Annotated in this window: 57 protein-coding genes and 2 tRNA genes (2 of these 59 only partly in view); 28 read left to right on the top strand and 31 right to left on the bottom strand. The window is 66.0% G+C overall.

The window, feature by feature from the left end; translation table 11 throughout:
• The 4 genes from KZ498_RS12510 to KZ498_RS12495 all read left to right on the top strand — a co-directional run.
• A protein-coding gene (locus KZ498_RS12510) for a cation-translocating P-type ATPase (protein ID WP_312619227.1) crosses the window boundary here: on the top strand, positions 1-215 show its 3' portion. Its footprint begins 2,167 nt before the window's first position; 215 of the gene's 2,382 nt are visible here — the last part of the coding sequence; its start codon lies beyond the left edge, outside the window; it ends in the stop codon at positions 213-215.
• 113 nt (positions 216-328) lie between these two features.
• Entirely contained in the window at positions 329-499 is a 171-nt protein-coding gene (locus KZ498_RS12505; protein WP_312619226.1) for a hypothetical protein, read from the top strand.
• 359 nt (positions 500-858) lie between these two features.
• Positions 859-1,170: a hypothetical protein gene (locus KZ498_RS12500; protein WP_312619224.1), complete on the top strand. Its 312-nt coding sequence runs from the start codon at positions 859-861 to the stop codon at positions 1,168-1,170.
• Positions 1,171-1,443: 273 nt separating this feature from the next.
• The gene (locus KZ498_RS12495) at positions 1,444-1,905 is read left to right on the top strand and encodes an SRPBCC family protein (protein WP_312619223.1); all 462 of its coding nucleotides are present in this window, start codon (positions 1,444-1,446) and stop codon (positions 1,903-1,905) included.
• 2 nt (positions 1,906-1,907) lie between these two features.
• On the opposite strand, the gene KZ498_RS12490 is transcribed toward KZ498_RS12495, so the two are convergent.
• Positions 1,908-3,665, bottom strand: a complete 1,758-nt coding sequence (locus KZ498_RS12490) for a MutS-related protein (protein ID WP_312619222.1) — start codon at positions 3,663-3,665, stop codon at positions 1,908-1,910.
• 35 nt (positions 3,666-3,700) lie between these two features.
• Positions 3,701-4,309: a zinc ribbon domain-containing protein gene (locus KZ498_RS12485; protein ID WP_312619221.1), complete on the bottom strand. Its 609-nt coding sequence runs from the start codon at positions 4,307-4,309 to the stop codon at positions 3,701-3,703.
• 108 nt (positions 4,310-4,417) lie between these two features.
• Between KZ498_RS12485 and KZ498_RS12480 the strand changes: the two genes are divergently transcribed.
• Positions 4,418-5,155 carry a sporulation protein gene (locus tag KZ498_RS12480; protein WP_312619220.1) on the top strand — a complete coding sequence of 246 codons (738 nt, stop codon included), beginning with the start codon at positions 4,418-4,420 and terminating at the stop codon, positions 5,153-5,155.
• Between the two features lie 21 nt (positions 5,156-5,176).
• On the opposite strand, the gene KZ498_RS12475 is transcribed toward KZ498_RS12480, so the two are convergent.
• Entirely contained in the window at positions 5,177-8,011 is a 2,835-nt protein-coding gene (locus tag KZ498_RS12475; protein WP_312619219.1) for a DEAD/DEAH box helicase, read from the bottom strand.
• 166 nt (positions 8,012-8,177) lie between these two features.
• Between KZ498_RS12475 and KZ498_RS12470 the strand changes: the two genes are divergently transcribed.
• Positions 8,178-9,026, top strand: coding sequence for a class 1 fructose-bisphosphatase (locus KZ498_RS12470; protein ID WP_312619218.1), 849 nt, complete (start codon positions 8,178-8,180; stop codon positions 9,024-9,026).
• 12 nt (positions 9,027-9,038) lie between these two features.
• Here the strand turns inward: KZ498_RS12470 and KZ498_RS12465 are convergent, their stop codons facing one another.
• Genes KZ498_RS12465 through KZ498_RS12455 form a run of 3 tightly spaced genes read right to left on the bottom strand, consistent with a single transcriptional unit; the run spans position 9,039 to position 12,867 of the window.
• A complete protein-coding gene (locus KZ498_RS12465) occupies positions 9,039-9,788 on the bottom strand; it encodes a metallophosphoesterase (protein ID WP_312619217.1) in 750 nt (249 codons plus the stop codon).
• 47 nt (positions 9,789-9,835) lie between these two features.
• Positions 9,836-11,590 carry a hypothetical protein gene (locus KZ498_RS12460; protein WP_312619216.1) on the bottom strand — a complete coding sequence of 585 codons (1,755 nt, stop codon included), beginning with the start codon at positions 11,588-11,590 and terminating at the stop codon, positions 9,836-9,838.
• On the bottom strand, positions 11,587-12,867 hold the full coding sequence (locus KZ498_RS12455) for a Single-stranded DNA binding protein (protein WP_312619215.1): 1,281 nt from the start codon (positions 12,865-12,867) through the stop codon (positions 11,587-11,589). Before KZ498_RS12455 ends, KZ498_RS12460 begins: the two co-directional genes overlap by 4 nt.
• Before the next feature lie 232 nt (positions 12,868-13,099).
• Here KZ498_RS12455 and KZ498_RS12450 point away from each other — a divergent pair, with 232 nt between their 5' ends.
• Together KZ498_RS12450 and KZ498_RS12445 are read left to right on the top strand one after the other, a co-directional pair.
• A complete protein-coding gene (locus tag KZ498_RS12450; protein WP_312619214.1) occupies positions 13,100-13,558 on the top strand; it encodes a hypothetical protein in 459 nt (152 codons plus the stop codon).
• Positions 13,559-13,602: 44 nt separating this feature from the next.
• Complete coding sequence (locus KZ498_RS12445) at positions 13,603-14,262, top strand: 2,5-diamino-6-(ribosylamino)-4(3H)-pyrimidinone 5'-phosphate reductase (protein ID WP_312619213.1); 660 nt, start codon at positions 13,603-13,605, stop codon at positions 14,260-14,262.
• Positions 14,263-14,283: 21 nt separating this feature from the next.
• Here KZ498_RS12445 and KZ498_RS12440 read toward each other — a convergent pair whose 3' ends face one another.
• Together KZ498_RS12440 and KZ498_RS12435 are read right to left on the bottom strand one after the other, a co-directional pair.
• The gene (locus KZ498_RS12440; RefSeq protein ID WP_312619212.1) at positions 14,284-14,571 is read right to left on the bottom strand and encodes a hypothetical protein; all 288 of its coding nucleotides are present in this window, start codon (positions 14,569-14,571) and stop codon (positions 14,284-14,286) included.
• 66 nt (positions 14,572-14,637) lie between these two features.
• On the bottom strand, positions 14,638-15,687 hold the full coding sequence (locus tag KZ498_RS12435) for an FAD-dependent oxidoreductase (RefSeq protein ID WP_312619211.1): 1,050 nt from the start codon (positions 15,685-15,687) through the stop codon (positions 14,638-14,640).
• A 101-nt stretch (positions 15,688-15,788) separates the two neighbouring features.
• On the opposite strand from KZ498_RS12435, the gene KZ498_RS12430 reads away from it, so the two are divergent.
• From KZ498_RS12430 to KZ498_RS12405, 6 genes are all read left to right on the top strand, one after another.
• Positions 15,789-16,073, top strand: a complete 285-nt coding sequence (locus KZ498_RS12430) for a DUF357 domain-containing protein (RefSeq protein WP_312619210.1) — start codon at positions 15,789-15,791, stop codon at positions 16,071-16,073.
• Between the two features lie 74 nt (positions 16,074-16,147).
• Positions 16,148-16,657 carry a fasciclin domain-containing protein gene (locus KZ498_RS12425; RefSeq protein ID WP_312619209.1) on the top strand — a complete coding sequence of 170 codons (510 nt, stop codon included), beginning with the start codon at positions 16,148-16,150 and terminating at the stop codon, positions 16,655-16,657.
• Positions 16,658-16,861: 204 nt separating this feature from the next.
• The gene (locus KZ498_RS12420) at positions 16,862-17,137 is read left to right on the top strand and encodes a winged helix-turn-helix domain-containing protein (protein ID WP_312619324.1); all 276 of its coding nucleotides are present in this window, start codon (positions 16,862-16,864) and stop codon (positions 17,135-17,137) included.
• 55 nt (positions 17,138-17,192) lie between these two features.
• Positions 17,193-17,495: a hypothetical protein gene (locus KZ498_RS12415; protein WP_312619208.1), complete on the top strand. Its 303-nt coding sequence runs from the start codon at positions 17,193-17,195 to the stop codon at positions 17,493-17,495.
• 506 nt (positions 17,496-18,001) lie between these two features.
• Positions 18,002-18,961 (top strand): transcription initiation factor IIB, encoded by a 960-nt coding sequence (locus tag KZ498_RS12410; protein ID WP_312619207.1) that lies wholly within the window; start codon positions 18,002-18,004, stop codon positions 18,959-18,961.
• A gap of 73 nt (positions 18,962-19,034) precedes the next feature.
• The gene (locus KZ498_RS12405; RefSeq protein WP_312619206.1) at positions 19,035-19,214 is read left to right on the top strand and encodes a hypothetical protein; all 180 of its coding nucleotides are present in this window, start codon (positions 19,035-19,037) and stop codon (positions 19,212-19,214) included.
• Here the strand turns inward: KZ498_RS12405 and KZ498_RS12400 are convergent, their stop codons facing one another.
• The 5 genes from KZ498_RS12400 to KZ498_RS12380 form a co-directional block, all read right to left on the bottom strand.
• A complete protein-coding gene (locus tag KZ498_RS12400; RefSeq protein ID WP_312619205.1) occupies positions 19,215-19,619 on the bottom strand; it encodes a translation initiation factor IF-2 subunit beta in 405 nt (134 codons plus the stop codon).
• 52 nt (positions 19,620-19,671) lie between these two features.
• Complete coding sequence (locus KZ498_RS12395) at positions 19,672-19,845, bottom strand: hypothetical protein (RefSeq protein ID WP_312619203.1); 174 nt, start codon at positions 19,843-19,845, stop codon at positions 19,672-19,674.
• 199 nt (positions 19,846-20,044) lie between these two features.
• Complete coding sequence (gene thyX / locus KZ498_RS12390; protein ID WP_312619202.1) at positions 20,045-20,788, bottom strand: FAD-dependent thymidylate synthase; 744 nt, start codon at positions 20,786-20,788, stop codon at positions 20,045-20,047.
• Positions 20,789-20,853: 65 nt separating this feature from the next.
• Positions 20,854-21,513: an ATPase domain-containing protein gene (locus KZ498_RS12385; RefSeq protein WP_312619201.1), complete on the bottom strand. Its 660-nt coding sequence runs from the start codon at positions 21,511-21,513 to the stop codon at positions 20,854-20,856.
• 10 nt (positions 21,514-21,523) lie between these two features.
• Positions 21,524-22,108, bottom strand: a complete 585-nt coding sequence (locus tag KZ498_RS12380) for a response regulator transcription factor (RefSeq protein ID WP_312619200.1) — start codon at positions 22,106-22,108, stop codon at positions 21,524-21,526.
• A 112-nt stretch (positions 22,109-22,220) separates the two neighbouring features.
• On the opposite strand from KZ498_RS12380, the gene KZ498_RS12375 reads away from it, so the two are divergent.
• Entirely contained in the window at positions 22,221-22,796 is a 576-nt protein-coding gene (locus KZ498_RS12375) for an MBL fold metallo-hydrolase (protein WP_312619199.1), read from the top strand.
• A 20-nt stretch (positions 22,797-22,816) separates the two neighbouring features.
• Here the strand turns inward: KZ498_RS12375 and KZ498_RS12370 are convergent, their stop codons facing one another.
• A complete protein-coding gene (locus KZ498_RS12370) occupies positions 22,817-23,641 on the bottom strand; it encodes an ATPase (protein ID WP_312619197.1) in 825 nt (274 codons plus the stop codon).
• A complete protein-coding gene (locus tag KZ498_RS12365) occupies positions 23,638-23,907 on the bottom strand; it encodes a DUF5827 family protein (RefSeq protein WP_312619196.1) in 270 nt (89 codons plus the stop codon). The genes KZ498_RS12370 and KZ498_RS12365 overlap by 4 nt, the downstream gene beginning before the upstream one ends.
• A 94-nt stretch (positions 23,908-24,001) precedes the next feature.
• On the opposite strand from KZ498_RS12365, the gene KZ498_RS12360 reads away from it, so the two are divergent.
• Positions 24,002-26,110 (top strand): glycoside hydrolase family 3 C-terminal domain-containing protein, encoded by a 2,109-nt coding sequence (locus tag KZ498_RS12360; protein WP_312619195.1) that lies wholly within the window; start codon positions 24,002-24,004, stop codon positions 26,108-26,110.
• A 109-nt stretch (positions 26,111-26,219) separates the two neighbouring features.
• Entirely contained in the window at positions 26,220-26,609 is a 390-nt protein-coding gene (locus KZ498_RS12355) for a thioredoxin family protein (RefSeq protein ID WP_312619194.1), read from the top strand.
• Positions 26,610-26,612: 3 nt separating this feature from the next.
• Here the strand turns inward: KZ498_RS12355 and KZ498_RS12350 are convergent, their stop codons facing one another.
• Positions 26,613-28,766, bottom strand: coding sequence for a thioredoxin domain-containing protein (locus tag KZ498_RS12350; RefSeq protein ID WP_312619193.1), 2,154 nt, complete (start codon positions 28,764-28,766; stop codon positions 26,613-26,615).
• 92 nt (positions 28,767-28,858) lie between these two features.
• Between KZ498_RS12350 and KZ498_RS12345 the strand changes: the two genes are divergently transcribed.
• From KZ498_RS12345 to KZ498_RS12330, 4 genes are all read left to right on the top strand, one after another.
• A complete protein-coding gene (locus KZ498_RS12345) occupies positions 28,859-29,185 on the top strand; it encodes a hypothetical protein (RefSeq protein WP_312619192.1) in 327 nt (108 codons plus the stop codon).
• A gap of 79 nt (positions 29,186-29,264) precedes the next feature.
• Positions 29,265-30,617: a phosphoribosylamine--glycine ligase gene (gene purD, locus KZ498_RS12340; RefSeq protein ID WP_312619191.1), complete on the top strand. Its 1,353-nt coding sequence runs from the start codon at positions 29,265-29,267 to the stop codon at positions 30,615-30,617.
• A 58-nt stretch (positions 30,618-30,675) separates the two neighbouring features.
• Entirely contained in the window at positions 30,676-32,172 is a 1,497-nt protein-coding gene (locus tag KZ498_RS12335) for a TrkH family potassium uptake protein (RefSeq protein ID WP_312619190.1), read from the top strand.
• A 20-nt stretch (positions 32,173-32,192) separates the two neighbouring features.
• Positions 32,193-32,741 (top strand): acyltransferase, encoded by a 549-nt coding sequence (locus KZ498_RS12330; protein WP_312619322.1) that lies wholly within the window; start codon positions 32,193-32,195, stop codon positions 32,739-32,741.
• Positions 32,742-32,782: 41 nt separating this feature from the next.
• On the opposite strand, the gene KZ498_RS12325 is transcribed toward KZ498_RS12330, so the two are convergent.
• From KZ498_RS12325 to KZ498_RS12310, 4 genes are all read right to left on the bottom strand, one after another.
• The gene (locus KZ498_RS12325; RefSeq protein ID WP_312619189.1) at positions 32,783-33,577 is read right to left on the bottom strand and encodes a mechanosensitive ion channel domain-containing protein; all 795 of its coding nucleotides are present in this window, start codon (positions 33,575-33,577) and stop codon (positions 32,783-32,785) included.
• Positions 33,578-33,579: 2 nt separating this feature from the next.
• Complete coding sequence (gene dacZ / locus KZ498_RS12320) at positions 33,580-34,389, bottom strand: diadenylate cyclase DacZ (protein WP_312619188.1); 810 nt, start codon at positions 34,387-34,389, stop codon at positions 33,580-33,582.
• A gap of 76 nt (positions 34,390-34,465) precedes the next feature.
• Positions 34,466-35,779, bottom strand: a complete 1,314-nt coding sequence (locus KZ498_RS12315) for a cobyrinic acid a,c-diamide synthase (protein WP_312619187.1) — start codon at positions 35,777-35,779, stop codon at positions 34,466-34,468.
• A gap of 2 nt (positions 35,780-35,781) precedes the next feature.
• Positions 35,782-36,822 carry a nicotinate-nucleotide--dimethylbenzimidazole phosphoribosyltransferase gene (locus KZ498_RS12310; RefSeq protein WP_312619186.1) on the bottom strand — a complete coding sequence of 347 codons (1,041 nt, stop codon included), beginning with the start codon at positions 36,820-36,822 and terminating at the stop codon, positions 35,782-35,784.
• An 86-nt stretch (positions 36,823-36,908) separates the two neighbouring features.
• Between KZ498_RS12310 and KZ498_RS12305 the strand changes: the two genes are divergently transcribed.
• Positions 36,909-37,133 carry a hypothetical protein gene (locus KZ498_RS12305; RefSeq protein ID WP_312619185.1) on the top strand — a complete coding sequence of 75 codons (225 nt, stop codon included), beginning with the start codon at positions 36,909-36,911 and terminating at the stop codon, positions 37,131-37,133.
• A gap of 381 nt (positions 37,134-37,514) precedes the next feature.
• Here KZ498_RS12305 and KZ498_RS12300 read toward each other — a convergent pair.
• Positions 37,515-37,616 (bottom strand) — tRNA-OTHER (locus KZ498_RS12300).
• Positions 37,617-37,827: 211 nt separating this feature from the next.
• Between KZ498_RS12300 and KZ498_RS12295 the strand changes: the two genes are divergently transcribed.
• On the top strand, positions 37,828-38,148 hold the full coding sequence (locus tag KZ498_RS12295) for a cupin domain-containing protein (protein ID WP_312619184.1): 321 nt from the start codon (positions 37,828-37,830) through the stop codon (positions 38,146-38,148).
• 39 nt (positions 38,149-38,187) lie between these two features.
• Here the strand turns inward: KZ498_RS12295 and KZ498_RS12290 are convergent, their stop codons facing one another.
• The gene (locus KZ498_RS12290; RefSeq protein WP_312619183.1) at positions 38,188-40,014 is read right to left on the bottom strand and encodes an FAD-binding protein; all 1,827 of its coding nucleotides are present in this window, start codon (positions 40,012-40,014) and stop codon (positions 38,188-38,190) included.
• A 247-nt stretch (positions 40,015-40,261) separates the two neighbouring features.
• On the opposite strand from KZ498_RS12290, the gene KZ498_RS12285 reads away from it, so the two are divergent.
• A complete protein-coding gene (locus KZ498_RS12285) occupies positions 40,262-41,611 on the top strand; it encodes a PAS domain S-box protein (protein ID WP_312619181.1) in 1,350 nt (449 codons plus the stop codon).
• A 72-nt stretch (positions 41,612-41,683) separates the two neighbouring features.
• Positions 41,684-42,604: a 2-dehydropantoate 2-reductase gene (locus KZ498_RS12280; RefSeq protein ID WP_312619179.1), complete on the top strand. Its 921-nt coding sequence runs from the start codon at positions 41,684-41,686 to the stop codon at positions 42,602-42,604.
• 225 nt (positions 42,605-42,829) lie between these two features.
• Here KZ498_RS12280 and KZ498_RS12275 read toward each other — a convergent pair whose 3' ends face one another.
• The 5 genes from KZ498_RS12275 to KZ498_RS12255 all read right to left on the bottom strand — a co-directional run bounded on the left by KZ498_RS12275 (position 42,830) and on the right by KZ498_RS12255 (position 46,855).
• Positions 42,830-43,594, bottom strand: coding sequence for a spondin domain-containing protein (locus tag KZ498_RS12275; RefSeq protein WP_312619177.1), 765 nt, complete (start codon positions 43,592-43,594; stop codon positions 42,830-42,832).
• A gap of 463 nt (positions 43,595-44,057) precedes the next feature.
• Positions 44,058-44,945, bottom strand: coding sequence for a succinate dehydrogenase/fumarate reductase iron-sulfur subunit (locus KZ498_RS12270; protein ID WP_312619176.1), 888 nt, complete (start codon positions 44,943-44,945; stop codon positions 44,058-44,060).
• Positions 44,946-44,948: 3 nt separating this feature from the next.
• Positions 44,949-45,314, bottom strand: coding sequence for a succinate dehydrogenase hydrophobic membrane anchor subunit (locus tag KZ498_RS12265; RefSeq protein ID WP_312619175.1), 366 nt, complete (start codon positions 45,312-45,314; stop codon positions 44,949-44,951).
• A complete protein-coding gene (gene sdhC, locus KZ498_RS12260; RefSeq protein WP_004516516.1) occupies positions 45,314-45,733 on the bottom strand; it encodes a succinate dehydrogenase, cytochrome b556 subunit in 420 nt (139 codons plus the stop codon). The genes KZ498_RS12265 and sdhC overlap by 1 nt, the downstream gene beginning before the upstream one ends.
• Positions 45,734-45,832: 99 nt before the next feature.
• A complete protein-coding gene (locus KZ498_RS12255; RefSeq protein WP_312619173.1) occupies positions 45,833-46,855 on the bottom strand; it encodes a succinylglutamate desuccinylase/aspartoacylase family protein in 1,023 nt (340 codons plus the stop codon).
• Positions 46,856-46,969: 114 nt separating this feature from the next.
• Between KZ498_RS12255 and KZ498_RS12250 the strand changes: the two genes are divergently transcribed.
• A complete protein-coding gene (locus KZ498_RS12250) occupies positions 46,970-48,322 on the top strand; it encodes a RimK family alpha-L-glutamate ligase (RefSeq protein WP_312619172.1) in 1,353 nt (450 codons plus the stop codon).
• Between the two features lie 18 nt (positions 48,323-48,340).
• On the opposite strand, the gene KZ498_RS12245 is transcribed toward KZ498_RS12250, so the two are convergent.
• Together KZ498_RS12245 and KZ498_RS12240 are read right to left on the bottom strand one after the other, a co-directional pair.
• A complete protein-coding gene (locus KZ498_RS12245; protein WP_312619170.1) occupies positions 48,341-48,952 on the bottom strand; it encodes a DNA-3-methyladenine glycosylase 2 family protein in 612 nt (203 codons plus the stop codon).
• Positions 48,953-49,142: 190 nt separating this feature from the next.
• Positions 49,143-50,300, bottom strand: coding sequence for an acyl-CoA dehydrogenase family protein (locus tag KZ498_RS12240; protein WP_312619169.1), 1,158 nt, complete (start codon positions 50,298-50,300; stop codon positions 49,143-49,145).
• A 113-nt stretch (positions 50,301-50,413) separates the two neighbouring features.
• On the opposite strand from KZ498_RS12240, the gene KZ498_RS12235 reads away from it, so the two are divergent.
• Positions 50,414-52,378, top strand: coding sequence for a 3-hydroxyacyl-CoA dehydrogenase NAD-binding domain-containing protein (locus tag KZ498_RS12235; RefSeq protein ID WP_312619168.1), 1,965 nt, complete (start codon positions 50,414-50,416; stop codon positions 52,376-52,378).
• A gap of 40 nt (positions 52,379-52,418) precedes the next feature.
• On the opposite strand, the gene KZ498_RS12230 is transcribed toward KZ498_RS12235, so the two are convergent.
• Positions 52,419-53,081 carry a DUF502 domain-containing protein gene (locus KZ498_RS12230; RefSeq protein ID WP_312619167.1) on the bottom strand — a complete coding sequence of 221 codons (663 nt, stop codon included), beginning with the start codon at positions 53,079-53,081 and terminating at the stop codon, positions 52,419-52,421.
• Between the two features lie 138 nt (positions 53,082-53,219).
• On the opposite strand from KZ498_RS12230, the gene KZ498_RS12225 reads away from it, so the two are divergent.
• Positions 53,220-53,294: transfer RNA gene (locus tag KZ498_RS12225), tRNA-Glu, on the top strand.
• 52 nt (positions 53,295-53,346) lie between these two features.
• Here KZ498_RS12225 and KZ498_RS12220 read toward each other — a convergent pair.
• Positions 53,347-54,771, bottom strand: partial view of a right-handed parallel beta-helix repeat-containing protein gene (locus KZ498_RS12220; RefSeq protein ID WP_312619166.1) — the 3' portion only. The gene runs 60 nt beyond the window's last position; only the last 1,425 of its 1,485 coding nucleotides appear in the window; the start codon falls outside the window, past its right edge — the gene reads right to left on this strand; its stop codon occupies positions 53,347-53,349.

The following is a 54,771-nucleotide window of genomic DNA, read 5'->3' as shown; positions in this document are numbered from 1 at the left end:
GCCAGAACCTCGCGTGGGCGTTCTGTTACAACGCCGTGGCGCTCCCGCTGGCGCTGCTTGGGGTCCTGAACCCGCTGTTTGCGGCCCTGGCGATGACGGCCAGCAGCCTGCTCGTCGTGGGGAACTCCACGCGGACGCTGGCGGGCACGGCGGCACACGGCGACCCGGGCTCGGAGAACCCGGCCACGCCACAGCAACCAGCCGCGGCCGACTGACAGTACGCAATCGAATGCCGCAGATATCTGTCATTCGGTATCATGTCTGAAACAGATTTAATATATCACCGGTTCTGGTCAATTGTACGTCGCATTCACCGACGTGGTGACCCATGACCTACGCAATTCCCGTTCCCGCGCCAACGTCGTTCGCTCGCTGGCTGTACAGCGGGCGGTCGGCCATCGAACGTAGCCCCGACGCTACGGTCGAGTATGCGCCCCTTATTCGGGGACGGGCCGCCGCGGACACCCGCTCGGTGACGATTCCGTTCGTGGCACCGTAGACCGGTTCGCCGCCGTGGGACCGGCGTCCCACTCACGGACGCCGCACTGCGGCGGCGATTTGTTCGGGGCTCACTGTCAAGCGGCGGAACCGCTCCCCGTGGCTTGGCCTGCCGGTTCCGACCGGTCCACACCGCCCAGTGTGGCCCCTCGGCGCGTCTCCACTCGCCCGGAGCCCGTACTGTCTCACGTAGCGATATCGTCGTCCCGCTTTCGGGTTCCCCATCGCTTCGATGCGGGAATCCTGTACCGGTCCTGCCCGACCGGACGTCCGCTCCCCCACGCCTCGCGCAGTCCCCGTCCGACGCGACTCGACCGGCGAGTGCCCTCCCGGCCCGGTTCGACTCCGGCCGTCGGCGTTATGTCGCTGCAGGCGACCCCCCCGACCGAGGTATCGGCCGACGTATCACTGCGCGTCCCGCGTGGCGGGTCCGAGACCCTCGAAGCCGGTGTCGCCGGCGTGCTCGCCGCCGTCGACGGCGTCGAAGAGGTAGCCGTCGACCGTGTGACAAGCGTCCGGCCGACCTGGACCGACATCCGGGTCGACGCCGACGTGTCGCTGACCCTGCGGGTCGAGGACGAGCGAGACACCGCGGCCGGCCGCACCGAACTCCTGCAACAGGGGTTCGGCGTCATGGCGGTCAACCGCGTCGACGTGGCCGGTGACGCGTAAGCCCGTCTCCCGCGTCTCGTGCCTTCCCGAGGATACCAGCCGGAACCGGGTCCCCACCCGGCGCAGGTTCGACTCCTGCCGGGAAGCCCAACCCATGCGCAACATCTACCTCGCCACTGTCATCGACAGACGGCGACGCGACTCGAAGAGTCGAGAACAGTCACGCCGGACCTGGCGACTGTAGCCGCCGGGACCGGTCGCAGTAGGTCCCCGCCTCGGACCGCTCTGCCGTGTGGCCGAGCCTGTAAGATACTGGAGCGCAAAGCGCCACGTATGACGGTCCAGACGTCCGACGACCGCTGGCTCGATGCGCCGGTCGAGACGGTGTTCGCGTTCATGGACGAGCCGTCGAACCAGGCGGCCGTCACGCCGAGCCTGACCCGCGCCGAGCGCATCGAACGCTTGCCAAACAGCGGGAACCGCGCCGCCTACGAGTACGAGATGTTCGGAATCACTTTCGCCGGTGAGGTCCGCGCATCGACGTACGAGCCGCCCGAGCGCATCGTCTACGAGATGACCGGCGACCTGACGGGGCGTATCACCTGGCGGTTCGAGCCGGAGGGCGGCGGCACGCGGCTCACCTACGCGGCCGACTACGAGGTCCCGGGGCCGCTCCCGGAGTTCCTCCTCGCGCCGCTCATCAGGTGGTACAACCGCCGGGAGGTACGACAGCTCCTGGACAACGTCGCCGAGGCAGTCGAAGGGAAAAAGCAGGCCGTTGCCGGCACGGCGTAACGCTACTCGTCGGTCCAGAGCGCGTCCGAGAGCGTCCGCTGGACCGCTTCCTCGCCGACGGCCGTGGCGAGCGTCTCGAACCCGTTGCGCTCGACGGGGTCGGTCGCGTTCGCGACCAACCGGGAGACGATGAACTCCGGGGTGGACTTCCCGACAGTGCCAAAGCGGGGCTGATAGTCGACCTGCAGTTCGAGGTCCTGGTTCAGTCCCTCGGCGAAGATGCCGTCGGTTCGGGCCTCGGCGGGCAGCGGTTCGAGGTCGTCCGCGAGGTGGGTGACGAACACGCCCAGGGCGTCGCGGTCGACGGTCAGCGTCACGAGCCCGTGGAGGAGGTCGGCGGCGGAGCCGGGTTCGGTGATGGCCTCGAACTCGTCGACGAGCATCAGCGTCCGGTCGCTCTCGGTCAGCGGCGGCACGACCGAGCGCAGGGTCGATTCGAGGACGCCGGCGTTGAACGACGCGTGCCGGCGGTGGAACACGACGGTGTCGACGAGACTCACCTCGGCGGCCGCTGCTGGGACCGGGAGCCCCATCTGGGCGAGCAGCTGGACCTGACACAGCGTCTCCAGCAGGGTCGTCTTCCCGCCGGAGTTCGCGCCGGTCAGGACGGCCACGCGGTCGCCGCTCGGCGGTCTGTTCGGCCGGTCGAGATCAAGCGTGTGGTCCCCGATCGCGTAGGTGATCGGCTGGACGCTCTCTGCGTCCGCGATAGTGAGGTTCCGGGCCCGTTTCACCGCGATGGTCTTGCGGCCCTCGACGAACGCCGGCCGAGTCAGGTCGAACGCGATGGCAAAGCGGGCAAACGACACCGAGAACGCGATGTCGTCCACCGCCTCGACGGCGGCGTCGATGTCCTCTCGGGCGTCCGCGAGGTCGTCTTCCAGCCGGTCGGCGACAGCCTGCTCGCGGTCCCGGACGTCGCTACGGAGCGTACTCCGGAGTTCCCGGAGCGCCACGTCGACGAAGTCACGCGCGTCGGTGGCCCCGCCGGGCATCGCGTCGCGGACTCTGGCGGCGTCGATGCCCGTCTCGCCCGTGACGTGTCGGACGAGCGCGTCCTGGAACTCGTCGGGCCGGCGCGCGCCGTCCTGTACGGCTTCGACGACCTCCATCGAGGCGGCCGCGAGGTCCTCGATTTGCCCCAGCTGGTCGCGCAGGCGGTCGAGCTTCTCGTCGGCCCCCTCGCCGACGGACTCGCCGTCGCCAGCGAGGCCGGCGAGCGCTGCCCGACCGGCCGCCAGTGTCTCGCCGTCGAGGGCCGCAAGCGGCTCGAACACGCCGCGTTCGATACCGGTGTCACGAAGTGCGAGCGCCACGTCGACCGCGGCCAGTTCGCCCCCGTCGGCGTCGTAGGCCTCGAACGCGCCGAGGACGGCCCGCTGGTCCCCTTCGGAGAGCTCGGCCCACGTATCCCGCGCTTCGAGCACGTCGTCCAGCCGCTCGTCCATCGCCTCGCGGGTCGGCAGCGGCGTCAGCACCCGGATGCTGTCGGCGGCGTCAGCCGTGACCGCGTACTCCTCGGCGAGGTCGAGCAGTTCCTTGTACACGTCGCGGGTGTCCCTGGTGGCGAGCAGGTCCATCGACTCGGCCCCGGTGGCTCGCCGGAGAATGCGCGTCGCTCGCCCCCGAGAGAGGCCGGCCGTGGTTAGCGCGCGCGTGTCCGCCGACTCGATGGCTTCGATGGCCCGCTCGACGCCCAGCTCCTCCGTCAGCAACTCGGACGTCTTCGGGCCGATGCCCCAGTACTCCTCCAGTCGCATGCACGGGTGGAGAACGGCGGCCCGCTTAGGCGTTTTCAGTTCCCGGGCTCGTCGTCGTCGATACCGAACCGCTCGTGCAGCGGCCCCGGCTCGCCGCGGGCCTGCCTGTCTGCCCGGCGGGCCGCGCGACGCGCGACGAGCGCCCCCAGCGCGGCCGGAATCGCCAGTGCGACCGACACGAGCGCGGTCCCCTCGGAGACGACTGACGGCCCATCCGACAGGAGCACTTCGTAGCCGACCGCGAGCACGACCACGGCCACGCCGGCGACGACGAGATAGAGCCCGCGAGCCAGCACCTCGCTGGGGTTGCGCAGTCGCGAGAGGTAGGCCGCCGGGCCGAGCCACCCCGAAAGCAGAACGCCGACGGCCATCGTCAGCGACAGGTCGCCGACGAGGATGACGACGGCGTACAGGATGAGGGGCGCGATGGCGACGCCGAGCGAGAGCCCAGTGAGCGTGACGGCCCACGTCGGCGCACCGGCATCCATCGACGCCAGCGTCTCGGTTAGCCGCTCGTCCAGCAACTCGGCCTGTTCGTCGGTGAGTAGCGACGCGTCGCAGTGCGGACAGGCCATCGCCGTCGGCTCTATCACCTCGCCACACTCCGGGCAGGCGGGGTCCGACGCCTCGCGCCACTCGGTCATAGCACCCGTTGACCGCGAAGGGGCTTGAGTCCCTCGGCGGTCGCCGGTTCTTTCGTTACGTTCCGCCCTGAAGTTTATACCAGATGCTGGGCGAATTGCACACTACGTATGAAAGGCGTGCTCTCCAGAATCGGCATCGGGTCGGCCACAGTAGACACGATACTGCCGACAGACACCGTCAGAGCCGGCGACTCAGTCCAGGCCGAAGTCCACGTCGAGGGCGGGTCGACGGACCAGGAGATCGACGCTGTCTATTTCGCCCTGGAAACCGAGTACAAGTCCGACGAGGGGTACAAGGACGCTATCGTCGACCAGTGGCAACTCACCGAGCCCTTCACCATCGAGGCCGGCGAGAAACGGCGCTTCGAGACCACGATCGACATCCCCCGGGAGACGCCGGTGACCACGCGCTCGACGGCCGTCGAGATCGAGACCGGCCTCGACATCTCGATGGCGATCGACCCCGGCGACGAGGACTACATCGAGGTCGAACCGACACACCGGACGCAGGCGGTGTTCGACGCCCTGGACTCGCTGGGCTTCTCGCTTCACTCCTCGTCCTGCGAGGCCTCGGCCGGAAGCCTGTTCACGACCTCGGCGACCTTCGTCCAGGAGTTCGAGTTCCGGCCCGAGCGCGGCGAGTTCACCGGCCAGGTCGACGAGGTCGGACTCGTCCCGGTGTTCGACGACGACCGACTCACCCTGTACCTGGAGGTCGACCGCAGCGCCGGACTGCTCTCGGAGGTGACTGACGCCGACGAGCGACACACTACATTACCGATCGACGATTCCGACCCCGAGGCGATCGAGCCACGACTCGAAGCCCGGATTCGGGAACTGAGCTAGCTCGCCGTCAGCTCCCGGCCGTCAGCCCCAGAACGACTGCGTGCGCGCGTACTCCCGCTCCTGCCGGAGAATGTCCCGGTAGAACTCGTCTTCGTCCTCCCGCAGGCGGTTGATGATGCGGGCGGCGTTGTGCGGCCCGACGCCGCGGGCGGCCAGCGCGACCACCGCCCGCTTCCCGTGGCTCTGGACCAGCGAGGCCGAGCGGTAGGCCCGCTCGGTCATCTTCTCCTGCTCGTCGTCCTTGTCGTCGGTCCGAACCGCAGACACGACCTCCTCGGCCCATGGATTCAGCGCGGCGATGCGGGTGGAGCCACACTGCGGACACGACGGCTGGTCGCGAACGCGCTTGACCTGCTGTTTGCGGTCCCACTCCTTGCAGTGCAGACACGTGAGAATGACCCGGTCGCTCTGGATGCGCTCCCTGACGGTCTGGATGACGCTGGCGTCGGCGTTCTCCGGCGAGAGCAGTTCCCGCCCGGAGGAACTGCCGCCGGTCCCGATAGGCGTGTGCTCGCCGACGGTTTCGAGGGCCACGGTACCGCTCTGGATGTCTCGGAGGAGGTCGGCCGTCGCCTCTATAGCGAGGTCCTCGTGGCGCACCTCGCGCAGGGCCTCGTCGTACATCGGCGTGTCCTCCAGGGCTGCAAGCAGGCGGTCGCGGCCGAAGTCCGTCGACCCCCGGCCGCGCCAGCGCTTGAGCGAGCCGAACTTCGTCGCCACCTGCGCGAGTTTGAACTTCAACGCGTCGGCGTTTTTCAGGCTGAGTTCTATCAGCGCGGGGAGGTGGTCGGGGTCGGTGTCCTCGATGACCTCGATGACGTCACCGGCGGTGATCCGGCGCGGGACCTCCAGCGTGATTCGGTAAGGGTCGACCTCCATCGCGACCGACGACCCGGCCCGCTGACCGAGCAGCGCCGAGAGGACTCGTCCCAGCGTCTCGTTGATTTTGTGCCCGTAGCAGGCGTTGACGATGACCTCCCGGCCGTGGAACTCCACGACGACGGTCGTGTCGTCGGGAATCGGTCCCTCGTGTTTCTCGACCTGCGAGAGGCCGTCGGCGACGGTCTCCGGCCCCGCGGCATAGCGAGTCGCCACGTCCCTGGCGACGGCATCAGTCTCGGCCCCGTTCTGTAGCTGTCGGCCCGCGACCCGGCGGAGTTCGCCGACCTCCGCGGCGACGGCTCTCGGGACCGGAATCTCCTGACCGACCCACGAGGGGACCTCGCCGGCGGGGTCCTCGATGGGCGAGACGGTCACGACCTCCTCCTCCTCGTCGATGTTCGTGATGCGCCACATCTCCCCGCGCTGGACGAACACCTCGCCGGGTGTCGCGAAGTTGACGACGAACTTCTCGTCTAAGGTTCCGACCTGCTGGCCCGAGGCCACGTCCTCCACGTCGTAGGTGGCCTCGTCGGGAATCATCGAGAGGTTCTGATAGAAGTACTGCCAGGTCCCGCGGCGCTTCTCTAAGGTGTCCCGGTCCTCGTCCAGCCAGACGACGTTGTTCGCCGCGAGTTCCTCGATGACCCCCTTGAACTTGGCCTCGTCGAGGTCCCGGAACGGGTACGCGCGAGTCAGTATCTCGAAGGCCCGCATCGCCCGTATCTCGCCGGTGTCCATCACCAGTCCGGCAATCTGGTTGGCGACCGTGTCGAGGCTCCCGTCGTGTATCTCGGCGGGTTCGACATCACCGGTCTCGGCCTGTCTCGCTATCGCCAGCGCCTCCAGCGTGTCGTCGGTGTCGGTGGTGACGACCGTGCCAGAGGAGACGAGGTCCCGACGGTGGCCGGCGCGGCCGACCCGCTGGACGAGCCGCGAGACCTGCCGCGGGCTCCCGTACTGGACGACGTGGTCGACGTGGCCCACGTCGATGCCCAGTTCCATCGAGGACGTACACAGCAGGGCGTCGAGGTCACCGGCCTTGAAGCGGTCCTCCACGTCGATTCGCGCTTCTTTCGACAGCGAGCCGTGGTGGACGCCGAGGTCGGTCCCCAGTTCCTTGAACCGCGAGCCCAGCGCCTCGGCGGTCTGGCGGGTGTTGACAAACAGCAGGACCGACTCGTGGTCGTCTATGAGGTCCGCGATGTACCGGACGTGGCTCGCGGTACTGGCGTCGGTGACGAGTGTGCTCGAAAGCTCCTCGTCGCGGTCGGTGACCTGCGGCCGGACCACCTCGATGTCGAGCCGGCTGCCGATGTCGACCTCCCTGATGGCACACGTGCGACCCCCGGTGAGAAACCGGCCGACCTCCTGGGGGTCGCCGACGGTCGCCGAGAGCCCGATGCGCTGGAACCGACCGGACAGCTCCTGGAGTCGTTCGAGGCCGACCGTCAGTTGCGCGCCGCGCTTGGCCGCGGCGAGTTCGTGGACCTCGTCGATGACGACGTGGTTCACGTCTTCGAGCGCTGTCCGCAGTTTCGACCCCGTGAGCATGGCCTGGAGCGTCTCGGGCGTGGTCACGAGCACGTCCGGAGGGTCGTTGGCCTGCTTCTGGCGTTGATAGTCCGTCGTGTCGCCGTGCCGGACGTCGACTTCGAGGCCCAGCATCTCCCCCCACCAGTCGAGGCGCTGGCGCATGTCGCGGTTGAGCGCCCGGAGCGGCGTGATGTACAGCGCGCCGATGCCAAAGCGGTCCTCGGACTCGGCCAGCGCGTCGAAGACCGGCAACATCGCCGTCTCCGTTTTCCCGGTGCCGGTGGGAGCCACCACCAGCGCGTCCCGCCCGGCGGCCAGGGTCGGAATCGCCTTCCGCTGGGGGTCGGTCGGCGTCGTGAAGCCGCGCTCGGAGAGCGCACTGCGGACGGCTGGCCCGAGTGCAGTGAAGGCGTCCTCGCCGCGAGCGACCCCGTCAGTCATCGGCCCCGTCTAGCGGCTACACCGGGTTAAACACGTTGTGTCACCGCTTCTCGTACGACGGCGGATGGCGATGCTCTGTGGCGCTGCGGGGTACAGCCTTATGTCGCTGCCCGGGAATATGTGGAACCATGACGGACACATGTGCTCTCTGGGCCGGTGATGGCCCGTGAACACGCTCGACGAGATCGAGCGGGCGGTAAAGGACACGGCCCACTACGTCAGCGGCAACCTGGCGAACTACGCGAACAGAGCAGCCGGCGAGAACCCGAGCGGCGAGCAACAGGTCGGTGGCGACGTGTGGGCCGACGACCTGTTTTTCGACGCGCTCGCGTACATCGACGGCGTCGGCGCGTACGCGAGCGAGGAGCGAAGCGACGTGGTCGACTGCGGCGAGGGCTACAGCGTCGCTATCGACCCGCTCGATGGTTCCTCCAACCTCGCCTCGAACAACTCCGTGGGGACGATTATCGGCGTCTACGACGCCGAGTTACCGGCCAGCGGGCGCTCGATGGTCGCCTCGCTGATGGTGCTGTACGGCCCCTACACGACGCTGACCGTCGCCCGCTCCGACCGCGATGTCGTCCAGGAGCACCTCCTCCGGGACGGCCACAGCGAGCGCTGGGGCCAGTTCGAACTACCGCCGGAGGCCACCGTGGTCGGTCTGGCTGGCAAGACCGGCGAACGCAGCGACGCGTTCAACGACATCGCACGGTCCTTCGAACGGGAGCTGAAGCTCCGCTACGGCGGCGCGACCGTCGCCGACCTGGCCCAGGTGCTTGAGTACGGCGGACTGTTCGGCTATCCGGCGACGTCGGGGTATCCGGACGGCAAGCTCCGGGTCCACTTCGAATCAGCGCCGCTCGCGTATCTCGTCGAGGCGGCGGGCGGGGCCTCCAGCGACGGGTCACAGTCCTTACTCGACGTCGAACCGGACGGCATCCACGACCGGACGCCCACGTTCCTCGGCAACGCCGAACTGGTCGAGGAGCTCGAAGCGGCGCTCCCGGGGGCGTAGGCGGCCCCCGGCTCAGACCTGCTGATAGGACCCTAACCGCGTGCCATCGAGCAGGAACGCCTCGGTGCCCGTCATGCCCTCGGGCAGGAACGGGGCCAGAAAGCCCTGGCCGTCGACGTTGACCCACGTCCCTCCGGAGCGGTCGTTAAACGCCGGGAACACGACGACGTCCGGCGCGTTATCGACGGGTCGGTCGAACTGCTCGGCGAACGGGTCGGCGACGAGCGTGCCGCGGAGCCAGGCCCGCTGTTTCCGTGCGCCGCCGACGCTGTCCTCCAGTCGGACGACGGGGTGTTCGTGGCCGACACAGACGACGTCGGCTTCGAGCACGTCCGGCGCAGGCCAGGTGTGGCCGTGTGCGAACCCGACCGTCCCGATGCGGGCCCCGTGGCCCGGCGTCACCTCGATATCGGCGTCGAGGTCCGCCAGGACCGGCTCCAGGCCGCCGTCGTGGTTCCCCTTCACCAGCGTCACGGGCACGTCGAGGGCGTCGAACAGGGTCTCGAGTTCCGCGCGCTCGTCCTCGAACGGGTCGCCAATGGCGTGGCCCAGGTCGCCCACGACCACCAGCCGATCGGCGCGGGCGCGGTCAAGACACGCCAGCAGTCGCTCCCGGCGGTCCTCGGCGGCCGACTGGAGCTCGACGCCCTCGTATCTGAGCCCCGCTTCGATACCGGCGTGATAGTCAGCCACCGCCAGCAGCCGCTCCCCGTCAGTGTCAACTGTGGCCGCTGGAACGCCGGGAAGCGGTTCGACACGCATCTGCGCTCGGTTGGATTCCAGGGGAGAAAAGGGTCGCGGCTCGGCCGTCAGATGGACGTGAGCTTGCCGTCGTCGGGCTCGTAGCAGCGTCCGCCCATCAGCGCGTCCTGGATGGCATCCTCGACGGCGTCGGCGTCCGCGCCGTAGCGGCTCACGACCGTCGAACGGAGCTCCTCGCGGTCGGCTCCGCTGCCGTCGTCGAGGTCCGCCATGACCTCCATGACGGCGTCTTCGAGGTCGACGTCCTCGGCGGGCGCGTCCGCACTCGCCGACTCGCCGGCGGTGGTCTCGTCGGCTCCGGCGGCAGTCGCTGTCTCAGGCGTTTCGGCGGGCGCGTCGCTCGTGGCCGCGTCGGCACCCGGTTCGGGGGACTCGTCGCCGGCCGGTGCGCCCGCCGATTCGGGCGCGGGCTCGGCGTCGGCGGCGTCCGCGGGCGCGCCCTCCTCGGCTGCGTCGGCCAGGTCTTCGGGGTCCGGCGTCTCGATGTCGGCCTCGCCGGGCTCGTCGACCTCGGTCCCGCTCTGGAAGTCCGTGCCGTACTCCTGTTCGATCTCCTCGCGCTCGTCCTCGTCCAGATCGAACTCGGTGTCGAAGTCGCCGAGAGTGTCGCCGTCGTCGGGTTCGGACGACGATTCTGGCTCCTCCTGCACCGTCTCGTCGGCGTCGGTCGCCGGCCCGTTCGAGCCCGGAGCGTCGTCTCCGGGCTCGCTCTCTGCGGCCGTCGAGGGCACGTCGTCGCCGGCGGACTCGCCGGCAGTGGTCTCGTCGGCTCCGGCGTCGGTCGCTGTCTCGGGGGTCTCGGCGGGGGCGTCGCTCGTGGCCGCGTCGGCGCCCGGCTCGGGGGACTCGTCGCCGGCCGGTGCGCCCGCCGATTCGGGCGCGGGCTCGGCGTCTGCGGCGTCCGCGGGTGCACCCCTCTGTGCCGCGTCGGCGGCGTCCTCGCCGGTCGTCGGGTCGCTGTCGGCGGACTCCGACGTCTCTTCGCTCGGCTCGTCGGTCGCCGTGTCGTCAGTCGCGACGGCGGCTGTCCCATCGTCGCTCGTCTCCCTGGCTGTCACCGCCGCGTCGATGTCCGTCGTCGCCAGCACCGGGAGCGGGTCGTCGGTCCCGTCGCCCGGTGACAGCGACAGCGGCTCTGCCTCGTCCGTCTCGCCGGCGACGACGCGAGCGGCGTCGAGCGCCGTCTTTCGGAGTGCCTCCAGGTAGTCGCCGGTCGTGCCGTAGTGGTCCAGCGCAAGAGCGATGCCCGACGCCGCGCTCTCGTCGACGCCCTGCTCGACGAGCGCGCTCCGGAGGTCCGCACCGGACAGGCCGGCCTGTTTCGCGCCGGCCATCTGACCGATGCGCGAGACGGTCTGTTCGGCGGCCTGGACGACCCAGCGGTCCCGCGTGTCCCCGTCGACCTCGCTGATACTCTCGGGCCGGACAGAGGTGAACACCCGGTCGCTGTCGTCTGGCTGGAAGGTTCGGGCCTTGCCCGTGACGGCGACGAATATCGGCGGGTCGGCGGCTTCGAGGAAGGCCAGTTCGTCGGGCTGGTACTGGCCGGCATAGACGACGAACGGGCCGGTCGGGTCCACGACCCGGGCGCGCAACACGTCGTCGTTGACCTGTTCGAGTTCGGTGAGGACGCCGACGAGGAACAGGCGGTTGACCCGCGCGCCGGTCGGCGTGACGACGTAGTTGGGGGCCCGTTCCTCGTCGGACTCGGAGTACGAGAAGTCGGCGTCGTCGAACTCCGCGGCGAACAGCCGATGGGCGACCTCCCGGCGGCCCGGGCCGCTGTCTCCGGATTCGCTCATGTGTCTACCTCCTGGAGCAAGGTCCGCGCACGCGTCGCCGGGTCGTCGTCGGCCTCGGCGAAGGTCGAGGCGGTGAGGTTCGCGCCGTACTCGTCGACCGACAGCGACCCGCGGACGACGAACTCGCGGCCCACGATGCGGTCGCTGATGCGGTCGGCGACGACTTCCTTGTCCATCGCGTCGCGGGCGTGTTCGCGGGCGTCGTCGAGGTCGCCGCCGTACACCCTGGCGGTCAGTTCGTCGTCGAGTACCGTGGTGACAGTGGCGGTCCCGTCATCGAGGATGGCCTTCGTCCGCAGGTCGTCCTCGCCCTCGACGGCGCCGTGAGAGCGGCACTGGCCGTTCTGGACGACGCGGCCACACTCGGGACAGCGCTCGATGAGACCGGAGCCGTCCCGCACCTCGATGACGTTGCCGGCCAGTTCCACGTCGAACAGGCCGCCGCTCTCGACGGCCTCGTGGACCGACAGCCGTGGAGCGTCTTCAGCCACCTCGACCGTACGGTCCAGTGCGGTCACCGTCGAGAACTCGGAGACGTTCACGGACGGTGCGCCCCGGAACTCCCGGACGAACGTCTCCTCGAGGCGCACGGACGCCCCTTCCTCGATTCCCTCGTGGGGTTCCCAGTCGGTGAAGGGAAGCCGGCCGCTCTCGTCGCCGAGGACCCCGCTGAGAATCGTCGTCTCGCCGTCGCGGCCGTCGATGACCTTCTGCTCGCATTCAAGCACCTGAACCTCGACAGTGATGCCGCGGTCGCCCGGTGCGAGGTCCTGCAGCGCGGCGCGGCCGCCGACCTCGTAGCCGATGTCGAGCGTCTCGTCGACGACTTCGGGGTCGGTGCTGTCGCCGAGATTGAGCTCCGGCTGGCCGTCCCACTCGCGGACGCCTGCGTTGCCCAACCGAACGGTCTGGCCGGGCTGGAGGTCGCCGGAGAACCCGTCCCACGCGGTGTAGGAGATCTTCCCCGTTTCGTCGGCGAGTTCGCCCTCGCGGATGACGTGCTGTTCCCCGTTGTACTGGATGGACCGGCGACCCGACGTGAGCACCACTGCGGTGACCGTCACGTTCGAGTCGTCGGTCGAGACCTCGCTGATGGACTTGCTCGACGGCGTCCCGTCGCCGCCCGAGCCGCCATCGCCGTATTTCCGTCTGAGGCTCTGCTTGGCCTCGTCCATCGGGACGGAGTAGTTCACGAGGTTCTCCAGGTCGCGTGTGACCTCCTCTTTGTCAACACCGAGGTCGGAGGCGAGCTCCTCGGCATGGTCTTCGAGAGACATCGACCGACGGTTCGGTGGGAACACTCAAAAGCGTTTTCGGCCAGCCGTCGCGAGACGACCGGTCAATATCGCCCGCAATTCTTATTTATGATACTGTAATCTCTCTGGATATGAGCGCAGACCGTGTTGGAGCGCTACGAACGGCCACAGAGTTCGCTGCTGGATCTCTTCAGATAGCTGGATATGAAGATATCGAAAGTGATACTGGAAGTGGTCCACCGGGGGCCTGACTATGGGCAGTCTCTTCGGATCGAAGCCGTCGGAGGCCCACGTCATCTGGCGGAGTGGTCGGAACGACGGCGGTACCAAGAAGTTCGATTTCGAGTATCTGGAACTGTGGGCCGCCCACTTCGGTGTCGACTACGAGCAGTGGACCCGCGTCGACCACGACCGCGGCGACGAGCCACGCGAGCAGGTCGCCTGCGTGTTCCGCTGGGGGGAAAGCGGCGGGCAGGAACTCTCCATCGGTGACGAGGAGTGGACGATGGGCTCCCAGCGCAAGCCCCGGACGTTCGTCGAAATCGACGAGAAAGGGATGGTTCGACTCCGGGGCTGGACCACCGACACAACGCTCGATGCCGACGAACTGGTCCTGCAAAAGACGGTTCTGAAACTGAAGACCGCCGACGGCACCGTGAAGAAACTCGACGTTCGGAAGCTCTCGGAGCGCCCCGAGACGACCTCTTCCTGACCGTAACCCAAAAGCCGTTTGACCGGCCGCTGATACGAACGAGTATGCACGTCGTCGTCAACGCCGCCATGAGTGTCGACGGGAAGCTCTCCTCCCGCCGCCGCGAACAGATCGCCATCTCCGGGCCGGACGACTTCGACCGCGTCGATCAGCTCCGGGCCGACAGCGACGCGGTGATGGTCGGTGTCGGTACGGTTCTCGCCGACGACCCCTCACTGACAGTCGACGACGCCGACCGCCGCGCTGCCCGGACCGACCGCGGCGACCCGCCGAACCCCGCGCGCGTCGTTGCCGACTCCCGGATCCGGACGCCGCCGGACGCCACAGTGCTCGACGACAGCGCCCAGACCTACCTCCTCGTCAGCGAAGCCGCACCGCCCGATTTCATCGAGGAGATGGAAGAGGCCGGCGCGTACGTCATTGCCGCCGGCGAGGACCGGGTCGACCTCACGACGACACTGGCGAAACTAGAAGGTGACGGTATCGACCAGCTCATGGTCGAAGGCGGCGGCGAACTCATCTTCGGCCTGCTCGAAGAGGCACTGGTCGACGAGCTGTTCGTCTTTGTCGGCCCGAAGGTCATCGGCGGCCGGGACGCGCCGACGCTGGCCGACGGCGACGGCTTCATCGAGGACTTCCCGGAGCCGGCGCTGGCCGACGTCGAGCGGGTCGACGACGGCGTGGTACTTCACTGGAAGTTCTAGAAACTGGCTCGGCCGTCGAAACTAGTGGTCGTGGCCGGTCAGTTCGGCGAAGGACTGGCCGAAGCGCTCCTCGAACAGGTCGCTGGTCTGCTCTTCGAGCGCGACGATCTGCTCGTCCGGCTCGCCCTGGGCGTGGTGGACGGCGCTGTGAATCCGCTGGGTCATGCCGAACATCGCGATGTCGCCGACGACCTGCGGGTCGGTCTCCTCGGGCGACTCCCGGAGGATGTCCACGAGTTCGCTCGGGACTGTGAGTTCGTCGGAATCTTCGCCGTCGTCGATAGTCAGCGTGACAGTGTCGGTTGCCATGTCCCCGACTCAGGGGGCTGTCCTAAAGGGTCTGTGGATGTGTGGACGACCGGAGAAACGTGTGCGCTAGTCGTCGGCTTCCGCAGTGGCTTCGGACTCCGCTTCGGCGGCGGCCTCGGCCTGTGATTCGAGGTACTCGTCGGCGTCGATGGCGGCCTTACAGCCCATCCCGGCGGCGGTGACGGCCTGCTGGTAGTGGTAATCGACGACGTCACCGGCACCGAAGATGCCGTCGACGTCGGTGGCGGTCTGCCCGCCGCCTTTGCCGCCCTCCGCGACGATGTAGCCGGTCTCGTCGAGTTCGACGCCGGTCCCGTCGAGGTAGCCGGTGTTGGGCGTGTGGCCGATGGCCATGAAGACGGCGCCCACGTCGAACTCGAAGGTCTCGGTCCCGTCGTCGTCGAGCTTCTCGCTGGGATACCCCTCGTCGTTCCGTGCGAGCGTGACGTGGTCGACGCCCTCCTCCGGGGAGCCGTGTATCTCCAGCAACTCGGTGTTTCGCATGATCTCTATCTCGCCAGCGTCGACCTTCTTCTGGACGCGGTCGATCCAGTAGTCCTCGGCGCGGAACTCCTCGCGCCGGTGTGCGATGTAGACGGTGTCGGCGAACTTCGTGAGGAAGTGGGCCTCCTCCATGGCCGCGTCGCCGCCGCCGACGACGAGCATGTCCTCGTCGCGGAAGAACGCCCCGTCGCAGGTCGCACACGTCGAGACGCCATAGCCCATCAGGTCGTCCTCGCCGGGGACGCCCAGCGTCCGGGCGCTGGCCCCGGAGGCAGCGATGAAGGCGTCGCAGGTGTAGACGTCGCCGTTCGACAGCTCCACGCGGAACGGCCGCTCGCTGTCGTCGATGTCGGCGACGATGCCGTGTTTCACCTCGGTGCCGAACCGCTCGGCCTGCTCTTTCATGTTGTTGATGAGGTCCGGTCCGGAGAGCCCCTCGGGGAAGCCAGGGAAGTTCTCCACTTCGCTGGTCAGCGTGAGCTGTCCGCCCGGTTCGTCGCCCTCCAGAACGAGCGGGTCGTTGTTGCTTCTGGCGGCGTAGATGGCCGCGGTCAGTCCCGCTGCGCCCGTGCCAGCGACGATGAGTCGTCGGTGTTCGACCGGTTCTGTCATTGGCTACGCTAGACTATCGGCCCGTATTTAGCTTGTGTTGTCCTGCGCCGAACTCGACCCGGGGCGACACGCTTAGGCCGCTGCCGCCGCTTGCCGGGGGTATGGCCGCCGACCTCGAAGAGAAGACCGACCGGTACGAGGGACTGCTCGCGGAGGCACTCGATGCGGCATCTGTCGCACCGCCTGAGGGGACGCCGATGCACGACGCCGCCCTGGAGTGCGAGGAGATGGCGGCGTCGTATCTGGCGGACGGTCGCCACTTCAGGGCCGACGACGACCCGGTCAACGCCCTGGCGTCGTTCTCCTACGGGCACGCGTGGCTGGACGCGGGCGCACGCATCGGACTCTTCGACGTGCCGACCGAGGGCCACCTGTTCACCGTCTGAAACTATGGTCGAATTTGGGTCCCAGTTCGGCAATCGGTTAACTGTCAACAGTCCTCCGAATCGCCTGGGTTTCCATGAAACAGACCAGACGCGGTGTGCTTCGGAGTATCGGTGCTGGAACAGCGGTCGCAGTCGGCGGCGTCGGGGCCGCCAGCGCCAAGCCGCCGAGCGAGGGGGATACGATTGTGGACGTGGCCGTGGCGGCCGACGGGTTCGACGTGCTTGTGGCCGCCGTGCAGGAAGCCGGTCTCGTCGATACGCTCAGTGGGAACCGTCAGTTGACGGTGTTTGCGCCGACCGACGATGCGTTTGGCGCATTGGGAGTTACGGCTGACAACGTCGGCGAATTTGATTTTGAGGCGGAATTCGGGGCCTCACTCACCGAAATCCTCACGTACCACGTGACACCGGGCCGCCGCGACGCGGAATCAGTCACCACTTCATCAGAGCTACCGACCCTCAACGGAGCGAAAATTGATGTCGACGGGACCGACCTCAACGGCGACCAGGCCGACATCGTCGCCACGAACATCGAGCCCTCCAACGGCATCATCCACGTCATCGACGGCGTGTTGCTGCCGTAACCCGGCGCACTAACACATCTTCGGCGCGTGTGTAACAGTCGGCGGGAACTGTCGCCTTGCGACGACTGCCTATCTCGACTGCGGTGGGTCAGTTCGGGTCCCCGACGCCGACCGCTGACGCCTCGCTACCCCGGTTACGCTCGTGGGCAGCTATCATGCAATCGGCCAATGGATATACGTACGCCCGGGGAGTTGGGTCTCCTGATGGAGGGTGTCCTCTGGTACGTTCTCTCCGGGACCCGTGGGGGGCCAAACAGAGCCCGTATTCTCAAAGCCCTCAAACGACGGCCCCGGAACGCGAACCAACTGGCGGAGGACATCGACCTCGACTACAAGACCGTCCGGCACCACCTCGACGTACTGATGGACAACGGCGTCGTCGACAACACCGGCGGCGACTACGGCTCCGTCTACACGCTGACTGAGCGGACCAAACAGAACTGGGCAACCATCGAGGAAATCATCGCGGAGATCGAGTGACAATGGATGAAACCGAGACCAAAATCTTACCACGAGCGGGCGTAGGGGGGCACAGATGGCAGTCTGGATGACCGCGGCGAGTGTCGCCTCCGCGCTCAACGTCGTGGTGCTGCTGGTGCTCCTGTCAGTCTGGGCCCGCAACTATCTGGCGGGACACTCGAAGCACGCGCTGGGACTGACCGTCTTCGGGCTCCTGTTGCTCGCAGAGAACTGCCTGTCCGTCTACTACTACGTCCTCGACCCGGAAGTCGCCGTACTGTTGCGAAGCGCCGCCCCTGTCGCCGGTCGGGCGATGACCTTCGTCGCGATACTGGAACTCGGCGGCCTCGTGTTCCTTGCGTGGATTACCCTCGACTGACCGGTCACTATGGCCGTGCGAAGGGAGGCTATACCCGTCTGGGTATATATTTAGTCGCTAATTATAAGTAATTGGTATGTAATACTAAGTAAGTGTAAGCAAACCGTGTCAATTGGTAACATCGTTTTTTATAACTCACCGCTCCCCCACGATGTGCGGAACCACACCGTGACTCCCGGGAATCCGGTGATTCCGGGGCCGATCCGGCGTTCCCCATCTCCCTGGAGCGGCCGAGTCGAGGCGAGGGCTGGTATGTTGTCGGGATATCGACGGGGCCACGCGGCGTTGCAACCGCCCGGTTATCTGTTGCGCACGAGCGGTGATGATGACCACCAATGTTATATGGCGTTGCTTCGAGCCATGTCTTCCCTTATCACTGCGCTGTCTGGCGATTATTGCCAAAATCCAGCGAAAGGTTTATATACTTTACGCACTAACTATAGGGTAAGACGGTTCCCCCAACCGGTCTTAAAATTTCTGCACCCGGCAGAACAGGACTCCCAATCATGAGTGAATCAACAACGCGGACCAGCACACGAGAACGAGACGAGGAACTAACCGAGCAGGAAGCCGTAGAGGCCTGTCCCGAATGCAGCGGCAACATCATCACGGACACCGAACACGGCGAAACAGTCTGTGAGGACTGTGGCCTGGTCGTCGAAGAGGACGAGATAGACCGCGGGCCGGAATGGCGCGCGTTCAACTCCGCCGAGAAGGACCGCAAGTCCCGCGTCGGCGCGCCGACGACGAACATGATGCACGACAAGGGCCTCTCGACCAACATCGGCTGGCAGAACAAGGACGCCTACGGGCGCTCCCTCTCCAGCGAGCAGCGCCAGAAGATGCAACGGCTCCGCACGTGGAACGAGCGGTTCCGGACCCGCGACTCCAAGGAGCGCAACCTCAAGCAGGCGCTCGGCGAGATCGACCGCATGGCGTCCGCGCTGGGACTCCCCCAGAACGTCCGCGAGACGGCAAGCGTCATCTATCGCCGCGCGCTCGGTGACGACCTGCTTCCGGGCCGGTCTATCGAGGGCGTCGCCACGTCCGCACTGTACGCTTCAGCCCGCATGGCCGGGAACCCCCGGTCGCTCGACGAGATGGCCCGCGTCTCCCGCGTCGAGAAGATGGAGCTCACACGGACCTACCGATACATCGTCCGGGAACTCAGCCTCGAAGTCCAGCCGGCGGACCCGGAACACTACCTCCCGCGGTTCATCTCCGACCTCGAACTCAGCGAGGAGACCCAGCGACAGGCCCGTGACCTCGTCGAGGGCGCCCGCCAGTCGGGCTTGCTCTCCGGCAAGTCCCCGGTCGGCATCGCCGCCGCGGCCGTCTACGCCGCCGCGTTACTGACCAACGAGAAGGTCACCCAGAGCCAGGTCAGCGACGTGGCCGACATCTCCGAAGTGACCATCCGGAACCGGTACAAGGAACTCCTCGAAGCCGAGGACCTTCCGGCCTAACACACGGGTGAAGGCAGACCGATGGGGAGACGCGAAGGCTTTTTATCATTGGCTATGTGTGTGAGTAACATACATGGAGGAAGCGTACGTGCGATTGCTCTGTCCCGAATGTAAGAAAGACTGGGAGTCGACGCCGACGGCCCTGCCGCGACACGACACGACGTTCCACTGTCCTAACTGTCACGCCAGCCACCGGCTCGCCGTTTTCACCCGCACGGAAAACGACCTGCAGACGCTGAAAGGGCTGCAGTAGCTACTCGCTCGTCGCCGAGCGCGCGCCACACGCCACACAGCGGAGCAACAGCGCGCCCTGTTCTCGCTCTAGCTGCGTGTCCGGTAGCCCGCACTCCGAGCAGAGCACGAACTTGTCGACGTACTCGTCGATAGACGCCTCGATGCGGCCGGCGTCGAACTCGCCGGTCAGTCGCGCCCGGCCGCTCTCGTCGATATGGCCGCTCGTCCCGAGGTCGTTCTGGAGGAACTTCATCACGTGGTCGTCCTCGCGCCCGAGTCTGGAACACGTCGACTGGAAGTTCTCGTATACGGTGACGTTGCCTTCCTGTCTGACCTCCGGGTCGGGGATTTCGAACCGCTCGCTGGTCCCCTCGATGTCGGGTGTCTCTTCGATCGCCCGGTCGAGCATGTCGTCGTATTCCATACTCCTACGTCACAGAGCGGGCGACAAAAACTTTTCAGGCGGCGGCCGGCCGCTACCGCCAGGCCGCAAGTGTACAGGTTTCGTCCGCTACCATCGAGACCCAGCTGTCATCGTGTGCGATATCGGCGATGACGAACCGCTGCTGGCCGTCGACATCGTCGACAGCACACATCACATCAGGCGCAGTTCCCGACTGACGGGTGGGACGTTCAACCTCGTAAGACACGATTGTTCATTTAGGATGTGATGTTATGAATGTGTCGTACTAGTTTCGTCTTTTGATACTCTGATTTCCGGTCGGGTACGCAACTAACGGGCTCACGTCTCGCTATTTCCGTTGAGAGTATCGATTTCGATTCAACAATTGTCGATAGCAACGACCAGCGACCCCCGCCCTGACCCGTCGTCAGCGGTGGCTGTACCTGTCAGGGCGCGAGCCGGTTCTTGCGCCCTTTCATCTCCCGCTCGTAGTAGTCGAAGGTCTTGGGACACCAGTCGGCCGCCAGGTCGAGCATCTCCTCGGTCATCCCCCGGATCTCCCACTGCGCGTCCGCCGCTGCTCGCATGTCCGCGACGTGCATCAGCATCCGGGCGTTCATCGACATCACGATGTTCACCTTTGTGCCGATTGGCAGCACGAACCGGGCGTCCTCCGGCGGCATGCCCCGCTCGAGCAGTTCCTGGTACGACTCCACCGACTGCTCGATGGTGTCTCTGAATATCTCCGCGCGCTCTTCGAACTCCTCGTCGGAGACGCTCGCTTTCTGCTGGTTCCGCCCCACCCAATCCGGGTCCGTCGCCGACGGCGGCGTCACGACCATCGCGCCCTCGCGGACGGCTTCGGGGTCGACGTCGTCGAAGGAGACGTAGCGCATCGACTGCACGTCGAAGGAGACGTGTCGGTGGCGGGTAATCTGGGCCATACAGGAACGGGAGACGCCTTCGACGGCGAAGGTCGCCTGCGCGTGTTCGAAGGGGCCGTAGTGGCCGTGGTCCAGCAGATGCCCGATGAGCGTCTCTTTCTTTTCTTCGAGGGTATCACCCTCGACCTCTGCCATCGTCGCCTCGAACGACTGGCTCCCGACGGAGGTGTCGCTGTAGTCGTTACGTGCTGCCTTGCAGATGAGATCTTCGGGGTCGTCTGTCGCCTCGAGCAGCTTGACGTCCATATCGGGTGGGTGAACCGAAGCGGCAAAATACTTCCTCACCGGACTGCCTGTGGACCGCTGCGCTGTCAGATTTTCTGCCAGTCGGTCGGTTCGCCAGCGAGGCCGAGCACGCGGGCCTCCCGGCCGCCACCCTCCGCGTCGCGCACGTCGATCATCCCGTCGAACGCCTGCTTGATGACCTGCAGTGTCTGGTCGTCGTGGGCTCCCGAATCGATGGTGAACACGCCGATGTAGCCCGCGGAGTCCAGCCGCGAAGACAGCACGTGACAGAACTTGAACACGGTTTTCTTGTCCGTGTAGGTCAGCATCGTCGACAGCGACACGAGCGCCAGTCGGCCCCGCTCGTTGCCGGCGTTGTGCAGTCCCTCCAGTGCCTTCGTGATGCCGATACCGATGCCGGTGAGGTCCCCGGGCGAGGAGACGTGGTGGACGTGGGCGTTGCCGATTGCGGCCTCGTCTGTGCCGCTCTCGCCACGACAGTCGATGACACCGAGCTGGGAGTCCTCGAGGTCGGAAACGAGCGACCGGAACTCCTCGACGACGCTGCCAGCCCCGTCACCGGTCGTCACGACCACCGCACCGTCCCCGTTGCGCATGCCGTCGGCAAGCACGTCGTATGCGAGCCGTTCCTTCCCGCTCATTGCTGGGCCGGAAATCAGGATGCTGGACCCTGGCCGGACCTCACTGAGCGCATCGAACTCTAGTACTGAGGTGAGATCATACATTGTTTGTCGCTCAGTTGTCTTCATCGTCGCTCAATCCACGGAGCGTTGCGATGAAATCGGAGTCGTCCTCGATACCACCGAGTGTCTCCGAGAGGTCGTCTCGCATCTCCGCGACTTTCTGGCTCAGTTCGTCGTACTGGCCGCTCTCCGCCAACTCCGCGCTCGATTTCGTCGCCTCGAGCGTCGCCTGCTTCTCGACGAGCGCGTAGTACTCCTGCAGGAGGGAGTCGTACTCTGAGCGGTCCAGGAGGTTGTCGACCGTCTCGTGGAGCTGTTCGCTCCGAATCGGCTTCGATAGGTAGGCGTCAAAGCCCATCTCCAGGATGTCGAAGTCAGGCTCGACGGCGGTGACCATCGCCACCCGACAGCCGAGGTCACGCTCGCGAATGCGCTCGAGCACTTCGTCGCCGGACAGCCCGGGCATCATCCGGTCGAGCAGCACCACGTCGACATCCGCGTCAAGTTGCTCCAGGCCCTCGTCGCCGTTCTGTGCCATGCGGACCTCGTACTCCTGCTGTAGCCACAGTTTGTACGTCTCGGCAACATCTGGTTCGTCTTCAACGATAAGTACCACAGGTAGGTCCGAATCTGACATAATGTTCTACTATGCCTCGTTTGCATATCCATATACATAGCCCTGTGGGTGCGTGATTGGGGCCCATACCAGAACGATACCCACATCCGGGACGACGGTCAATAGGCGGGTAATGATTCGAAATCTCGCCCGTGGGCAACAGGCCTTCACGAGCAACGTGTTCCTCGTCACCGGGGACCGAACCGTCCTGGTCGACGCCGGCAACGAGTTCGACGTGGTGTCGGCCGTCGAAGACCAGGTCGACGACCTCGACGCCGTTATCGCTACCCACACGCACTACGACCACGTCGCGAACCTCGACAGCGTCGTCGACGCGTTCGACGTCCCGGTGTACGGCTTCGACACGGACCAGGACGGCATCGAGCACGCCATCGCCGACGACGAGACGGTCGGGCTCGGCGACCACGACTACCGGGCGCTGCACACGCCCGGCCACAAGAACGACCACCTCTGCTTCTACTCGGAGGCCGCGGGGGTCCTGTTCGCCGGCGACCTCGTGTTCGCCAACGGGAGCTTCGGTCGGACCGACCTCGAAGAGGGCGACCGCGACCTGCTCGTCGACAGCATCGAGCGGGTGCTGTCGGTCGTCGACGATGACTTACAGGAGATGCACACCGGCCACGGGGCGAGCGTCACCGACGCGCCCTACCGGGACATCGAACTGGCGCTGCAGGCCGCGAAGTTCTGAGGGCGCTGGCAGGGAGTATTTCAATCGAACGCACAGGCCAACAGTGCGTCGTAGGCGTGGTCGTAGGCATCGGCGACGGCCGCCGGGTCGCCCCGCCGTTCGCTGTCGAGAGCGGGCAGTCGCACCGCGGCGACCTGCTCGATGAGGTCGACGACATTTGGGACCCGTTCCTCCAGTTGGCCGTCGCCGGGGCCGCCGGTGGCGATCTGACAGGCCTTGCTGTACCGGTCGCCGTCGTAGATGCGGGCTCGGCCCGGTTCGACGACGGCCACAGCGTTCGGTTCGATGCCCGAGAGCGGCCGGGCCACGTCGCCGTAGGACTCGACGACCGCCCGGTCCGTCGCTTCGATGTCCGCGGCGAGCGAATCGAGCGCCTCCACGTGCATCACCCGCATCAGGTCGTTGAAGTCGGCGACTGAGGTGACCCGCGGCGCGTCGGCAAGCGGGAGTCGCTCGGCGACGGAGTCCGGCAGGTCGACGGTCCCGTTGACGACGTACTCGACGCCGGTTTCGGAACTCGGGCGGCCGACCCGGTCGACGACGAACTGCTGGTTCTCCTTGCCGAGCAGGCCCGTCTCGGCCCCCGGCGACGGATGCCACAGGCGGTGAATCGGGTTGCGTTCTTCCGGGGCGACATCGCCGGGCGACGCGGCCGCGAGGCGTTTGGCGTCCTTGCCGTACAGCCGCCCCTCGCTCGTCGCTCGCTGGTAGTCGTCGTGGTCGAACCAGTAGTTGTTGCCCGCTCTGGGTTTGAACCCCTGGGCGCTGGTCCGCTCGAGCAGGCCCACGCTGAACGTGGTCTTGCCCGCGTCGACCCGGTCGCTGCCGGCGACGAGGAGCTTCATGACTCGGCGAGGCCGTACAGCCCGACGACGTCGTCGTCCTGCGGGTCGGCTATCACGAGGTCGTCCTGGTTGAAGATCATCCACGGGATGGCCCAGTCGATGAACACCGACTCGTTGGCCTCGCTGAGTTCGGCGTCCGCCGGGAGGCCCTGCAGGAGGCGGGCCATCTCCGGGATGGTGTACAGTTTGTCGGGGTCGAGGATGTCGGCGGGTTCGTGGAGTTCGAACGACAGTATCTCGCCGAACTCCTGCTTGTCGACAGGCATACCCGGCGGTATGCCGAGCGAGTGGGTAAATCCCTCGAACTGGTCGGCGTAGCTCAGTCGACAGTATAAGGCCCGTTGGCCTGTGAACTGCGATATGGCCGACGACGACCACATTGAAGCGTTGCTCGCCGGACTGTCCCGCACACAGAAACTCGCCCTCGTTCGCGGCGCCACTGACCCGGAGGGCACGGCGACGGGGTACCTGGCGGGGGTCGAGGCGGCCGGGATTCCGCCGTTTCGCCTCGTTGACGGGCCGCTGGGAATCCGCGCCGAGGGCCACCGCGCGACCGCCTTCCCGGCGTCGATTGCGACCGCAGCGACCTTCGACTCTGACCTGGCCCATAGACAGGGGGCGGCGATGGGCCGCGAGGCGACGGCGCTCGGACAGGACGTGCTGCTGGCACCCGGCGTGAACATCATCAGGGTCCCGCAGTGTGGCCGGAACTTCGAGTACCTCTCCGAGGACCCGGTCCACGCGGGCGCCGTTGGGGTCGGCCTCATCGAGGGCATCCAGTCCGAAGACGTCGCCGCCACGGTGAAACACTTCGTCGCCAACAACCAGGAGACCCACCGCACGACCGTCAGCGCCGAAGTGGACGAGCGGACGCTCCGGGAGTTGTATCTCCCACCGTTCCGCGCGGCTGTCGACGCCGGCGTCGGGTCGGTGATGACGGCGTACAACCGGGTCAACGGAACCCACATGAGCGACCACGAGCGCCTCGTCGGCGACGTGCTCAAAGGCGAGTGGGGGTTCGACGGCTACGTCGTCTCGGACTGGTACGGGCTGGAGAGCACCGTCGGCGCGGCGAACGCCGGACTGGACGTGGAGATGCCCGGCGTGGCGGAAGCCACCGACGACGGAACCGAGAGCTACGAGTGGCCCGACGGCATCCCGGACGCGACCCACGCGGGGCTGTTCGGCGCCCCGCTCGCCGACGCCATCGAGAGCGGCGAGGTTCCGGCCGACCGGCTCGACGACATGGTCCGGCGGGTACTCGGCCAGATGGACCGATTCGGGCGGCTCGACGGGAGCCCGGGAGCAAGCGAGGACGCGGGCGAACTCGACAGCCAGCGCCACCGTGACATCGCCGCGGACGTGGCGGCCCGCGGGACCGTGCTGCTGGACAACGACGGCGTCCTGCCACTGGACGACGGGGCGGACGTGGCCGTCATCGGGCCGAACGTCGACGAGCTGAAACTGGGCGGCGGCGGCTCCTCGGAGACGACGCCGATTCACTCGGTGTCGCCGGTCGAAGGCATCGAGGCCCGCGCAGAGGGGGCGGTCGTCTCGGCGTTCGGCATCCCGCCGATAGCGTCCGTCTCGCTGTTCGACCTCCTGCCGTTCGTCGGCGAGGACGAGGCCGCTGACGACGAGGAGACCGCCGACCGGGAGCCGTCGATCGATGACGCCGTAGAAGCGGCCGCGGCGGCTGATGTCGCCGTGGTGTTCGTCCGCGACGCGACGACGGAGGCGCGGGACCGCGAGTCACTGGCGCTGCCGGGCCGGCAGGACGAACTCGTTTCGGCCGTCGCGGCCGCCAACGAGAACACCGTCGTCGTCGTCAGGTCCGGCGGCCCCGTGGAACTCCCCTGGCGCGAGGACGTGGCCGCGGTCCTCGAACAGTGGTACCCCGGACAGGCGGACGGCGACGCGGCGGCGGCCGTCCTCTACGGCGACCGCGACCCGAGCGGTCGCCTTCCGGTCACCTTCGCCCCCGAAAGCGAGTATCCGACTGCAGGAGCCGAACGCCGCTACCCCGGCGTCGACGACCAGGCCCACTACGACGAGGGCGTGTTCGTCGGCTACCGGCACTTCGACGACGCGGACGTGGACCCGACCTACCCGTTCGGCCACGGGCACTCGTACGCGACGTTCGAGTACGGCGACGCCGAAGCCACGGCCGAGCAGACTGTCGCAGTCCCCGTCGAGAACGTCGCAGACCGGCCGGGCCGGGAGGTCGTCCAGGCCTACGTCCGCCCGCCGTCGGTGGACGGCGTCGACCGACCGGACCGCGAACTCGCCGGGTTCGCGGCTGTGCAGTTGGACGCCGGCGAGCGCCGGACGGTGGAACTGTCACTCGACGACCTCGCGTTCTCGCGGTACGACCCGGCTTCCGGCTGGACGGTCGACACCGGAACGTACACCGTCGAAATCGGCCGGTCGTCGCGGGACGTTCGGACGACCGTGACGGTCGAGCGATAGCCGGCCCGCACCGATATCGACTGAACCACCGGTTCGGCCGCTGGAACGCGTCTGAATGGGGAAATCCGCGGCCGGGGATTTCAAGCCCCCTGAATACATATAGCCAGTCATGAGTCAGACGCTCGATACCATGGAGCCGAATCCGGTGTGGGTCGAAGACGCCTACGCCGACACCGTCGACGTTCTCACACGCTACGCCGACGAGTTCGAGTACAAGATCTGGGGCGGCGACTGGTGCAAGGACTGCCGGGCCCAGCTCCCCGACTTCGGGGCGGCCCTGAAAGCCGCCGGCGTCACCGACGACCGGATTCACCACTACCCCGTCGAGAAGGAAGACGACGGGTCGAAAACCGGACCGGAGGTCGAGGCCTACGACATCGAACGTATCCCGACCGTCGTCGTCGAACACGGCGGCGAGGAGATCGCCCGCTTCGTCGAGGAAGAACCGGTCCCGATAGCCGTGTACCTCGCCGACCAGATCGAAGACGCGATGGCCTGACCCTTACTCCGTGCCGCCAGTTTCCGCGCCCCAGTCCAGCGCCGTCCCGAGCTCGTGTTTCGGCGGCGAGCAGGCGAAGTTCCGGCACGCGTACACCGTCGGCTCCTCGTCGACCTGCTCCCGGCCGGCCCAGATGGGCGGCGACTCCTCGAGTGAGAGCGCGTCGAGCCACTGATCGAACTCGTTCTCGTCAGCCGGTCGGTGGGCCAGCAGGCGGCGCGGGACGTACCGCCCGGCGAGGGTCTCCGTCCACTCCTCCGGATACGCTGACTGGTCGCCGACGAGCGTGAGTTCCAGCGCGCCCTGTTCGTAGGTGTCCGTCGCCAGCGTGAGCGAGGCGTGCTGGAGCGGGTTCGAGGAGACGCGGTCGGCGTGGGTCCGGACGACCCGCTCGGCGACCGTCTCGAAGCGGTCGTCGTCGCTGAAATGGGACAGCGACAGGAGGAGTTCGACGGCGACGCCCGTGCTCGAGGGCGTCGACTGGTCGGTAAGCTCCTGGGGCCGCGCGACGAGCGTCTCGCCGTCGGTCGGCGTGAAAAACAGCGTCCCCTGCTCGTCGTCCCAGAACGCCTCCGTGATGGCCTGTCCGAGGTCCATTGCGAACGCGAGGTGGGTCACGTCGCCGGTGGCCTCGAACAGCGTCAGCGCCCCCCGGCCGAGGAACGCGTAGTCCTCCAGGTAGCCGTCGATGGCCACGTCGCCGTCCTTGTACCGGCGGCTGAGCCGGTTCGCCTCGGCGTCCCACAGGTGCTCCCGGACGAACGAGAGGGCGTCGGCGGCCACGTCGGCGTAGGCCGAATCCAGCACGATAGCGCCCTCTGCGAGCGCCCGTATCATCAGGCCGTTCCAGCCGGCCAGCACCTTCTCGTCGCGGGCCGGGCGCGGCCGGTCCTTGCGGGCCTCGAACGTCTGGTTCAGGCCCCGCTGAAGGCTCGCCGCGATCTCGTCCTCACTTTGCTCGTACTCCTCGGCCAGCACCGACACCGGCTTTCGGACGGCGAGCACCGTCGCGCCCTCGAAGTTGCCCCGCTCCGTGACGCCGAAGTAGTCACAGAAGACCTCGGCGTCGGTCTCGTCGTCGACGGCGTCGTGGACCTGCTCGGGCGTCCAGACGTAGAACAGCCCTTCCTCGCTGTCGCCGTCCGGGGTATCCACGGGCGCGCTCTCGGCGTCCAGCGTGCTGAAGAAGCCGCCCTCGGGATGTTGCAGCTCACGCTGGACGAACTCGAAGGTCTCCCGGACGACCGACGCGTACCGTTCCGAGCCGATAGCCTGGTAGCCGGCGAGGAAGGCCCGCGGGATTTCGGCGTTGTCGTACAGCATCTTCTCGAAGTGCGGGACGGCCCACTGCTGGTCCGTCGCGTAGCGGTGGAAGCCGCCGCCGACGTGGTCGTACAGCCCCCGGTCGGCCATCACGTCGAGCGTCTCCTCGACGACGGTCAGGTAGTCCTCTTGCCCCCCATCAGAATGGGCTCGCAACAGCGCGTGCAAGCGCCCGTTCTGGGGGAACTTCGGCCCGCCGGAGCCCCAGCCGCCGTCCTGTCGGTCCGCTCCGCGGTGGGCGATGGTCGCCGCGGTCCGGATGATGTCCTCGGCGGGGTCCTCGGGGTCGGCCGGCGTCGCTTCGAGGTCGCTCTCGATTGCCTCGGTCCACTGCCGGGCGCGGTTCTCCATCTCCGCGCGCTGTTCGGGGTCCGACCACGAGTCCGCGAGGCGCTCGAGCAGGTCGCCAAAGCCCGGCTGGCCGCGTTTCTCTTCGGGCGGAAAGTACGTCCCGACGTAGAACGGCTTGCCCTCCGGTGTGAGCCAGGCCGACAGCGGCCAGCCACCGCCGCCAGTCACCTGCTGGCAGATGCTCATGTACACGGAGTCTATGTCCGGGCGCTCCTCGCGGTCGACCTTTATCGGGACGAAGTTCTCGTTGAGTTGCTCGGCGATGGCCTCGTTCTCGAAGCTCTCCGCCTCCATGACGTGACACCAGTGACACGCCGCGTAGCCGATCGAGAGGAAGATGGGCACGTCCCGCTCCTCGGCGGCCGCCAGGGCCGTCTCGTCCCAGGGCTGCCAGTTGACGGGGTTGTCCGCGTGCTGGCGGAGATACGGGCTTTCGGCCTCGTCGAGTCGGTTCCGGGCTGTCGGGTCCGTGGCGTCGCTCATGTCTGTCTCTGGGGGTGCCGGACTCAAAAGGGGTGTGTCATCCGTGGCCGGACGCCCACAAGAACTTTGGACAGATGTGACGACTGTCTCTCATGGGCAAGACGGTGTCCCTCTCGCTGTCGGGTCGCAAGCGGCAGTTTCTCGTCGGCAGCGTCGTCGTGGTCTTCTTCTTCGGCCCGGTGGTCGCCGCCGGACTCAGCGTGATGGGGCTCACCGTCCTGCAGTCGTTCGGCGTGGCAATCGGTGGGGGCCTCGCCCTGACCGCGGTGTGGGTCTGGAGATGGGGCGGCAACGACGACAGCGGGTCGGCGTGGGACGCTATCCCCGAGTGGCAGTACAACGGCCGCTTCGCCGAGGCCGGCGGCATCACACGGAGCGAGCAGGAAGCGGCCATCGAGGAACTCCAGGAGCGGGAGTGAGTGGACGCCGGGGCCGTCGAGGGCGTCCCTGAACCCCGAAAAGACAATACTTACGTGAGAGCCAAACCGGCCTTCGGGTATGTCAGAGACAGTGCTGCTCGTGGGTGGCGGCGGCCGGGAACACGCGATTGCGCGCTCGCTTTCGGACTCGCCGGGGGAGCTGTACGCCTGTGCCGGCAACCGGAACCCGGGCATCGTCGCCCTCGCCGACGGCTTCGAGGCACTCGACACGACCAACCCGACGGCCGTGACGACCTACGCCCGGGAGGTCGACGCCACGCTCGCCGTCATCGGCCCCGAGGCGGCACTCGCCGCCGGGGTCGCCGACGCGCTGGACGACGCCGGCGTCTACACCTTCGGGCCCCAGGAGGCGGAGGCCCGCATCGAGACCGACAAGGCGTTCCAGCGGCGGTTCATGCGGGAACACGACATCCCCGGCTGCCCGGATTTCGAGACGTTCGAGGACATGGACGCCGCCTGCGAGTACATCGACGAGTACGACGGCGACCTCGCAGTCAAGCCCGCCGGCCTCACCGGCGGCAAGGGCGTCCGGGTCATCGGCGAACAGTGCACCGCCGAGGAGGCCAAGGAGTACCTCCGGAACTCGGGGTACGACCGCGTCGTCCTCGAGGAGCGCCTCGTCGGCGAGGAGTTCACCGTGCAGGCGTTCGTCGCCAACGGCCAACTGCGCGTGACACCGGCAGTGCAGGACCACAAGCGCGCCTACGAGGGCGACGAGGGGCCAAACACCGGCGGGATGGGGAGCTACTCCGACGCCAGCCTCCACCTCCCGTTCATGGACGAGGACGACTACATGGACGCCGTCGAGGTGCTTCGAGCGACTGTCGGGGCGCTGGACGGCTACAAGGGCGTCCTCTACGGGCAGTTCATGCTCACCGAGACCGGGCCCCGCGTGGTGGAGTTCAACGCGCGCTTTGGCGACCCCGAGGCGATGAACACGCTGCCGGTACTCAACACGGACTTCCTCGAGGTGCTGACCGCCGCCCGCGACGAGGACCCCCTGCCACAGCTCTCCTTTCGCCCGATGGCGACCGTCTGTAAGTACGCCGTTCCGGACGGCTATCCGACCGACCCCGACGCCGGGGCGCAGGTGACAATCGACGACGACGTCATCGCAGACGTCGTCACGGACCATCGCGAGCAGTCCGGTGGCGACTCGGAGACGGCCCCGGAGGCGATGCTGTTCTACGCCAGCGTCGACGACCGCGAGGACGGTATCTACACGACCACGTCGCGGTCCTACGCCGTGGTAGGACTTGCGGAGACGATTAGCGACGCGGAGGCAATCGCCGAGGAGGCGCTCCAGCGGGCCGGCACGGAGGGGTTGCGGGTACGGCACGACATCGGCAGGGCCGACCTCGTCCAGCAGCGGATCGACCACATGGACGACATCCGCGGCGGCGCGGACTGAGCGCCGTGCTGTCGGCACCAGCCTACTGTAAACGGCGGGCCACGGATGGTGAGTCACGGTGGCGCTGACCACCGTCGACGTGCGATCGTCGCTGAACGTTCTCGGCGCGATACTGCAGTGGCTGGCCGTCCCGCTGGTGATTCCCACCGTCGTCGCTGTCATCTACGGCGAGTCGCCGCTCCCGTATCTGGTCACGATAGCGATTACTCTCGGCGTCGGCACGGCGCTCACCCGTCTGCGCCGTGACCGCATACACGACCGCGAGGCGTTTCTAACGGTGTCGCTGGCCTGGCTTTCCATCGCCGTTGTCGGGGCAATACCGCTGTACATCGAGGGAACCGGCGTGTTCGCCAGCCCCGTCAATGCCCTGTTCGAGGGCATGAGCGGCATCACGACCACGGGTGCGACTGTCATCCGGGACTTCGACGTCCACTCGCAGGCGCTGCTGATGTGGCGGCAGGTCCTCCAGTGGCTCGGCGGACTTGGGGTGCTTTTGCTCGCGACGGCGGTTCTCTCGCGGCTCTCCGTCGCTGGTGCACAGCTCATGGAGACGGAGACGCGGACAGAGAACGTCACGAAGCTCACTCCCGGTATCGAGGACACGGCGCGCATCCTCGGCTCGCTGTATCTGGCGCTGACAGCGGTGGCGGCGCTGATTCTCTTCGGCCTGGGTACGAGCGGTCTCGCACCGGAGATGACGCTTTTCGACGCGATTGCCCACGCCTTCACCGCTATCGCGACGGCGGGGTTCTCCCCGCGGGCCGAGAGCATCGGCGCGTTCTCGCCGGCCGTCCAGTGGGCGGTGACGCTGTTCATGATTGTCGGTGCGACGAACTTCGTCCTGCTGTACGCCCTCATTCGGGGCGATACCGACCGGCTCCGGGACAGCGAGGAGTTCCACTTCTACCTGGGTATTCTCGGGGTCGGCTCCCTGCTGGTGACTACGTTGCTCCTCCTCGACCAGGGCGTTCCAGGCGGTGTCGGGGCGTCGATTCGTCACGCCGTCTTCCAGACCGCCGCTATCGTCACGACGACCGGCTACGCCTCGACGGACTTCAACGCCTGGTCGGCCGGGGCGAAGAACCTCCTCTTCGTGATGATGTTCATCGGCGGGATGGCCGGGAGCACGACCTGCTCGGTCAAGACGCTGCGCTGGCTCATCGTCACCAAGTCGTTCTGGCGGGACCTGAACGTCTCGGCCCACCGCCAGAGCGTCCGGCCGGTCCGACTGGGGGACGAGGCCGTGAGCGAAGCCACCGTCCGGGACGTGTACGCCTACACGCTGGTGGCGCTGGTGTTCTTTATCTTCGGCACGCTCTTGCTCGTCGTGGACAGCGAGCTGTCCGGTGTGCCGATAACCGAGTTCGAAGCGCTCAGCGCGGCTGCATCGATGTTCTTCAACATCGGGCCGGCATTCGGACGGGCCGGCCCCTACGGGACCTACGAGGGATTCGCCCGGTCGAGCAAGCTGATGATGGTCCTGCTGATGTGGGTCGGCCGCATCGAGATTGTCCCAGTGATGGTGATGCTGACGCCGACGTTCTGGACGCGGTGACTGCCGCCGAGCCGACGGGTTTGATTACCGCGGCCCCGTACACGACGGACGTGAGTGGCCCACGACACGACCGGCTGACCCAGCACCCGACGCCCGGCCCGCACAACTCGCTGTTCCCGTGGCCGGACGCCAAACACCCGCTCCGGGTGATGGTGAACTACGTCGTCATTCTCGTCTGTCGCATCTCGCCGAGCCTTCGGCTGAAGAACTGGCTGCTGGCCCGGCTCGGCGTCACCGTCGGCGACGGCGTCGCATGGGGGCTGGAGTCGACGCCCGACGTGTTCTGGCCCGAACTCATAACCGTCGAGGACCACGCCATCATCGGCTACGACGCGACGCTGCTGTGTCACGAGTTCCTGCAGGACGAGTACCGGACCGGCGAGGTGGTCGTCGGCGAACGGGCGATGATCGGTGCGGGCGCGGTGGTCCTCCCCGGCGTCGAAATCGGTGCGGGCGCACAGGTCGCTGCGAACTCGCTCGTTGATAGAGACGTCCCCCCGGAGACGACTGTCGCTGGCGTCCCGGCCGAACCGCTCGGTTCGGACGAAGCGGCGACCGAACAGGCGTAGCGCCGCTCAGCTCCGGATGCGGCCGAGAGACATGACCCCGCCTAGCTCCGGATGCGGACGATACCCGCGTTGAACACGCGCTTGTTCGGGATGATGTACTCCTCGCCGTCGCTCTCGATGCGCGTCACGAGGATGTCAACCTCCTGAACGATGCCGCTCTTGTCGCCGATGACGACCTCGTCGCCGATGCTGTATGGCTCTGTCAGGAGGAGGTAGATACCGGCCGCACCGGCCTGCAGGATGTCTTTCAGTGCCAGCCCGCAGACGAACACCAGCCCGAACGCGTACGCTCCGAGTAGGATGAGCAGGGCCAGGGTTTCGACCCCCAGCTGCCCGAGTGCGATGAGCACCGCGAGATAGAAGATGCTGTACTTGACGAGCTCGGGCAGGACCGTCGCCTCGGGCATCTTGACGCTGCGCAGTCGCTCGGAGACGACGAGCTTGGCCTTATCGCCCGCGATGAGGCCGATGATGACGGCAAAGAGGGCGATAAACAGGTCGGGCAGGAACGACGTGAAGCGGGCCCAGTACAGTTCCGGGTCGGTCAGTTGTGCGATGTTGAGGACGGCAGTGACCGTCGTGATGTAGATGAAAAGCGCCGCCAGGTTCGAGACGATGCCGACGGTCGACGTTCCGAGTCCCCTCGCCGTCCGCTCGAAGGGCGTGCCCTCGACCGCTTCGGGCACACCGAGTTCGCGCATGAACCGCCTGGACGAGCGCCAGACCAGATAGCCCAGAACGATGCCCACAGCCAGTACCACGAGCGAAAAGATGAACGTCCCCTGTGGCGAGAACACCCGCCGTATGATGGTCGCCCAGTCGTAGCCGAACTGCATCCTCAGTACTCCTCGGGGTCGATTTCGAGGACCAGCTCCCCGCCTTTGAACGCCCGTACCAGTCCGTCGCTCTCCGAGAGAACGATGGCCGTCGCGGTGGTGTCACGGGTGATTGCGCCGGCCGCCATGTGCCTGGCTCCGAGCCCCTTGGGGATGTCGACTCCCTCCGCGGAGGGTTCGAGATACCGGTACGCGGAGACGATCTTGCCGGCGTCGGAGATGACGAACGCGCCGTCGAGCCGCGAGAACTCCTTGAGCATCACGTTGACGATGGGGTCGCCCACGTGGACGTGGGACTTCTCGAAGGGGTTGTACGACAGCGGCCGGGACTTGTTCATCACCTTGCCGGCGTCGCCAACGACGAACAGAGCGCCGACGGGCTTGCCCTTCTGCCCTTTCTTCCCCAGTTCGATGGCGACCTCGAAGACGTCGCGGACGACGCTCGCGTCCGCCCTGGAGTTGACGAACATGTCGTACACGCCGGAGGGAGAGAAGTTGTTGGTCTGGACCCGCACGAGTGTGTTCTGTGCGCCATCCAGCACTTCGGTCACACAGAGCACCTCGTCGCCCTCGTCGACGATGCCCTGCTCCAGCGCGCCCTCGATACCGAAGCGAAGGCGGCCTTCGAGGTCGGTGAAAGCGATCGGCAGTTCGACGAACGGCTCCGCATCGAGGGTGTTCTCCGGGCCGACGACGATAATCTCCTCGTCGACGTCGTCGAACTCCTCGAAAAACGACGCGTTCGGGGAAAACAGGAACACGGAGTCGACGTCTGCGACCAGGTCTCCGAGCAGGTCGCGCAACTCGTTCATTATCAGAACGATGCTGTCTGTCGAAAAAAAGGTTGCGGGCGGTCAGCCGCGCGTCTGACTGCAGTTCCTTCCAGCGTCACTTCGAAGGCACTGCGAGCAGACGGTCGAAGGCACCACTCTCGCCGTGGCAGTGGCAATACGTGCCGACGGTGTTGTACTCGGTGAGACCGTCCCGTTCACCGTCGATGCCGTCGCCGCGGACCACGTCGAAGGCCAACGACGCGTCGGCGTCGAGGTCTGCGGCCGAGTAGTGGAACTCGTGCCCGCGGAGGTGCGCCCCCGACGCGGCCGTAACGGTGTCCGACCGCGCGCTGAGTTCCACGTGGTCGAGCGCCTGGTACCGGTCCCGCATCTCGATGTCCGCTGGGAGGACCCCGGCCATCTCGTAGGTGTCGCCGTCGGTCGTCGTCAGTGATTGGGACAGCGCCATCAGACCACCACACTCGCCGTAGATGGGGACGCCGTCAGCTCCACGGGCGGCTATCTCATCGAGCGTCCCGCCGGTTTCGAGCGCCTGCCCGTGGAGCTCCGGATAGCCGCCGGGCAGATATATCGCGTCGGCGTCGGGCACCGGGTCGCCGGCGACCGGCGAGAAGGGCTCGACGGTCGCCTCGGACCGGAGCCGTTCGAGCACCGAGGGGTAGGTGAAACAGAACGCGCCGTCCTGTGCGACGGCGACCCGGCGGTCGGCCGCCGAGCCGTCATTGTCTGTCTCCGCCGGCGCAACCCTCGGCGGTGCCCGTGTCGCGTCGACCAACCGCTCGACATCGATGGTCTCTGCCGCCGTTTCGAGCGCGTCGCGGTCGAGGCCGGCCTCAGAGCCCATATGCAACCCGAGGTGGCGGTCGGGAATCTCCAGGTCCGACATCGGCGGAATCCGGCCGAAGTAGGCGAGGTCCTCCGGGAGTGCGTCTCTGATACCGTCGGCGTGTCGGCCACCGTGAGCACGCTGTGCGAGGATGCCGGCCACGTCGATGTCCACCCCGATGCGGTCGGCGTACTGCGCGAACCCGAGCGCCGTCGCGGCGACGCTCTCCATGCCCGCCTTCGCGTCCACGACCAGGACGACCGGGAGGTCCAACCCCTCGGCGACCGCCGCCGTCGACGTCTTGCTCCCGTCGTAGAGGCCCATCACGCCCTCCACGATGCAGATGTCACCCGTGCCGCGCCAGTAGGTGCGACACATTCCGTCCTCGCCCGCGAGCCAGGGGTCGAGCGTCCGCGAGGGCGTGTCGACGAGCGCCTCGTGGTGGCTCGGGTCGATGAAGTCCGGGCCCGCCTTGGCCGGTTGGGGCTGATATCCGGCGTCTTCGAGCACTGTCAGGGTCGCAAGCGTCGCGACGGTCTTGCCGACACCGGAGCTCGTGCCGGCGAGGACGACTCCCTCCATCGTCACGGCCCCTCCCCGGCCGTCGCTGTGGCCGCCTCGCCGATGAGCTCGTCGTAAATGGTCGCGAACCGGTCCCGGACCTCCGCCATCGGGATGCCGGCGCGGTCTGCGAGCGCCAGCGCGCCGCCCATGCCCACTCCCTCCTTGGCCTCGCCGGCGACGAACCGTTCCATCGCGACGTGGTCGCCCCGGTCGAAGCCGGGGTCCGTCACCGTCAGGTCGAGGTCGAGTCGGTCCGCCGATTCCCGCACGTCGGCGCTCTCGTCGGCAGCCACGTAGCTCGTCGTGGCGAGCCCGAGTGGCCCCTCGTAGCCGCCGTGGCGGACCAAGGCGGCGACGGCGACGCACTGGCTGCCGCCGGCCAGCGTCACGGCGGTGTCGCTCTCGACGGCCCCCGCGGCCAGGCCGGCGAGCGTTGCCAGGACGGGGTCACCCATCCGGCGGACCGCTCGTTTCGGTTCGCCTGCGGCGTCGCCCGGCGCTAGCGAACTGGCCCGGAGCCCCTCGGCGACCAGCTTCTCTTTCTGTTCTGTAGGATTCTCCGGAAGGGACGAGGAGACCATCCCCGTCTCGCCCAGCGCACGAAGGACGCCCAGCGCCGTCGTCGTCCCGCCGGGGATGGTCTCGCCCAGATACAGCTCGTCGGCCGGGAGCGCGTGGCCGAACTGTCGGGCGGCCGCGAACGCCCCGTGGGCCGTCGGCACCGGGTCCTGCTCCGCGATGTCCCTGCCCGGGCGTGCGCCGACGGAGACTGTCGGCGCCGCGGTCTTCTCGGCAAGTCCGCCGTCGACGACTGTGACGTCGACCCCCAGCACTTCCCGGACGGCCCGTGTCACCAGCGCCGGCGTCGGACAGCCGCTGGGGCTGACTGGTGTCACGCCCGTCCGGACCGGACTGCCGTAGGTCACCAATTCCGCGTCCGCCGCGGGCGTCACCGGCATCAGCTCGGGATCGGCTCCGGCGGCGCTGATCCCTGCTCGACCCGCGGTCTCCGTGGTTCCTGCGACGAGTGCGAAGCGCGTTCCGCGACCGGGTGAAGTCATTGTGCTTGTATTAGGACAACTCGAGTTTAATACCTTGGTGCCCGGGCGGCGTATGATTTATGCCGCCCGCCCCCGGTTGCCCGAACATGGACGATTTTGACGAGCTGCTCTCGTCGTTGACGCCGCGCGAGGACAACGAGGCGATCGCTTCCTATCAGAACACGACGGCCGTGGCCTGTCCGTCCTGCCAAGAGCCCTTCGACGACATGGTCGTCTGCAAGCAGGAGTTCACCTCCCTCAACCTCGATTTCGAGATGGACCTCTGTACCACTATCAACGACGAGAACGTCGTGCTGTTTACGCACAAGTAACTGCCTGGGCTGAAGCGGCTCGTTGCCGTTTCTTCGGCTGCGTTCTACCGGACCAGCGTGGGGAACCCTGATTGCTACGGGTAAAAATATCGAATGTGATAATCGTAGCGCTGGTTTTTTATATCCTCTCTCGCCATGGCTTAGATAGGCACCGTACTGGTGCCGCACCACCCCCCACCCCCACCCCCCACATTCCTTACCTTTCCACTTCCTGCGAGGCGTCGGCTCCGACAGCGACGGTCTCCGGTACCCGATGGCCCTACAGCCGGGGCTGAGTTCCGGGCCCGGCGTCGGTCCGGGTCAGTCGACCCGTTAGACGCGACCGTCCGGCGTGTCACCGCCGAAGCCGATTGCGTTTGCTACTGGCGAAACAGAAGACGATGGAAGGGGCGGGAGTCGAACCACGCGGAGCCCTTTGCGGGGTAACCACCAACCGATTCTGGCATGTTGGTCGGTAGCGCTCTACCACTGAGCCACCCTTCCAAGCTACCTTCGATACGGTCCTGACAACCAAGTAAGTGATGATTCCGGGTGTTTGCGCACCCAGTACCCTCGGCATCGAACTGGGGATAGTCGACCCCGGATGTCCCGAATCGGTAGCGATGCCGGAAGCAGGCCCGACCGTCGCATCCAGGGCAATATCCTTTCGGATTCACAACAACTTATTTGCTGCTGGGCGGCGACAGCGGCGCACGTGAGCTACACGAAAGTCAATTACACCGATGTGGAACCGGTCGCCGATGCGATGCACTTCCTCCGGGACCCCCTGGAGTGCGAGCAGGTGGGCGTCACTGTGCTGGACTGTGACGCCGGCTGGACCGGCAAACCACACGACCACGCCGACGAGGGACACGAAGAGGTGTACGTCCTGGTCGAGGGAGCCGCGACCGTCGAGGTTGACGGCGAAGCGGTAGCTATGGCTGCGGGCGATGCGATCAGACTCCCGCCGGAGGCGGAGCGAACAATTCACAACGGGGATACCGAGAGCACGTTCGTCCTCGTCGGCGCACCCTGACACTCGCAGAAACAGTTCCGGCAGCCGGTGGGCAGGTCGTCAGTACGACCGGACCTTCGGCTCGTAGGTCTCCTCGTCGCCCTCGAGGATGACTGGCTTGTAGTACAGCTCCGGCTGCCCCTCGTTCCAGGCCAGCATCGTGTGCTTTATCCACTCGTCGTCTTTGCGTTCCTGGTGCTCCGCACGCCAGTGTGCGCCGCGGAACTCCTCGCGAGCGAGCGCGCCGAGCGTGATGGCCTCGGCCACGTCGAGGATGTTGCGGGTCTCGATAGTGTGGATGAGGTCCGTGTTGTAGGTGCGCGAGGGGTCTTCGACGGCGACGTTCCCGTACTCCTTGCGCGCTGTCCGGAGGTCACGGAGGGCCTTCTCCAGGCCGCCCTCCGTCCGGAACACGTTGACGTTCTCCGTCATCGTCTCTTGGACGTCCGCACGGACTTCGGCGTGGTTGATGCCGTCGGACTCGATGAGTTCCTCGACGCGCTGACGTTCACGCTCGACAGTGCTTTCGAGGACCGCCTCTGGTTCGACCGCCGCCCCGTCGGCGGCCACGTCGTCGCTGCTGGCGTCGATTGCGCCGGGTTCGACCGGCGGCTGCACGTCACCGGGCTCGCTCTTGGCGGATGGGCCGGTCTGGATTTCTGCGGTCTTCATGTCCTTGCCGGCGGCGTGGTGGCCGGCGCGGGCACCGAACACGAGCAGTTCCGGCAGGGCGTTGCCGCCCAGTCGGTTCGCACCGTGGAGCGAGACACACGCGGTCTCGCCGGCCGCGTAGAGTCCGTCGATGCACGTCTCGCCGTTCTCGTCGCACTCGACGCCACCCATGGCGTAGTGCTGACCGGGCTTGACCGGCATCGGTTCGTCGAGGCCGTCGACGCCCTCGAAGTCCTCGGCGAGGTGGAGGATGTTCTCGAGGCGGTCGATGATGCGTTCCTCGCCGAGGTGGCGCATGTCGAGGTCGACGTACTCGTCCTCGACGCCGCGGCCCTCGTTGACCTCAGTCAGTTCGGCACGGGCGACAACGTCGCGGGAGGCCAGTTCCCCCTCGTTGTTGGCGTAGCCGTGCTCGAACATGAACCGCTCCTCGTCGTCGTTGTAGAGGATACCGCCCTCGCCACGAACACCCTCCGAGATGAGGACCCCCGTCGACGGGAGCGTGGTCGGGTGGAACTGGATCATCTCCATGTCCTCCATCGGGACGCCGGCGCGGTAGGCCATCGCACAGCCGTCACCGGTGTTGGCGACGGCGTTCGTCGTGTGGTCGAACGCCTGCCCAAGCCCGCCAGTCGCGAGAATCACGCCGTTGTTGGCCCGGAAGCCCTGTATCTCGCCGGACTTGATGTCGTAGGCGACACAGCCGTGACAGATGCGGTCCTCTGGGTCGTCGTGGTCGGTGACCGCCAGCTGGGTCACGTACCACTCGTCGTACACTTCGATGCCGCGCTTGACCGCCTGCTCGTACATCGTGTGCAGCAGGTGGTGGCCGGTTTCGGCGCCCGCGTACGTCGTCCGCGGATAGGAGAGACCGCCGAACGGGCGCTGGGAGACGCGGCCGTCGTCCTCACGTGAGAAGGGCATGCCCCAGTGTTCGAGCTGGATGACCTCTTCCGGGGCGTCTTTGGCGAAGGTGTCGATGGCGGGGGCGTCGCCGAGGTAGTCAGACCCCTTCATCGTGTCGTAAGCGTGGAGGTCCCAGGAGTCCCCTTCCTGGAGTGCGGCGTTGATTCCCCCCTCCGCGGCACCTGTGTGGCTCCGGACCGGATGGAGCTTGGTCACGAGGGCCACGTCTGCACCCTCTTCGTCCGCTGCAATCGCCGCTCTGAGGCCAGCGCCACCCGCGCCGACCACGATGACATCGTGTTCGTACATTGTGAGAGAGTCTCTCGACGTGGTTTCGGCTTAGGATTAGCCGAACTTAAGCCTCCCTGTTGCGTTACCGGCCGCTACGTCATCGGTGGGCTATGCCCGTTCCTGCACCGGGATATCCTATCAGAGAGAAAGAATTTTTGTCCTATCCGGTGGAACTATATCACGCGCTGTGAATATTTAGTAACCAACTACTGATACCAGTCACTACCGATGGTATCCCTACGGGCGCCGACCCGCCTCAACCCCGATGGCAGATCAGTATCTCACGACTACCGACGACTTCAAAGCGGTGTTAGCCGATGCACCGTCGGTACTGACAGTCACCGATAACGACCTGACGATACAGTTTGTCAGCCCGGCTATCGAACGCGTGCTCGGGTACGACGTGGACTCCCTCGTCGGCACGAACTGGCTGGACCTCGTCCACCCAGAGGACTCGGACCGGGTTCTGGCCACACTTGCGCGCGAACGGGAGGACAACGGGACCGAGTACCGGTTTCGCAACGTCGACGGCGACTGGGTCTGGCTCGAAACCATCGTCTCCACGGCCACCGAGACGGACCGTGATCACCGGGTGTTCACCTCCCGCGATGTCAGTGACCGGCCACGCTTCGAGGCCCGGTTTCACCAGTTCGTCACGCACACCTCCGACGTGCTCACTGTCTTCGACGAGCAAGGCAACGTCGACTACATCAGTCCGTCCGTCGAGCGCGTCCTCGGCTACGACCAGGACGAGATGCAAGACTCGGATCTCTTCGAGTACGTCCACCCGGACGACCTCTCGGTCGCGCTCGAGGAGTTCGGCCGGATGATAGACGAACCGGGATACGTCGCCGTCATCGAACACCGGTACCGCCACGCCGACGGCGACTGGATCTGGGCGGAGTCCCGCGGCCAGCAGGTCGCGACTGGTCCGCTCGAAGACCACGTCGTCGTGACGACCCGCGACATCTCCGAGCGGAAACGACGCGAACAGGAGCTCCAGCGACAGAACCAACGCCTCGAACGGTTCTCGGACGCGATTAGTCACGACCTACGGAACCCGCTGGACGTCCTCGACGGTTCGCTCGAACTCGCTCGCGAGACCGGCGCAGCAGAGCACTTCGAGCGTGCCGAACGGAGCATCGACCGGATGTACACGCTCATCGACGACTTGCTCGTACTCGCCAAGCAGGGCGTCGACCCAGAGGAGGTCGAAGCGGTCGACCTCGACATCCTCTCAAAACGGGCCTGGTCGATGGTGGACACGCATGATGCGACGCTGGAAACAGACGTCGAGGGCACCGTCAGAGCCGACGAGGGCGCGATGCTGGAACTGCTGGAGAACCTCTTTCGGAACGCTATCGAACACGGCGGCGACGACGTGACAGTCACCGTCGGGACGGAGTCGTGGGGGTTCTACGTCGAGGACGACGGGGCCGGATTCGTCGACGGCACTGCGGACCTGTTCGAACCCGGCTACTCGACGGCGGAGGAGGGGACCGGATTCGGGCTCTGTATCGTCGAACAGATCGCCGACTCACACAACTGGGACGTCATCGCGACTGACAGTGAAAGCGGTGGTGCGCGCTTCGAGTTCGTCTGTCGCGATACCTGAGCCGCGGTTCTGCGTTGGGGTCCGTAGCCCTCCCAAACCCATTTGACCCGGTTCGTTGTAGCTACACGGCGTATGAAACTCTGCGTCTTCGGCGCTGGCGGTATCGGCGGCTACCTCGGCGCACGACTCGCCGACGCTGGCCACGAGGTCCACCTCCTCGCCCGTGGAGCACACCTGGCCGCGTTACAGTCTGACGGGCTCCGGGTCGAGAGTATCCACGGCGATACGACGGTCGACCTCCCCGCGACCGACGACCCGGTCGAAGTCGGCGCCTGCGACGTGGTCCTGCTCTGTGTGAAGTCAAACGACACGCGCGCGGCCGCCGCGGACATGGCCCCGCTGCTCAGCGAGGGAACCGCCGTCGTCTCCTTCCAGAACGGCGTCGACAACGAGGCGTGGCTGGCCGAGACGATAGACGCGTCCCACGTGGTCGGCGGCGTGGCCTACATCTTCTCGACCATCAAGGACCCCGGCGTCGTCGAGCACACCGGCGGGCCGGCCCGGTTCGTCTACGGCGAACTCGACGGTCGGCGGACGGAGCGAATCGAGTCGCTCGACGACGCGCTCTCGGCCTGTGAGGGCGTCGACGCGGTGCTCGCCGACGACATCCGCGTCGAACTGTGGCGGAAGTTCGCCTTCATCTGCGCCCACGCGGGGATGACAGCGGCGACCAGACGGCCGGTCGGCGACCTCCGGGAAAACGAGGCGACATGGGCGATGTACCGCCGGCTCATCGAGGAAGTGTGTGCCGTCGGCCGAGCGGAGGGCGTGGCACTGCCCGACGACACCGTCTCGGAGTGGCTGGCGTTTGCCCAGGACTTCGACCCGGAGATGTACTCCTCGCTGCACTACGATCTGACCCACAACAAGCCGATGGAACTCGACGCGCTCAACGGCTCGGTGGTCCGCCACGCCGAGGACGTGGGCGTCGACGTCCCGATGAACGAGGCCGTGACCGCGATTCTGTCGCCGTGGGCCGCCGGTGGCGACTAAACGGTGGCGGCACCCGGCCGCCGCGACGTGGGACCTGAACTCCAGCGAGATACCGTGGCGGCGACAACCTTACTAGAGGTGCCACCACCCTAACAGAAGCGACAACCACACGTCGGTTCTTCGCCTGCGTTTCGGACCCGTCCGGGTGCGTTCCGCTCTGTGTTCGGACACCTCAGTTACTCCGTCTGCGTGTATCGGGGAAACACTTGGCCTGCGCGTGGTAGTTCAGAGCTGCTCGACCTGTAAGACTGCGGCCGGTTCGTCCCAGTCATACACCGACGGCGGGAGATTCCCGACCCCCTTGATGCCTGGGTGTGGCGTGATGACCCCATCCTCGGCGATATCGGGGTCGCTCTCGTCCGTCCCCTCGGGCTCGCCGCCGAGAATCAGCGTCTTCGCCGGCGGGACGAGGTCCTCGAACAGCTCGGTGTTCTGTTCAGTGCCGGCGTCGTAGCCGTTCGCGTAGTAGGTCACCGAACTGTTGGTCTCTCGCGGCAGCGGGACGGTATCGAGGCCGACGAAGCCGTCGTTGGTCGCGATGAGCATGCTGATGAACGTCAGATACCGCGCGCTGGCGTCCGCTTCGAGGTGGAGCTCTTGGTAGTACGGCAGGCCCGTGTCGCCGGGGTCGTCCTTCGGGACGAGAGGGCTTTCGCCGGCCGCTGATGCTCGAATCGCGTCCGTTTCCTCGATGAGTTCGAGTAGGGGACCGAGGTTGCCGTTCTCGGCGATCTGTTGCGTGGGCTCGTTGGCCTCGTTACCGACGGCGAACACCTCCACGCTGGGTCGGTGCAGCGCGACTGCCGGCGGCGTGAACGGCTGTCCCGGCGTGAGATTCGTTATCGTGACGCGGTACGAACGGGCGCCGTTTCCGTTGTCGTTGTCGGACTGGGCGGCGACCGATGCCCCGCCGAGTGTGAGGCCGCCGAGTGCTGCACCACCTGCAGTCAGAACGCTCCGCCTACTGAGTTGCTGTCCGTCGTCGGTCATTGTCCTGTTCTCCTGGGCCGTTGTGCGCGGTCAGTTCGCATGGAGTGACCCTCCGACTCAGAAAACGATGAGCAACTGAAAATTCGTTTTGACCAACTGGATTGCAGGTCCCTTCACACTCTCCCAATTCGGACCATACTGTCACTAAACTGTCTCGAAATGTGGATTTCTCTGATCAGGGCGTAGCGGTAAGACAGAATCACCAGATTTCTGATAGCTATAGCCTGCTATATCCACGTCTACTGTTTCGACACCACAAACGTCCGGATCCGGATGATCGGACCGAACGTCACGTTCAGCGTATCACAACCGCGGCCGGCCCACTGGTTGGTCATCACCACATCGGCACCCGCGGCCACAGCCATACACCCGTCATCGGTCCGTTCGACCCTACGACACCGGTTACATGTCGTCAGAAGTCGAGTCCGGCAGACGTACGCGTATCGGGTAGACTACCCGAAACTCACCAGAACTTGAGGTTGTTCTTGACCGCTTCCCGCTTCAGTTCCTGGATGTGTTCGGTCAGCGGGATGTCCTTCGGACACACTTCGGTACAGGAGAACTGCGTCTGGCAGCGCCAGACGCCGTGTTCCTGTTCGATGATGCGCAGGCGCTCCTGCTTGCGGTCCTCGCCCTCGCGCTCGTCCATCGCGAACCGGTAGGCCTTGTTGATGGCCGCGGGGCCGAGGTACTCGTTGTCGCCGGCGGCGATGTTACACGAGGACATGCACGCGCCACACCAGATACACCGCGTGGACATCTTGACCTTCTCGCGGTTCTCCCGGGTCTGGCGCTGTTCTTCGAGCTTGTCGTCCGGGGTCTCGTCGGCGTCGAAGTACGGCTCGACGGCCTCCATCTGGTCGTAGAAGTGCTCCATGTCGACGACGAGGTCCTTCACCACTTCCTGGTGGGGCAGCGGCTCGATGCGGACGGGGTCTTCCAGCTCGGATATCTGTGTCTTACAGCCGAGGCGCTGTCGCCCGTTGACAAACAGCGCGTCGGACCCGCAGACGGCCTGCCGACAGGAGTGTCGGAAAGTCAGCGAGGAGTCGTAGTGGTCCCGTGCGTAGATGAGCGCATCCAGGATGGTCATTCCCTTGTGGAACGGGACGCGGAAATCGTCGAAGCGTGGTTCCTTCTTCCCCTCGATTTCGGGGTCGTAGCGGAACACTTTCAGCGTAATCGTGTCCTCGTCGTCGAGCGTCTCCTCCTCGATTTCCCGCTGGGCCTTCTCCTGTGCCTGTCGTTCGTCTCGCTGTGCGCGCCGACGGTCACCCGGGGACTCGACCTCGGGCTCTGTCTCTTCGTCGGCTTCCGTCTCGGTTTCCTGTTGTTCGATTTGCGTACTCATAGTTTAGACGAGGGTCGTCATGGCCAGCGACACGCGGGTCCCCTGCACGACGAGCAGGAGGCCGGCGACGCCGAGCATGTACTTGACTGCGTTCTTCTGGGAGCCGGTGAGTCCCTGGTTGACCAGCGCGTTGTACACGCCGTTGACGCCGTGGAACGTCGCGGTCACGAGGAACAGCCACATCGTCGCGAAGTAGCTGACCTGGCTCATCCGGGCCTGCGTGCCCAGGAACGTGATGTCCGCGGCGTGGTTGACGAAGTGCAACAGCATGAAGTGGAACGCGAGCACGCCGATCAGGAACACCGCTGTCAGGCGCTGGAACAGCCAGCGACGCCCGCCCCGGTCGAAAGAGGAGTAGTGCTGTGCCATTACAGTAGCTTCCCTCCGAGGAACGTCGGCACGCTCGCGACGACGATTGCGCCCGTCAACAGGAGCGACGCGTAGAAGCTCTTGTCCTGTGATTCCAGACCCACGCCGAGGTCAACCATCAGCAGCCGAATCCCATTGAGAATGTGGAAGACAGCGACGGCCAGCAGACCGACTTCGAGGAACCGGACGATCAGCAGCGATTCGAGGCCGCTGAGTGTGCTGGTGTAGAGGTCGCTGCCTGCCTGTGCGCTCGCCGGATCGACGCCGACCGAAGTGCTCAGCACCGCGATGTGGGTGAACAGGTAGCCCACGAGAACCCAGCCGGTGAACTTGTGGAAGATCCAGGCCCACATCCCGGCCGTGAACTCCCGCCACCGTCCGAAATCCTCGACGGTGCCGCGATTGTAAGACTGACTCATACAAAGGGGGGTTAGTCCGGGGACAGATAGTAGTTTCTACAGCGGACGCGTATCGTCGGAATCCCGCCCGAAGACGTTCGTCAATTGACTACTCCGTCGTCACCAATCGTCGTCGTCCGGCCGCCGGTCCCACTCGATAGCTCGCTGTGTCCGGTCGTCGAGTCGGACCAGGTGACACAGCGGGTTGCCGGGGTACACGAGCGGGTTCTCGAGGATGCCGACCAGCAGGCCGGTAAACGGCGCACGCATCAGCGTGTTCTCCGTCTTGAACGGGTTCGTGATGGTGCAGATCACGTCGTCCTCGTACACCAGGTCGCCGCGGTCGTAGTGCATATCGACCAGCCCGCCCGAGTCCGCGCGGATCCAGGTCTTCTCGCCGGTATCGTCGATGACCGTCCGCCAGCCGGGCCACTGGACGACCTCGGAGTCCAGGAGACCGAACTCTGCGAGCACCGACCGCACGCTCTCCAGTGCCGAGTCGATGAGCGGCCGCTGGAACCGGTGGGCCTCACCCATCTCTATCGTTATGGTCGGGACGCCCGAATCGCTCAACTCACGCCGGAGCGACCCCGAGGGGCCTTCCGAGGAGATGATGACGTTCGACGCGAAGGCGTTGGCGACCCGCGCGACCGCCTTGTCACCCATGTCCGCGCGGACGTGGAGCATGTTCGTCCGTCCGCGCGTGGACGTATGGAAGTCGAGCCCGACGTCACACGGGGCCAGGAAGTTCCGGAATATTTCGTGGGCCATCCGTTTCGCGCTCGTCGATTCGGGGTCGCCGGGGAACGAGCGGTTCAGGTCGCGGTCGTAGATGGGCAGATACCGCTCCTGTGCCAGAAACGCCGGGACGTTCAGCACCGGCAGACAGATCAGCGTCCCCGCCAGCCCTTCGTGGTCCCACTCCTGTGCGACCTCCCGAACGACCTCGATGCCGTTGAGTTCGTCGCCGTGTGCCGCTGCGGTGAGAAACACTGTCGGTCCAGGTCGCTCCCCGTTGACGATGGTGACCGGCAGCCGGACGGCGTCACCCAGATACGTCTCGCTGACCGTGTAGCGAACGTTGCGGGTCTCTCCCGGCGCAACGATCCCACCGTCGTAGGTGAACGGCCTGGCCTCGTCCATGCAATCACAACGAGAGGCGGCGGGTATAATCCCTCCGGCAACGGGGCACTGTGGTGGGGCCGCGCCGCGTGCCACATCCGTACATCTATACTGGACCCGTCAGAAGGCGACAGCATGAGCGAGAAAGACATCACAGTCGGCGTTCTCAGCCTCCACTCCAGCAAGGAGTCGAAGGCCATCCTGAACGCTGTCGACGAGATGGGCTATGACACGGAGTGGCTTCGCAACGAAAACACCGCAATCAGCGTTACCGACGGTGAGATGACGCTCGAACCGTCCGTCGACGTCGTCGCGAACCGACTGTTGCTCTCCAGCGACGAACACCCCGCGGAAGGAATCGGGCTGGGGATGACTATCAGTCGGCTCGCACCGACGCTGAACGAGCCGATGGCGGCGACAACGGCCCTGCACAAGTTCGCCAGCGCCGCCGCGCTGGCCGACGCCGGCGTCCCGGTCCCGGACGCCCTGCTCGCGCTGTCGAACGAGCTGCTGAACGAGGAACGGGACCGCTTCGGAGACCGCGCAGTGTACAAGACGGCCATCGGAACCCACGGCGGCGGGACGTGGATGGTCGACCTGGAGAACCAGGTCAACGCCCAGGTCGGGGGCCGCTACGCGTTCCTACAGGAGTACATGGAACACGACAAGCAGCGCCACCACGACCTCCGCGTCTACGTCGTCGGCGACCAGATCGTCGGCGCGATGAACCGCTACGCGCCCGAGGGCGAGTGGCGGACGAACGTTGCGCTCGGCGGCGAGGTCGAGGACATGACGGGCGAACTCCCCGAGCGCGTCAGGGAGATCGCGCTCGATTCGGTCGACGCTATCGGCCTGGACTACGCCGGCGTCGACATCGTCCAGAGCGAGGACGGCTACTACGTGCTCGAAGTGAACCCCACTGCCGGATTCCGTGGCCTGTTCAAGGCCAGCGGCGTCAGCCCCGCGCCCTATATCGCCCAGCTCGCCATCGAGCGGGCCGGCGGGAGCGTCGACGAAGCGACGGTCGAGCGGCTCTCCGACCGGCTCGACGATTCCAGGCCCGCGTGTACGCCGAAGAAACCGCAGCCGAAAGCACAGGAGAACGTCGTCGTCGGCTACATCGAGGAAGTCGTCGTCACCGGAACGCAGGGGACCAAGTCCGTCCTCGCGAAGTCCGACACCGGCGCGACCCGGACCAGCATCGACGCCAAACTCGCCGCGGAAATCGGGACGGGGCCGATACTCGACATCGTCAAAATCAAGTCCGGGAGCGTCAAGTCCGGCCGTTCGCGTCCGGTCGTCGACCTCGTCGTCGGCGTCGGCGGGACCCAGCACACCGTCACGGCCAGCGTCGAAGACCGCGGGCACATGGACTACCCGCTGTTGCTGGGCCGGGACATCCTCAAACACTACCAGGTCGACGTGACCCGGCGAGCGGACGACGAGTCCGAGGTCGAAACTGAGGAAGAGGAACAGAGCGAGGAGTAACAGATATCGGCGGCGCAGTCAGTCCTCGCGCACTTCCGCGACGCTCTCGGCGATGTCCTCGCTGGCCCGCCACAGATACAGGCTCGCGTAACTGCGATACGGCGACCACCGCTCGGCGTATTCACGCATCTCCGCGCGGCTGTACCCCTCACCGACGACGGCCTGGAATCCCTTGCGAATTCCGAGGTCTCCGACCGGGAACACGTCCTCGCGGCCGAACGCGAACAGGAGTTGCATGTTCGCGGTCCAGTCGCCGACGCCCGTGATAGCGGTCAGTTCCCCGTGAATCTCCTCGTCGGAGGCGTCCTCGAACGATTCAAACGAGTAGTCGTGTTCCAGAAACGCGTCGGCGACCTCGTTGACGTAGCGGGTCTTCTGCCTAGAGAGGCCGGCGTCCCGGAGGACATCGTCGTCAGCATCCCTGATTCCCACCGGCGTCACGGTGACGGCGTCGAACAGGCGGTCCCGCGTCGCGGCGGCCGATGCCATCGATACCTGCTGGCGGAGAATCGAGACGACGAGGCGCTCGAAGAGGTCCGAGGCCGGGTCGAGCGTAAGTTCGCCGTGTGTCTCGACGAGCGGCCCGATGTCGGGGTCTGCGCGCAGCGCCTCGTGTGGCGAATTGCTCATGACTCTGTGGTACCGCCTCGACGGAAAAGAACGTGTCCGTCGGCGATGACGGGGTCGGGAGAGGCGCCATCAGCGGGGCTGACGGGCGTTAGCGTGTTGCTGACCACCGACATCTCCGGGCCACGTCGTCGACGGCGCCAGCGCCGACCGAGGCGTTCTCCCGGCGAGAGGCTCTGCACACCGGGACCGCTCAGGTCATCCCTTTGCCGAGGAGCTCTCTGGCGATGATGTTCTTCTGGATCTCGGTCGTCCCCTCGTAGATCTGGGTGATCTTGGCGTCGCGGTAGAACCGCTCGACGTCGAAGTCGTTGACGTAGCCGGCGCCGCCGTGGATCTGGACGGCCTCGTCGGCTGTCTCGACGGCGACGCGGGAGGCCTTCTCCTTGGCCATCGAGGCCAGCTGGGTGAGCTGGTCGTCGGCGTTGTCGACGCTCCAGGCGGACTTGTACGTGAGCTGGCGGGCCGCCTCGATCTCGGTGAACATCTCGGCGAGCTTGTGCTGGATGGCCTGGAACTCCGAGATCGACTGCCCGAACTGCTCGCGGTCCTGGGCGTACTCGAGGGCTCGCTCGGCGGCCCCGCGGGCGATGCCCACGCCCTGTGCGGCCACGCCGGTCCGGGTCTCGTCGAAGAACTGCATTATCTGGAGGAACCCCGCCCCGCGCGTGCCGATGAGGTTCTCTTCGGGGACGCGCACGTCATCGAGGAGGAGTTCCGCGGTGTCCGACGCGCGGATGCCAAGTTTCCCCGTTATCTTCTCGGCCTCGAACCCGTCGCGGTCGGCCTCGACGAGAATCTGGGAGAAGCCGTTGTACCGCCCCTCGGCGTCGGGGTCGGTCTGACAGAGCACGACGAAGTAGTCCCCCACCGTCCCGTTGGTAATCCACATCTTGGTACCGTTGATGACCCACTCGTCGCCGTCCTTGCGCGCCTGTGTCGACACTGAGGACACATCGGACCCCGTATCCGGCTCCGAGATGGCCGTGCCCATGATGGCGTCGCCGGTCGCCACGGGTTCCAGGTACTCCTCCTTCTGGGCCTCGGAGCCGAACCCGATGAGGGCGTCGGCACCGAACGCCGCCGACTGGATGCTCAGGCCGATACCGGGGTCGGCCGCGAACAGCTCCTCGGCGATGACGGCGTTGGTCAGCGTGTCATAGCCCGCGCCGCCGTACTCGAGCGGGATGTTCGCTCCTGTCAGGCCCATCTCCGCGGCCTTCTCGACGATTTCGCGGGGGAACTTCTCTTCCGTGTCGTACTCGGTGGCGACCGGCCTGATTTCGTTCTCGGCGAACCGAGCGATCTCGTCCTGTATCTGTCGTTGCTCGTCGGTCAGTCCGAAGTCCATGTGCGGTGTGTTGACGTGGAAAGCATTAATGGTTCGTAATCCGAAATAAACTGAAGAGTGGTTTGCTTTCGAGAGAAACGTTGAAGCGTCGGCCGGCAGTGGAACGATACGTCATGGATTTCGAGGATATTGACACTATCGCCGTGCTCGGTGCCGGGAATATGGGCCATGGAATCACAGAAGTGGCCGCGCTCGCGGGTTACGACGTGCGCATGCGGGACATCAAAGACGAGTTCGTCCAGGACGGCTACGACAACATCGAGTGGTCGCTCAACAAGCTGGCCGAGAAAGACCAGCTCAGCCAGGACGAGGCCGACGCGGCACTGGACCGCGTGACGCCGCTGGTCGATGTCGAAGAAGCCGTCACCGACGTCGACGTGGTCATCGAGGCCGTCCCCGAGAAGATGGAGATCAAGAAGGACGTGTACACGGAGGTCGAGGAGTACGCGCCCGAAGACGCCGTCTTCGCCACGAACACGTCCAGCCTCTCTATCACGGAGCTGTCGGAAGTGACCGAACGGCCCGAACAGTTCTGTGGGATGCATTTCTTCAATCCGCCGGTGCGGATGCAGCTGGTCGAGGTCATCTCCGGGGCCCACTCCAGCGAGGAAACGCTGGAGGCCATCGAGGCCCTCGCCGAGGACTTCGGCAAGACGCCGGTCCGGGTCCGCAAGGACTCGCCGGGGTTCATCGTCAACCGTATTCTCGTCCCGCTGATGAACGAGGCCGCCTGGCTCGTCCACGGCGAGGAGGCGACCATCGCCGAAGTCGACTCGACGACGAAGTTCGACATGGGCCTGCCGATGGGCTCGTTCGAACTCTCAGACCAGGTCGGCAACGACGTCGGCCTGCACGTCCTCGAGTACATGCACGAAGTGCTGGGCGAGCCGTACGCCCCCTGTCCCCTGCTCGAATCGAAAGTCGAGAACGAGGAGCTCGGCAAGAAGACCGGCAAAGGGTTCTACGACTACGAGAACGGGGGCGCCGACATCCCGACCGACGCCGGCCGCGAAGACGTCGAGCACCGCCTCGTCGCCGTGATGGCAAACGAGGTGGGCAAGCTCGTCGAGAACGACGTGGCACCGGTCGCGGACATCGACCAGGCCGTCAAGCTCGGCGGCGGCTTCCCCGACGGTCCCGCGAAGATGGCCGACAAGACCGGGATTGAGACGCTCGTCGACACGCTCGAGACGACCCACGAGGAGACCGGCGCGGCGCGCTACGCTGTCTCCGACGGGCTTCGCGAAGCCGCTGAAGACGGGGGTTTCTACGGCAGCGAGGACGAGGGCGCCGCGGAGTTCGACACCGTCAACGTCGAGTACCCCGGTGAGATGGTCGGCCACATCGAACTCGACCGCCCCCACCGGATGAACACCGTCAGCCCCGAACTGATGGACGACCTCGCCGACGCCGTCGACCTGCTCGAGGACGACGACGAGGTGCGCGCCATCCTGCTGACCGGGGCCGGCGACAAGGCCTTTTCGGCCGGGGCCGACGTGCAGTCGATGGCCTCGAACGCGACGCCACTGGAGGCCATCGACCTCTCCCGCAAGGGCCAGGAGACGTTCGGTAAGCTCGAGGAGTGCTCGATGCCTGTCGTGGCCGGCATCGACGGTTACGCGCTGGGCGGCGGAATGGAACTGGCGACCTGTGCCGACCTTCGCGTGGCCTCGGAGCGCTCCGAACTCGGTCAGCCCGAACACAACCTCGGCCTGCTGCCGGGCTGGGGCGGCACCCAGCGACTCGCCCGGATTGTCGGCGAGGGCCGCGCCAAGGAGATCATCTTCACCGCCGAGCGCTACGACGCCGCGGAACTGGCCGAGTACGGCTTCATCAACGAGGTCGTCGACAACGACGCCCTCCACGAGCGGGCGCTCGAACTGGCCACGGACATGGCCGCCGGCCCGCCGGTCGCCCAGAAGCTGACAAAGCGCGCGATGCTGGCCGGCCGCGACGACATCGACGCCGGCCTCGAAGTCGAAGCGCAGGCCTTCGGCCACCTCATCGGCACGGACGACGTGATGGAGGGCATCAACGCGTTCATGGGCGACGGGGAGCCGAACTTCGAAGGGAAGTAGGCGCTCAGACCTCGGTCGGCGTCACTGCCGGGACGACTCCCTAGTGGTCGGCCGCTCCGCCGCCGACCTCGGTGTCATCGAGCTGGATGACGTCGTCGGAGTGGCTCATCCCGGTCGTCATCAGCAGCCGGATGGCCGCCCGGACACTGAGGTCGGACTCGTAGGTCTGGCTCTCTGGAACCATCACGAGCATTCCCTGCGTTGGGTTGGGACTCCCGGGAACGAACACGCTCGACGCGCGTTCGCCGGCCGCCTCGGAGACGTCCGCGGGGCTCGTCCCGGTTTTGAGCCCCAATTGGAAGATGCCTTCCCGGGGGTACTCCACGTACACGACGGACTCGAAGTCCGACTGTCGATTGACCACAGAGGTGGTCATCTGGCGGATGCTCCCGTAGATGGTCCGGATGACGGGCACGAACGTGACCAGTTGTCCGGTCTTTCCGAAGAGGCGCCGGCCGAGACTCCGCTGTGCGATGTAGCCCAGAACCGTGATGAGTGCGACCAGAACCGAGAGCGTCAGCAACTGGGCGAGCAGGACGTTGTTCGCGGTCAGCGTCGCCAGCCGCGTTCCACGGATGAGCGGGTCGAGGAACCCACCGATCCAGCCAAGCACGATGCGGACGATGGCGATGGTCGCCACGAGTGGCCCGACGAGAACGAGCCCGGCCAGAAAGTTGCTCTTGATGAACGAATTGACCGACATATCAGGGGACAGTCGGTCGGCCGAATAAAGTGTGGCGTCACCTGTCATCACGTCAGTATATCTCTGTGAGTGGTACGCATCCCCAGGTAGCGTCTATTTCGATGGGATTAAATCCCAGCACCCGAAACGCCAGAGTACGCTCGGTTGGTGTAGTCCGGCCAATCATCTTGGCCTTTCGAGCCGAGGACCAGGGTTCAAATCCCTGACCGAGCACATTACTGTCGCGCACATACCCGTGAGCGACCGCTGTTCTCAGATCGGACGCTTACGACGTGTCGCCGTTCGCAGATTCGATATCGGATGCAGCGTTCCGGTTTTCGGCAGCGCGAGCCGTTTCGTTGCGGAACTCCACCGCGCCGATATCCGGCCCCGTCCCCGCTATGGCCCAGTCCACTGACTCGATGGACTGCCCCGCGTCTATCGCCTCGGACCCGGATACCGGCATCAGGAAGTCCGGGTCCTCCGGATCGGTGCTCCGGAAGGTGATTCGGTCCTCTGCCGTCGTGAAGACGTTGAACTCCTCCGGGTAGCTCGTCCACAGGTTGCTTTCGATCTCGTTTCCGACCGCGAGGTTGTTTATCAGGACAGCGCCTTCGTTCTGGAAGTTGAAGCCCATGTCGTTGTCCCAGGCCGTGTTGTGATACAGAATGATGGGCTTTTCCGCACCGTTGTAGTCGAACCCCGTCGCCTTCGCGTGCTCTCCCTCCTCCTTCCGCTCGTTGCTCCACGCCAGGTTCCCGACCACGAGATGGCCACCTGCGTTGTACGGGCCGAACTTGAACCCGTTTCCGTTACCGGACTCCGCGAGTTCGGTTTCGTTTATCTTCCCGTTCTCCCAGGCCCTGTTGTAGAAGATGTCGTTGTCGTTCGACCGGTAGGCGTCGAAGCCGTCGTCGGAGTTCAGGTACATGTCCGTGCAGTACAGCAGATTCTCGTTGGCGGTCTTGCCCTCCGGGTCAGGGCCCTGCTTGATGCCGACCCCGTCCGCGTGCTCGCCGGCGTTCCGCGCGTCGTAGTTGTGATGGAAGCTGGAATGCCTGATCTCGTTGTGGGAGCTCTCGATCAGGGCCAGTCCGGTCAGTGCGTTGTTGTGGGCCTCCACGTTCTCGAACACCAGGTGATTCTCGCCGCCGCGCGCCCGGATGCCGAACCCGGGGCTCCCTTTCACCTCGATGTTCCGTATCGTCCAGTAGTCCCCGTCGACCTCGACTGCGGAGCCGAAGTCGAACTCCGGGTCGCTCGAATTCGGTGCCGACAGCTGCGAGTAGTCGAGCACCGGCCGCTCTCCCGGCTTGCCGGCCAGCGTAATCCTGTTCCCTTCCGAGCCGTCCCCGTCTATCGAAAGCTTCGAGTCCATCTCGTAGGTCCCGCCTTCGAGATAGATCAGGTCGCCCGGGCCCGCGCTGTCTATCGCTTCCTGGAGTCCCGAGGAACCGTCTTCGGGTGACACGGTGTAATCAGGCTCCTGGCGCTCGGGGACCTGGTAACGACAGAACTGCTGATTCCCCGCGATGTGGACCGTCTCGCGGGTCGTCGCGCCGTCTCCACCTGTATCGGTACCTTCCGCGGTGGCCAGGGCGCCGGACTCGGTTCCGGCCTCCGGGCCGTTTACCCCCTCGCCTCCCGGCGAGCCGACCCAGCCGAAGCTAACGCTGACAACTACTGCAACAATTACCAGAGCCAGTACGAC

Source organism: Haloarcula sp. 1CSR25-25 (genome assembly GCF_032027985.1).
Lineage (GTDB): Archaea > Halobacteriota > Halobacteria > Halobacteriales > Haloarculaceae > Haloarcula.
This window is presented reverse-complemented; position numbering and strand designations above follow the sequence as displayed.

What these genes read in the sequence shown, in the direction of transcription:
- KZ498_RS12285 (WP_312619181.1), top strand. Translation starts at nt 40,262, where the DNA reads ATGGCAGATCAGTATCTCACGACTACCGACGACTTCAAAGCGGTGTTA.
- KZ498_RS12500 (WP_312619224.1), top strand. Translation starts at nt 859, where the DNA reads ATGTCGCTGCAGGCGACCCCCCCGACCGAGGTATCGGCCGACGTATCA.
- KZ498_RS12460 (WP_312619216.1), bottom strand. Translation starts at nt 11,590, where the DNA reads ATGAGCGAATCCGGAGACAGCGGCCCGGGCCGCCGGGAGGTCGCCCAT.
- KZ498_RS12275 (WP_312619177.1), bottom strand. Translation starts at nt 43,594, where the DNA reads ATGACCGACGACGGACAGCAACTCAGTAGGCGGAGCGTTCTGACTGCA.
- KZ498_RS12355 (WP_312619194.1), top strand. Translation starts at nt 26,220, where the DNA reads ATGAGTCAGACGCTCGATACCATGGAGCCGAATCCGGTGTGGGTCGAA.
- KZ498_RS12245 (WP_312619170.1), bottom strand. Translation starts at nt 48,952, where the DNA reads ATGAGCAATTCGCCACACGAGGCGCTGCGCGCAGACCCCGACATCGGG.
- KZ498_RS12270 (WP_312619176.1), bottom strand. Translation starts at nt 44,945, where the DNA reads ATGAGTACGCAAATCGAACAACAGGAAACCGAGACGGAAGCCGACGAA.
- KZ498_RS12375 (WP_312619199.1), top strand. Translation starts at nt 22,221, where the DNA reads ATGATTCGAAATCTCGCCCGTGGGCAACAGGCCTTCACGAGCAACGTG.
- KZ498_RS12490 (WP_312619222.1), bottom strand. Translation starts at nt 3,665, where the DNA reads ATGCGACTGGAGGAGTACTGGGGCATCGGCCCGAAGACGTCCGAGTTG.
- purD (WP_312619191.1), top strand. Translation starts at nt 29,265, where the DNA reads ATGTCAGAGACAGTGCTGCTCGTGGGTGGCGGCGGCCGGGAACACGCG.
- KZ498_RS12480 (WP_312619220.1), top strand. Translation starts at nt 4,418, where the DNA reads ATGAAAGGCGTGCTCTCCAGAATCGGCATCGGGTCGGCCACAGTAGAC.
- KZ498_RS12435 (WP_312619211.1), bottom strand. Translation starts at nt 15,687, where the DNA reads ATGACAGAACCGGTCGAACACCGACGACTCATCGTCGCTGGCACGGGC.
- KZ498_RS12250 (WP_312619172.1), top strand. Translation starts at nt 46,970, where the DNA reads ATGAGCGAGAAAGACATCACAGTCGGCGTTCTCAGCCTCCACTCCAGC.
- KZ498_RS12315 (WP_312619187.1), bottom strand. Translation starts at nt 35,779, where the DNA reads ATGGAGGGAGTCGTCCTCGCCGGCACGAGCTCCGGTGTCGGCAAGACC.
- KZ498_RS12495 (WP_312619223.1), top strand. Translation starts at nt 1,444, where the DNA reads ATGACGGTCCAGACGTCCGACGACCGCTGGCTCGATGCGCCGGTCGAG.
- KZ498_RS12365 (WP_312619196.1), bottom strand. Translation starts at nt 23,907, where the DNA reads ATGCCTGTCGACAAGCAGGAGTTCGGCGAGATACTGTCGTTCGAACTC.
- KZ498_RS12305 (WP_312619185.1), top strand. Translation starts at nt 36,909, where the DNA reads ATGGACGATTTTGACGAGCTGCTCTCGTCGTTGACGCCGCGCGAGGAC.
- KZ498_RS12450 (WP_312619214.1), top strand. Translation starts at nt 13,100, where the DNA reads ATGGGCAGTCTCTTCGGATCGAAGCCGTCGGAGGCCCACGTCATCTGG.
- KZ498_RS12310 (WP_312619186.1), bottom strand. Translation starts at nt 36,822, where the DNA reads ATGACTTCACCCGGTCGCGGAACGCGCTTCGCACTCGTCGCAGGAACC.
- KZ498_RS12475 (WP_312619219.1), bottom strand. Translation starts at nt 8,011, where the DNA reads ATGACTGACGGGGTCGCTCGCGGCGAGGACGCCTTCACTGCACTCGGG.
- KZ498_RS12405 (WP_312619206.1), top strand. Translation starts at nt 19,035, where the DNA reads ATGGAGGAAGCGTACGTGCGATTGCTCTGTCCCGAATGTAAGAAAGAC.
- KZ498_RS12380 (WP_312619200.1), bottom strand. Translation starts at nt 22,108, where the DNA reads ATGTCAGATTCGGACCTACCTGTGGTACTTATCGTTGAAGACGAACCA.
- KZ498_RS12430 (WP_312619210.1), top strand. Translation starts at nt 15,789, where the DNA reads ATGGCCGCCGACCTCGAAGAGAAGACCGACCGGTACGAGGGACTGCTC.
- KZ498_RS12325 (WP_312619189.1), bottom strand. Translation starts at nt 33,577, where the DNA reads ATGCAGTTCGGCTACGACTGGGCGACCATCATACGGCGGGTGTTCTCG.
- KZ498_RS12455 (WP_312619215.1), bottom strand. Translation starts at nt 12,867, where the DNA reads ATGTCTCTCGAAGACCATGCCGAGGAGCTCGCCTCCGACCTCGGTGTT.
- KZ498_RS12280 (WP_312619179.1), top strand. Translation starts at nt 41,684, where the DNA reads ATGAAACTCTGCGTCTTCGGCGCTGGCGGTATCGGCGGCTACCTCGGC.
- sdhC (WP_004516516.1), bottom strand. Translation starts at nt 45,733, where the DNA reads ATGAGTCAGTCTTACAATCGCGGCACCGTCGAGGATTTCGGACGGTGG.
- KZ498_RS12440 (WP_312619212.1), bottom strand. Translation starts at nt 14,571, where the DNA reads ATGGCAACCGACACTGTCACGCTGACTATCGACGACGGCGAAGATTCC.
- dacZ (WP_312619188.1), bottom strand. Translation starts at nt 34,389, where the DNA reads ATGAACGAGTTGCGCGACCTGCTCGGAGACCTGGTCGCAGACGTCGAC.
- KZ498_RS12350 (WP_312619193.1), bottom strand. Translation starts at nt 28,766, where the DNA reads ATGAGCGACGCCACGGACCCGACAGCCCGGAACCGACTCGACGAGGCC.
- KZ498_RS12465 (WP_312619217.1), bottom strand. Translation starts at nt 9,788, where the DNA reads ATGCGTGTCGAACCGCTTCCCGGCGTTCCAGCGGCCACAGTTGACACT.
- thyX (WP_312619202.1), bottom strand. Translation starts at nt 20,788, where the DNA reads ATGGACGTCAAGCTGCTCGAGGCGACAGACGACCCCGAAGATCTCATC.
- KZ498_RS12230 (WP_312619167.1), bottom strand. Translation starts at nt 53,081, where the DNA reads ATGTCGGTCAATTCGTTCATCAAGAGCAACTTTCTGGCCGGGCTCGTT.
- KZ498_RS12410 (WP_312619207.1), top strand. Translation starts at nt 18,002, where the DNA reads ATGAGTGAATCAACAACGCGGACCAGCACACGAGAACGAGACGAGGAA.
- KZ498_RS12425 (WP_312619209.1), top strand. Translation starts at nt 16,148, where the DNA reads ATGAAACAGACCAGACGCGGTGTGCTTCGGAGTATCGGTGCTGGAACA.
- KZ498_RS12445 (WP_312619213.1), top strand. Translation starts at nt 13,603, where the DNA reads ATGCACGTCGTCGTCAACGCCGCCATGAGTGTCGACGGGAAGCTCTCC.
- KZ498_RS12265 (WP_312619175.1), bottom strand. Translation starts at nt 45,314, where the DNA reads ATGGCACAGCACTACTCCTCTTTCGACCGGGGCGGGCGTCGCTGGCTG.
- KZ498_RS12370 (WP_312619197.1), bottom strand. Translation starts at nt 23,641, where the DNA reads ATGAAGCTCCTCGTCGCCGGCAGCGACCGGGTCGACGCGGGCAAGACC.
- KZ498_RS12235 (WP_312619168.1), top strand. Translation starts at nt 50,414, where the DNA reads ATGGATTTCGAGGATATTGACACTATCGCCGTGCTCGGTGCCGGGAAT.
- KZ498_RS12505 (WP_312619226.1), top strand. Translation starts at nt 329, where the DNA reads ATGACCTACGCAATTCCCGTTCCCGCGCCAACGTCGTTCGCTCGCTGG.
- KZ498_RS12255 (WP_312619173.1), bottom strand. Translation starts at nt 46,855, where the DNA reads ATGGACGAGGCCAGGCCGTTCACCTACGACGGTGGGATCGTTGCGCCG.
- KZ498_RS12240 (WP_312619169.1), bottom strand. Translation starts at nt 50,300, where the DNA reads ATGGACTTCGGACTGACCGACGAGCAACGACAGATACAGGACGAGATC.
- KZ498_RS12415 (WP_312619208.1), top strand. Translation starts at nt 17,193, where the DNA reads ATGGCAGTCTGGATGACCGCGGCGAGTGTCGCCTCCGCGCTCAACGTC.
- KZ498_RS12400 (WP_312619205.1), bottom strand. Translation starts at nt 19,619, where the DNA reads ATGGAATACGACGACATGCTCGACCGGGCGATCGAAGAGACACCCGAC.
- KZ498_RS12290 (WP_312619183.1), bottom strand. Translation starts at nt 40,014, where the DNA reads ATGTACGAACACGATGTCATCGTGGTCGGCGCGGGTGGCGCTGGCCTC.
- KZ498_RS12420 (WP_312619324.1), top strand. Translation starts at nt 16,862, where the DNA reads ATGGAGGGTGTCCTCTGGTACGTTCTCTCCGGGACCCGTGGGGGGCCA.
- KZ498_RS12385 (WP_312619201.1), bottom strand. Translation starts at nt 21,513, where the DNA reads ATGTATGATCTCACCTCAGTACTAGAGTTCGATGCGCTCAGTGAGGTC.
- KZ498_RS12345 (WP_312619192.1), top strand. Translation starts at nt 28,859, where the DNA reads ATGGGCAAGACGGTGTCCCTCTCGCTGTCGGGTCGCAAGCGGCAGTTT.
- KZ498_RS12360 (WP_312619195.1), top strand. Translation starts at nt 24,002, where the DNA reads ATGGCCGACGACGACCACATTGAAGCGTTGCTCGCCGGACTGTCCCGC.
- KZ498_RS12485 (WP_312619221.1), bottom strand. Translation starts at nt 4,309, where the DNA reads ATGACCGAGTGGCGCGAGGCGTCGGACCCCGCCTGCCCGGAGTGTGGC.